Genomic DNA, 56,378 nt, shown 5'->3' with positions numbered 1-56,378 from the left:
GGCATGCTGCCCAAGCAACGTCAACGCTTCACGGTTCAGCTCATGTTGACTGCGCAGCTCTTCCAGAATGGCTTCGCTGAGTGCCGGCAGATCGTCGAGCCTTTCACGCAGCGGCGGTACATTGATCGGCAACACGTTGAGCCGGTAATAAAGGTCCGCGCGGAATTCGCCGCGTTTGATCGCCGCTTGCAGATCCGTCGACGTGGCGGCAATCACCCGCACATCACTTTGGATCACGTCGTTCGAACCCACTGGCTCGAACTCCTTCTCCTGCAGCACGCGCAGCAATTTGCTTTGCAGCGGCAGCGGCATGTCGCCGATTTCGTCAAGGAACAGCGTGCCGCCCTGAGCGATTTGCAGTTTGCCGGTACGGCCCTTGCGGTCGGCTCCGGTGAACGCGCCTGGGGCGGTGCCGAAAAACTCCGCTTCCAGCAGCGCCTCGGGAATCGCCGCGCTGTTGATGCTGACGAAGGCTTTGTGCGCTCGGGGCGAGGCACTGTGGATGGCCTGTGCCAGCAATTCCTTGCCGGTACCGGTTTCACCCAGCAGCAACACAGGAGACTCGGCACTCGCACTGCGCCGCGCACGGCGTTTGACGTCGAGGCTGGCGGCACTGGTGCCGATGAAATGGGCGAAGTTGTATTTGGTCTGCCGCGCGCGCAGCAAGGAGCGGGTCGAGGCCAGCTCTTCCTGCATGCTCAGGTAACGCTTGAGCATCGGCGACAGGGTACGCAACTCATCGAACAGGGCGAAGCCGATGGCGCCAATGACCGTGCCCGCGTCGTCGTGGATCGGCAGGCGCATCACCACCAGCGGTTCTTTTGGGGTGTCCTGCATGTCCAGCAAAATCGGTCGACCGGTGCGCACCACTTCTCGCAGCAGACTTCCGGGGATCACCCTTTCACAGGGCTTGCCGATGGCGCCTGCGGCGGATTCCAGGCCGAAACGCCGGGCGTATCGCTCGTTCATCCAGACGATGTTGGCGTCACGATCGACAATCACCGTGCCTTCGCTCGACTGCTCGATGATCTCGAACAGCGAACGGATCGCCAGAGTGCGAACCCTTTGGTAGTCCTTGAGGCTTTCGGTGGTGTTCATGAAGGCTGGTCCGAGGTTTGTGTTGTCAGTGCCGACGCCATCGCGGGCTCGCCAGCGATGGCCACGACCGGGTTTCAAATCGAGCGCCGATTATGCCTACCCCGGATGCGCCGCCGCCAACAGCTCTTTGGTGTAAGGATGCTGCGGCGAATCAAACACCTCGTGACTGGCGCCACGCTCGACCACTTTACCGTCCTTGATCACGATCATGTCGTGGGCCAAAGCGCGGACCACCGCCAGGTCGTGGCTGATAAACAGATAGGTCAGACCGTGTTTCTCCTGAAGCTGACGGAGCAGGGCGACCACTTGTTTCTGCACCGTGCGATCCAGTGCCGACGTCGGTTCATCCAGCAGGATCAGCGCCGGTTTCAGTACCAATGCCCGGGCGATGGCGATGCGCTGACGTTGACCGCCGGAAAACTCGTGAGGGTATCGATGACGACTTTCAGGATCGAGACCGACTTCCTTGAGTACACGGATCACTTGCTCATCGCATTCGCCAGCGGTGGATTCGCAATGCACTTCCAGGCCTTCGCTGATGATCTGTGCTACCGACATACGCGGGCTGAGGCTGCCGAACGGATCCTGAAACACCACTTGCATCTGCCGGCGCCAGGGTCGCAACTGCTTCTGATTGAGGCCGTCGAGCGCTTCGCCCTGGAAGCGGATACTGCCTTCGGAGTCGAGCAAACGAAGAATCGCCTGACCGAGTGTCGACTTGCCCGAACCGGACTCCCCGACGATGCCCAACGTCTTGCCGCGCTGAATGTTCAGGCTAATGCCGTCGACCGCGCGCAGGTATTGTTTGCGCTGAAACAGGCCGCCACCGACGGCAAATTCGACCCGCAGGTTATCGACTTCCAACACGTTCTCACGCTCGTCCCTCGGCAGTGCTTCGCCTTCCGGTTCGGCATTGAGCAGGACGCAGCTGTAAGGATGTTTCGGCTCGGTAAACAGGGTTTCGCACGGTGCCTGTTCGACGATTTCTCCGGCCTTCATCACGCACACGCGTTGAGCGATGCTACGCACGAGGTTGAGGTCGTGGCTGATTAGCAGTAGCGACATGCCCAAACGCTGTTGCAGGGATTTGAGCAGCAACAGGATCTTGCGTTGCACGGTGACGTCGAGCGCTGTAGTTGGCTCGTCGGCAATCAACAATTCCGGCTCGCAGGCCAGGGCCATGGCGATCATTACCCGCTGGCGTTGTCCGCCGGACAGTTGATGAGGGTAAGCCTTGAGCCGTTCCTTGGGTTTCTGGATGCCCACTAGTCCGAGCAGTTCGAGAATGCGTGCTTGCGCCGCTTTGCCACCGAGGCCGCGATGCAGCAGCAGGGTTTCGCCGATCTGTTTTTCGATGGTGTGCAGCGGATTGAGCGAGGTCATCGGCTCCTGAAAGATCATGGCGATACGGTTGCCACGCAGTTCGCGCAGGACCTTGGGGTCTGCCCCCACCAGTTCCTGCCCGCGATAGCGAATGCTGCCGGTGGTTTGCGCTTCACTGTCAGGCAGTAATTGCAGGATTGAATGAGCAGTCACCGATTTGCCCGAGCCCGACTCGCCGACCAGCGCCAGGCACTCGCCAGGGCGGATGTCCAGGCACAGGTCGCGCACCACGGGCTGGCCATGGAAGGCAACGTTGAGGTTACGGATTTCAATCAGGTTGTCAGTCATGGCCACGCTTCAGGATCGAGGGTCGAAGGCGTCACGTAACGCCTCGCCGATGAACACCAGTAAAGAAAGAATCAGCGCCAGGGTGAAAAACGCCGTCAGACCCAGCCAAGGCGCCTGCAGATTCTGCTTGCCCTGACCGATCAGTTCGCCCAGCGAAGCGCTGCCGGCCGGCATGCCGAAACCGAGGAAGTCCAAGGCGGTAAGGGTGGAAATCGCCCCGGTCAGAATGAACGGCAAGTAGCTCAATGTCGCATTCATGGCGTTGGGCAAGATGTGCCGGAAAATCACTTTGCGGTCAGTCAGACCAAGGGCTCGCGCGGCTTTGACGTATTCCAGATTACGCCCGCGCAAGAACTCCGCCCGCACCACATCGACCAGCGCCAGCCAGGAAAACAGCGCCATGATTCCCAGCAGCCACCAGAAATTCGGCTCGACGAAACCGGAAAGGATAATCAGCAGGTACAGCACCGGCAGTCCTGACCACACCTCAAGCAGACGTTGCCCGATCAAGTCGACCCAGCCGCCGTAGTAGCCCTGCAACGCGCCGGCAGCGATGCCGATCAGCGCACTGACAAACGTCAGCATCAGGGCAAACAGAATCGATACCCGCGCGCCGAAGATCACCCGCGCCAAGACATCCCGCGACTGATCGTCGGTGCCCAGCCAGTTGACTGCCGTGGGCGGGCTCGGTGCCGGTTTGGTGAGGTCGTAGTTCGGTGTGTCGTCGCTGAAGGGAATCGGCGGAAACAGCAGCCAGCCACCGTCCTTGCGGATGAGGTTCTGCACATAATCGCTGCGGTAATCGGCCTGGAACGGCAGTTGTCCGCCGAACTCCTGCTCGGTGTGGCGCTTGAACACCGGGAAGTACCACTGGCCCTGATAGCTGACCACCAGCGGCTTGTCGTTGGCGATCAGTTCGCCACCCAAGGTGACAATAAACAGCCCGATAAACAGCCACAACGACCACCAGCCACGACGGTTCTTCTTGAATCGCTCGAAGCGACGACGGCCCAAAGGCGAGAGCTTGAACATCAGGCGTTCCTCGCGGCGAAGTCGATGCGCGGATCAACGAGGGTGTAGCACAGGTCGCCGATCAGTTTTATCAGGAGGCCGAAGAGGGTGAAGATGAACAACGAGCCGAATACCACCGGATAATCCCGGGAAACCGCTGCTTCGTAGCTCATGCGGCCGAGGCCGTCGAGGGAGAAGATTACTTCGATCAGCAGCGAGCCGGCGAAGAACACGCTGATGAAGGCTTGAGGAATGCCCGACACCACCAACAGCATTGCATTGCGAAACACATGGCCATAGAGCACCCGACGCTCACTCAGACCCTTGGCCCGTGCGGTAACCACGTATTGGCGGGTGATTTCATTGAGGAACGAGTTTTTGGTCAGGATCGTCAATGTCGCGAAACCGCCGATCACCAGTGCCGTCACCGGCAACACCAAGTGCCAGAAGTAGTCGGCGATTTTGCCCAGGGTCGACAGCGACTCGAAGTTGTCCGACACCAGCCCCCGTACTGGAAACCAGTTCAGTGAGGTGCCGCCGGCGAACAGCACGATCAGGAACATCGCAAACAGGAACGCCGGCATTGCGTAACCGATGATGATCGCCGTGCTGCTCCAGATATCGAAATGGCTGCCATGGTGCACGGCTTTGCGGATGCCCAGCGGTATCGACACCAGATAGGTAATCAGCGTCGCCCACAGACCGAGGGAAATGGTCACCGGCATTTTTTCCAGGATCAGGTCGGTGACCGTCGCGCCGCGAAAGAAGCTTTTGCCGAAGTCCAGTTGCGCATAGTTCTTGAGCATCAGCCACAGACGTTCATGAGCGGGCTTGTCAAAGCCGTACTGTTTTTCGATGTCTTTGATCAGCTGCGGGTCGAGACCACGACTGGCACGGGATGTGCCACTCATGGTTTCGCTCGCGCCGCCGCCGACACTGGCACCGCCGATACCTTGCAAGTGCGCGATCGCCTGCTCGACCGGGCCACCCGGCGCGGCTTGAATGATCACAAAATTCACCAGCAGGATGATCACCAGTGTCGGAATGATCAGCAGCAGGCGCCGCAGTATGTAACCCCACATCAGTGCGGTCCTCCGGGTCTGCCGCGAGAGATTTTTTCAGCGGTCATCTGTTGATTGGTCAGCGGTGTGCTGCTGATTTCCCACCAGCTCTCGATGGCTTCGTCATTGCTCGCCTGAACCGACGGCATGCCGAAACGGTTCCACCAGACAGTCGAGGTACCCGGCGGATAGTAGTTGGGAATCCAGTAGTAATTCCATTGCAGCACCCGGTCCAGCGCGTGGGCGTAGTGCAGCATGTCGGATTGGGTCGAGGCGCGCATCAGGCCGTTGATCAAGGTATCAACCGCCGGGTTTTTCAACACCATGTAGTTGTTGGCGCCCGGATCGTTGGCCGACGCTGAGCCGAAGTAGTTGAGCAACTCGCCACCCGGAGACGTGGTGACGGGGTAGCCGGTGACGATCATGTCGTAATCGCGGCTCATCAGGCGGTTGACGTATTGCGAGGAGTCGATACGGCGGATATTGAGATCGATGCCGATCTGTTTCAGCGTGCGCTTGTACGGCAGCAACAGACGATCCATGCCGTTCTGGCTGACAAGGAAGGTAAAACTCAGTGGCTCGCCTTCGGCGTTGACCAGTTGATCGCCATCGGGTTTCCAGCCGGCCTGTTCCAGCAACTCGAGGGCTTGCAACTGCTTGTCGCGGATCAGGCCGCTGCCATCGGTTTTTGGCGCTTCGAAGACTTTTGAGAAGACTTCGTCGGGAACCTGCCCACGCAGCGGCTCAAGGATTTTCAACTCTTGCGCATCGGGCAGTTCGCGAGCCGCGAGTTCGGTATTGGAAAAGTAGCTTTGCTGGCGGATGTACAGGTTGCGCATCATCTGCCGGTTGCTCCACTCGAAATCCCAGAGCATGGCCAACGCCTGACGCACGCGCCGATCCTGGAAAATCGGTTTTTGCAGGTTGAACACAAAACCCTGGGCCGATTGCGGCGCCTCGGTGGCCAAGTGGGCTTTTTGCAGGCGCCCGTCGCTGAGGGCGGGGCTGTCATAACCGATCGAGTAGCCAGTGGCGGAGAACTCTCGGTTGTAGTCGTAGGCGCCGCCGCGCAGCACCTGACGTGCAACGTCGGTATCGCCGAAATACTCGATGCTGAAGTGGTCGAAGTTGTACAGGCCGCGGCTGACCGGCAAATCCTTGCCCCACCAGTCGGGATTACGCTCAAACGTAATGCTGCGCCCCGAATCGACTTTGCCGACACGATACGGGCCGCTGCCCAGCGGTGGCTCGTATCCGCCGCCGCCGGCGAAATCGCGGTTCTTCCACCAATGTTCGGGGAATACCGGCAGGGTCGCTATATCCAGCGGGAGGGTGCGGTTTTCATTACTTTTGAAGTCGAAACGCACAGTCAGCGGCGCTTCCACTTCGACGCCTTTGACGTCGGCGAATTGGGTGCGGTAGCGCAGGCTGCCCTGGGTCATCAACAAATCGTAGGTATAGCGCACGTCTTCGGCGGTGATCGGTTTGCCGTCGGCGAAGCGTGCTTTGGGATTGATGAAGAAACGCAGTGACAGGCCGTCGTCCGAGCGCTCCATCTTCTGTGCGACCAGGCCGTAAACGGTGTAGGGCTCATCCATCGAACGCTGGGCCAGCGGTGAATAAAGCAGGCCGTCGATCTGAGTGACGCCGATGCCTTTGTCTATATAAGGAAGGAGATGGTCGAAGTGACCGATTTCGATCGCCGAGCGGCGCATCGTTCCCCCTTTGGGGGCCTGCAGGCTGGTGTAATCGAAGTGACTGAAACCGGCAGGGTATTTGGCAGGTTCGCCATACACGGTCAACGCATGTTGCGGTGCCGCGTTCACACCGGCGGCGCCCGACAGCAGGGCGAGGGCGGTGAGCATCAATGTGGGGAAAACCAGTCGCATTGTCAGCCTTGGAGCCGGGTAATCGATAAGCGCAAGTTGTACGCGAGAGGCGCGTCAGTCGCCAGCCGTATGTGTAACTGAAACACAACGGCCCACCAGAAGGCGGGCCGTTGGACAGCAATCAGGCGACGGATCAGTCCTGACGGCTGGTGACTTCCAGCAGGTGATAACCGAACTGGGTTTTTACCGGGCCTTGCACGACGTTGATTGGCGCGCTGAATACCACGGTGTCAAATTCCTTGACCATTTGGCCTGGACCAAACGAACCCAAGTCGCCACCCTGACGGCTGGATGGGCAAGTGGAGTTGGCCTTCGCGATTTCAGCGAAATCAGCGCCGCCTTCGATCTGGGTCTTGAGTTCGTTGCATTTGGCTTCATCGGAAACCAGGATGTGACGGGCAGTGGCTTTAGCCATGAGAAAACTCTCCAATCTATTTCAATAAAGTGCGGAGCCTACCGGATTCAGTGGTCGAATTCTCGGCAAAGTTCCGTTCGGTTGTCATGGCCTGATTAGAGATTCGCTGCTTGCAGGCGCGCGGCATGCTCAACGTAAAGGTCTATCGGGTCGAACTGACCGGTTACCTTGCCGGCGCAATGGCGCAGGCTGCTCAGATGATCCAGCGGATAGTCGGAACGGATGACTTGACCCAAGTGAGAGCTGAAACGCCCGACGAAGCCGTCATTCTGCTCCCCCTCGGTCATGAAATATTGCGACAGCGCCCGGCAGGCTCCCTGCACCGGGTCGAGTGTTGCTAGCCCAATGGCCGGAAGAACGCCGCTCCAGGAGTAATACCGTACACCATTGACCTGTTCGGGGCCGTGTCCGCCCCAAGTGCCGGGTAATCCCTGTGGAAACCTGTCGTTGAAGTCGCCCACTCCCTCGGTCGTCAGTGCATTGAGCGCCGCCAATGCATTCTGCGGCAGCGTGGTACTGCCGCTAAGCAACGAAAGAAAATCGGCAAATACCGTCGCCACGTTCTGCGCGACGACTTCCGGCAGCCGACCTGGAACCAGCGCCTTGCGCAAAAAGTCAGCCAATTCCGAGCCATGATTGGGGCCGCTGACTGAAGTCACTGAGGCCACGGCGTGTGGGGCAAGCGCTGCGGCGTATCGAGCTGCCAAAGCTCCCTGGCTGTGCCCGATGAGATTGACTTTTTTGGCACCTGTGCCCCGCAGGACACTGTCAATCTGCGTCAGCAGTTGCTTACCCCTGACTTCATTGTCGTGGGTGGCGGAGAGGTGTGGAACGAACACTCGGCAGTCAGCGGTTTTCAAAGCGTCCTTGACGTCATGAAACAGCTCGAAATGGCCGATACGCTCAAATCCAAACAGGCCGTGTACCAACAGGATGGGATAACGAGTTGTAGCACTCCGTTGCATGTTCTTACCTTTTTCGCAGAAGTTCATCGGGGAAATCTGTTGGCCACTCTAAAACACACACCTCGTTGAAGAAGTACGAAGAGGCTTCACTTGGCCGTTGAATTCGGACTAGAGGCTGTACGAATTTTCAGATACTTACGAAATCCAAATCGGAAGTTCTAGCCGTCCTCCGCCTGGGGAAGGTCGATTTAGTGTTGGTTGCCTACCGGGCTTGTAGCTTTTGCGCCATGGCTGCGGTGTATCGGGCTGATATCGAGAACACCAGCAATCGCGTTCAATGTTGGGTGTCGACGCCGTCATGAAGACAGCGTTTTATCCAGGGAATGGAGTTGCGAATGAACATGCATGAAATCGAGTTTTGCTATCGAGTGCGCCACCCCGCCAGCCCCAAGACGCCACATGAACAGTTGCCAGCAGCAACGCTTGATTCTCTGCAGGGGAGCGTGCTCGATCCCGCCCTGGGCAAGGTCGTCGTTCCTATCACGCCTTATGCAAACATGGCGTGTGGCGATCAGTTGCTGATGAGTTGGGAGGGGCTGGATGTCGAGGGTTTTGTTTATCAGCATGAAATGGTCCGCTTTGTCAGCGAAGCTCAGGTAGGCAAAGACGTCATCTTCGTTATCAAAGGCATGCACGTCGCGGCCCTGGATGGCGGTTCACTGGAGGTCTACTGGACACTTGTCAGCGCGGCCCTGCCCGAACCTGCATCGTCTGCGCGCTTGCAACTGACAGTGGGGGATTCAAGGCCGCAGTTGCTTGCCCCGCACGTCGAAGGTGCAATCGGTGGGGCCCTGGATCCGGCGCGGGTGGTGGAAGGGGCACTCGTCACTCTCCAGCCCTACGCACGAATGGCGGCAGGCGATCAGGTGTCATTGAGCTGGTGCGCAGACGCGTCATCCGCATCGTTCCACGACAGATTGAAGGTCGAAACCTTTGCTGTTTCAGATTTGCTGTCTTTCTGGGTACCTCCCGAGTACATCGCAGCAAATCTCGGTGGTGAGGTGTCGGTACGCTACCGAGTCGAGCAGTCCAATGGCGTGGCACGTGAGTCCGAGCCGACGAGAATTCTCATCACCCCGTTTCTGCGTGGCGAACTGGACGCACCCGACGTACTTGAAGCTGAGGACGGCGTGCTGCTTGCGGAAGACTCGATTGATGGCGTAACCGTCGTGATCGGCAACGCTCAGGCGCAAGAGGGTGAGCTGGTTTATCTCAAATGTGACGGAGACTTTTTCAATCATCGGGATGATCGCGAAATCACCCGGGAAACCGCAGGAAAGCCGCTGATTTTTATCGTTCCACATCGCTTCTGGCGCGAGCACCACGGATCTTCCGTGCGTGTTGCGTACACGGTTGAACGTTTGGACGATGTCAGTCAGGAGTCCGCAGTGACGCGGGTGCAGGTAGAGGCGAAGCTGTAACGCTGACGGCCCTCCAGTTTGAATAAGCCGGAGGGCCTGTCTCGCAATCAGCGTCTGGCGTGTGCGCCAAGACGCTGAGCAGCATCGACCAGCAATCGCTCTGTTGCGCTGAAACCTAGGCAGCCATCAGTGATCGAAACGCCGTAGCGCAGCGATGCACTCAGCGGCTGACAACCTTCGAACAAATGAGACTCCAGCATCATGCCGATGAGTGAGCGATCACCGTGTAAGCGTTGTTCAAGCACTTCATTGAAAACGCCAGGTTGACGCAATGGGTCTTTACCGCTGTTGGCGTGGCTGCAATCGACCATGATTCGGCTCGGGATCTTCAGTCGGTCCAGATCGGCGTGAATTCTGGCAATGCTTTCGCGATCATGGTTGGGGCCTTTATGTCCGCCGCGCAGTACCAGATGGGTGTCAGGGTTGCCAGGCGTCTGGATGATGGCTGGGTGTCCCTGGCTGTCGACGCCGAAATGGCGATGCGGGTGTGAGGCCGAGCGCATGGCATCGACAGCCACGGCCGCGCCGCCGTCGGTGCCATTTTTGAATCCTACCGGCACGTTCAAGCCGCTGGCCATCTCGCGATGGATTTGTGATTCGGTTGTGCGTGCGCCAATGGCAACCCAACTGAGCAAGTCGTCGAAGTAGCCAGCTGCCATGGGTTGCAGCAATTCGGTCGCCACGGGCAAGCCGAGACGGATCATTTCCAGCATCAGCCCACGGGACAGGGACAGGCCTGCGGCCATGTCATCACTACCGTCCAGGTGCGGGTCATAAGCCAGGCCTTTCCAGCCGACTGTAGTGCGCGGTTTTTCGACGTAGGCACGCATCACCAGCAGCATTTCGTCGCTGACTTCTTCTGCCAGGCGGGCGAGTTTTCCGGCGTATTCAAGGGCGGATTGAGGGTCGTGGATAGAGCAGGGGCCGACGATTACCAGCAGGCGCTGGTCCTCACCGTTGAGGATCGCGCGAACCGCTTGGCGGTGGGCGGCGACTTGTTGGCTCAAGGCATTGCTCAATGGCAATTGCTGTTTGAGTTGCAACGAGCTGGGCAGACGCAGGGTCAGTGCTTCGTTTGCAGAATCGAGGGTGGACAGTGGCAGAGCAGAAACTGACGAGTTCATATTCGGTCTTCCTGGGCGGGCGGCGGGCTTTTCCCGCGCGCTCGGCCCTACTGGGGTGTTCGACAATTGGCCGTATTGGCTACGTGTGCATGTTTGCCACCTGTAGGTGACCGATCGGAGGCGGCAGGCTGTCCCGAGCGGAGGCTGCTAAATCGCCAGGCGCTAAAGCTGTCGTAACGGTAATAAGTGGCGTAGTTCATTGCGTAAATCCTCAAGGTGTCTGATGTGTTGCTGAAAAATTTTGGGCCTGAAAAAACAAAACCCCCGGTCGGGAAGCCGACCGGGGGTTGAGAAATCTCTGGTAGGCGACCCGTTTTTATGGGCGCCGTTTGGGTATCAGGCGCGCCAGTGGCTAAACCAATACCCAAAATAAAAGCTGACCGGAGCGCAAACGTCATTCGCCCGAGCAGCCGCAACCGAGCGCAGTGCGCTGGCGGTACGAAGCTGTGAGAGGGCGTTGAACATGGTCTGTCTCCGATGAATGCGCCGAGCTTACTAGAGGCCGACACGCCTCAGCAATCAGAAAATGCTATAGCGCGGCTAGCCAAATGCCTATTGCTTGAGCGCTGCATGAGTTGTGACACACTCAGCGTTTTGCCTGATGACCAAGGTTGAATCATGTCGACATTGAACATTGCAGCCGCCCAGACTACTTCCATTGCTGGCGATCTTGCCGCAAACATCGCCAGCCATATGCGCTTCATCGAGGTCGCGGGGGAGCAGGGTGTGGAGTTGCTGGTGTTTCCTGAGCTGTCACTGACCGGCTACGAAGGCGAGGTGGCTGCGGCATTGGCCATCGATCCACAGGATGCTGTGCTTCAGCCACTACGGGATCTGGCGCACGCACTGGGTGTGACGGCTGTCGTCGGCATGCCGATTCGACTGAAACACAGTTCGGCGGTATTGATTGGCGCACTGGTTCTGGGCGCCGACGGATCGCTTGAGGTGTACAGCAAACAACATCTGCACTCGGGCGAGGAGCGGGTCTTCGCCGCTGGGTTCGGCGGGTCACCCCTGAGCATCGGTAACGATAAGGTAGCGCTGGCGGTCTGCGCCGATTTCTCTCATGCCAGCCATGCGGCTGCGGCCGCTGATCTAGGCGCCGACCTTTACGCTGCGGGTGTGTTAATCGGTGAGCAGGGCTACGACGCAGACGCCGCGGTGCTGCAGGGTTATGCCCGACAACATGCGATGGCGGTGCTGATGGCCAACCATAGTGGCCTTACCGGCGGTTGGCAGTCGGCGGGGCGTAGCGCGATTTGGTCCGAGGACGGTTCACTGATTGCTGCGGCGCCGGGGGCGGGTGATCTTCTCGTGGTCGCCCGGCGTGACGCCGGTGCATGGCAGGGGCGAGTCATTTACGTGGAACAGGCTCAATGACATTCCAGGCACGCCCTGCGACAACAGAAGATCTGGCGTTTTCGCGCTACCTTACTTGTCAGAACATGCTGCGTTACTACATTCACCATGACCTGTTGTGGCAGGACGAGGCATTCGATGTTGCATGGCTGGGGCGCGAGAACTGGCTGATATTGCGTGATGATGTGCCGGCAGGTTTTTTCAGTCTCAGCCGAGATGCGCGCGCACTGTATATTCGTGAGCTGCAGATTGCTGAAGCCTTTCAGCGGCAGGGTGCAGGTTCCTGGGCGATTGATCAGGTTATTGGCATGGCTCATCAGCAAAGGCGCCCGGCTTTGCGACTCACCGTGTTTGAAAATAACCCGGCGAAATATTTGTATGAAAGAAAAGGACTACGCGTGCAAGGCGAGGACGAGTGTTTCCTGCGGATGCAGCTGGATATCGGTACACCTGTGCTCTGAAACCCACGGCGGGCAAGCCCTCAATGATGAATTGAAACTTTTTAAATGATGCTTGCCGCTAGGTCTGTCCGGTACTTTTTGCTAAGGTGTCCGGCATCCCAATAAGACCATATCGCGAGGTGTCTGCTTGATTAGGGTGCTAGTGGTCGATGACCACGATCTCGTTCGTACAGGCATTACACGGATGCTGGCCGATATTGATGGCTTGCAGGTGGTGGGCTAGGCCGAATCCGGGGAAGAATCCCTGATCAAGGCCCGAGAGTTGAAACCCGATGTGGTGTTGATGGACGTCAAGATGCCCGGCATCGGCGGCCTGGAAGCCACGCGAAAACTGTTGCGCAGTCATCCGGACATCAAAGTGGTCGCGGTTACGGTGTGTGAGGAGGATCCTTTTCCTACTCGGTTGCTGCAGGCAGGTGCTGCTGGCTATTTGACCAAAGGCGCGGGTTTGCCGGAGATGGTTCAGGCCATTCGTCTGGTCTTTGCCGGTCAGCGCTATATCAGCCCGCAGATTGCTCAACAATTGGCGATCAAGTCCTTTCAGCCGTCCAACGATTCGCCCTTCGACGCTTTATCCGAGCGTGAAATCCAGATCGCTTTGATGATTGTCGGCTGTCAGAAGGTGCAAATCATTTCCGACAAGTTGTGCCTGTCGCCGAAAACCGTTAACACCTATCGATACCGTATTTTCGAAAAGCTTTCGATCAGCAGCGACGTCGAGTTGACACTGTTGGCGGTTCGTCACGGCATGGTTGATGCCAGCCTCTGACCATGATTGAAACATTCGATTCCAGCGCCTTCCTGTCTACCGTCAGCGGGCGCCCCGGCGTCTATCGCATGTTCGACAGCGATGCGCGCCTGCTTTATGTCGGCAAGGCCAAAAACCTGAAGAAGCGCTTGGCGAGTTACTTTCGCAAGACCGGGCTGGCGCCGAAAACGGCTGCATTGGTTGGTCGCATTGCTCAGGTCGAAACAACCATCACCGCCAACGAAACGGAAGCGCTGCTGCTTGAACAGACACTGATCAAGGAATGGCGGCCGCCGTACAACATCCTGCTACGCGACGACAAATCCTATCCCTATGTTTTTCTGTCAGATGGGCAGTTCCCGCGTTTAAGCATCCATCGCGGGGCAAAAAAGGCCAAGGGCAAATATTTCGGGCCTTATCCAAGTGCCGGCGCCATTCGCGAAAGCCTGAGTTTGCTGCAAAAGACGTTTTTCGTTCGTCAGTGTGAAGACAGTTACTACAAGAACCGCACGCGCCCATGTCTGCAATATCAGATCAAGCGATGCAAGGCACCTTGCGTCGGGCTGGTCGAGCCTGATGTTTATGCCGAAGACGTGCGCCACTCGGTGATGTTTCTTGAAGGGCGCAGTCATGCGCTGACCAATGAGCTGTCCACGGCAATGGAAGAGGCGGCGATCAACCTTGAGTTCGAGCGTGCCGCCGAGCTGCGTGATCAGATCGCGCTGCTACGCCGCGTGCAGGACCAGCAAAGCATGGAAGGGGGCACGGGTGATATTGACGTCATCGCTGCCTTCGTCAACCCGGGCGGTGCCTGCGTGCATCTGATCAGTGTCCGTGGCGGACGCGTGCTGGGCAGCAAGAATTTCTTCCCGCAAGTCGGGATCGAAGAAGACGTTTCTGAAGTCATGGCGGCGTTTCTTGGGCAGTATTTCATCAGCAGCCCGGAGCGCGACCTGCCGAGCGAACTGATTGTTAACGTCGTGCATGAGGACTTCCCGACACTGATTGAGGCGATTAATGAACTGCGTGGTCGCGAATTGGCCATAAGTCATCGGGTGCGCGGCACCCGCGCGCGCTGGCAGCAACTGGCCGTCACCAACGCAGAACAGGCGTTGGGCGCACGCCTTGCCAATCGGCAGCACACGGCAGCGCGTTTTGATGCACTGGCTGAGGTGTTGAACCTGGATGAGCCGCCACAGCGTCTGGAATGCTACGACATCAGTCACTCCAGCGGCGAGGCGACGGTCGCGTCCTGCGTGGTCTTTGGCCCGGAGGGCGCAATCAAGTCGGATTACCGCCGCTATAACATCGAAGGTGTCACGGCAGGTGACGACTATGCCGCCATGCACCAGGCGCTGACGCGACGATTCAGCAAGCTCAAAGACGGCGAGGGCAAGTTACCGGATATTCTGCTGGTCGACGGTGGCAAGGGGCAGCTATCGATGGCCCGTGACGTTCTCAATGAGTTGGCAGTCCCGGATCTGATCTTGCTCGGTGTGGCCAAAGGCGCAACCCGCAAGGCTGGCTTTGAAACTTTGTATCTGAATGATGCCGCGCACGAGTTCACCTTGCGCGGCGACTCACCCGCATTGCACTTGATTCAGCAGATCCGCGATGAGGCCCACCGATTCGCAATTACCGGACACCGCGCACGCCGCGGGAAAACCCGCCGCACGTCCACACTGGAAGGCGTTGCCGGCGTCGGGCCGACCCGACGTCGCGACTTGTTGAAACATTTTGGTGGATTGCAGGAGCTGTCTCGTGCAAGCATCGAAGAGATCGCCAAAGCCCCGGGGATCAGTAAAAAGCTCGCAGAGTCGATTTATGCAAACCTGCATAGCGAGTAGAATGCCCCTTCACCTCGTAGCCAGTTGTGCCGATGAATATCCCTAATCTGATTACCGTTCTACGCGTCCTGCTCATTCCGATCTTCATTTTGCTGTTCTATCTGCCTTACCAGTGGAGTTACATGGCCTCCGCCTCGGTGTTTGCCTTTGCGGCAGCCACCGACTGGCTGGATGGTTATCTGGCCCGCCGTCTGGAACAAAGCACTCCGTTCGGCGCTTTTCTTGATCCGGTCGCCGACAAACTCATGGTCGCGGTGGCGCTGGTACTGCTGGTGCAAGAACACGGTAATCTCTGGCTCACGCTGCCGGCTGCCGTGATCATCGGTCGTGAGATTGTCGTATCGGCATTGCGTGAATGGATGGCCGAACTCGGCGCCCGTGCTCATGTAGCTGTATCGAATCTAGGCAAATGGAAAACCGCTGCGCAGATGCTGGCGCTGGTCATTTTGCTGGCCAATCCGAAAGACTTCAGTTTCTGGGTGATCCTCGGTTATGCCTTGCTGATGGTGTCGGCAGGTCTGACTTTGTGGTCGATGGTTCAATACCTTCGCGCTGCCTGGCCACATCTGAAAACCGATGTTGAAAAGAAATAAAACTTTTTTGAATCAAAGGGTTGACGGGGCTTCTGAAATCTATAGAATGCGCCACACCAAGCGGGAATAGCTCAGTTGGTAGAGCACGACCTTGCCAAGGTCGGGGTCGCGAGTTCGAGTCTCGTTTCCCGCTCCAATTTGTACGTGTTTGTTGTTGTGCTACTGACAGCAGATGCTTTGAGGCCGAGTAGCAAAATGGTTATGCAGTGGATTGCAAATCCACCTACGCCGGTTCGATTCCGACCTCGGCCTCCACTATAAACAAGCTCCGTAGATCCATGATTTACGGAGCTTTTTTATTTCCAGTGCGCTGCAAGATTTTGTCTTGAATACGGCCATTGCGAACTTGCTTCACCGGGAAGTGATGTATATATTTCCCGCTCTGCTGCTTAGCGTGCATCCTGTCAGGATCGCGACTCGGCAGTTGAAATGAGCTACACCGCGCTACCGCCCGAATGGCGAAACTGGTAGACGCATGGGACTTAAAATCCCCCGCTCGTAAGGGCGTGCCGGTTCGATTCCGGCTTCGGGCACCATGAATATCAAGGGCTCGCATGAGATTTCTCATGCGAGCCCTTATTTTTTGCCCGCCATAATATGGACTATGCACCGCGATTCACTCGCAAATAGTCATATCCTTCGACGAGCCATAGCCCGCGTGAGTTTTTGTAAAGCCACCATTGGCTCCTGCCTTGTGGGCCCAAAGAAAGTCACTCTTGGGGCGTCGCCGGCGCAACCGGGTAATCCACGTAGCCACGGTGATCGCCACCAAAGAAAGTGCTCGGCTGACGCGTCAGGTGGCAGGCCTGGAAAACGAGCTCGGCGCCAGCCTGTTCAACCGCACGACTCGCAATACCAGCGTCACTGTCGCCGGGCAAACCTATTTCGAGAAAGCCGTGGCCATTCTCGATGCCATCGATGAGGCCGACGCGGTCGTCGCCGATCGTGGCAGCGAGGCGCAAGGACGATTGCGAATCAGCGTCCCCGTCGAGTTTGGCCGGCGCATCATTGCGCCGCATTTGAGTCGCCTGCTGGATCGTCATCCGGGGCTGGAAATCAGCCTGTCGTTGAGCGACCAGGTCAGTGATCTTTTGAGTGAGCAGATCGATGTTTCCGTGCGCCTCGGCTCCTCGGTGGTCAGCGAGGATATCGTCAGCAAGCGGGTCGGGGCGTTCCAGCGCTGGGTGGTGGCCAGCCCGGATTATCTGACTCGGCACCCGACGCCATGTCATCCCCGCGACCTGCTTGAACACCAATGTCTGCGCTTTGATTACGCTGGCTCCCACCTGCACTGGACCTTTCAGGGCGACGAAGAAACCATCCAGCTCAACGTCCACGGTCGCCTGCAAAGCAACAACGCCGATATTCTGCGCGAAGCAGCAATAGCGGGCGGCGGGGTGACATTACTGGCCGATTGGCTGGTGCGCGACGACGTCGCGGCAGGGCGACTCACCCGATTGCTGGAACACTATGAGGTCAATCCCGGCAGTGCGAGCAGTTGCATCAATGCGCTGTATTTGCCCAATCACCGGGGGTCTAGCCGGATCAATGTGTTTATTGATTTTCTTGAGGAGATTCTCGTTGCGAGATAGATCCCTGGTGAAACTGTCTTCTGAATAACAACTAACGCAAAAATGGGCCGACTTGCTCGGCCCATTTTTTATCCCGCTCTAAACAAATGCCTGCCCGGCAAAACCACGAGGCAAGCGTTGAAGCCCGGCCATCGCCGTGAGCCGCTCAATCCATTCTGCGCGCCAGTTTGTTGCGACATGAGTGGTTTTTGCGTGCCGTGCGCTGCGTCGGGCTGCATTGCGTTGATCTTTTCTCGCCTGTTTGTAGGCATCGGTATTACGGCAACTGCGGCACTTCACGCGATTGAGTTCCTTGCTCGCAGTGAGTTGCTTGCCTTTGTGGCCGCAGGCCAGATGCCCTTCGACGTTGAAATGGATAACCATGGACCGTCTCCTTCGTGACGTGTACAGGTTATGACAACTCGTAGATAGCGCCGTTCGGTGAGTGGAGCTGCAGGCAAAAAAACACCCGCATGCGGGCGGGTGAGAGGGGGACTTTCTAAAGGAGTAATTTCACTGTAAGCGCTTAGATGTGATGGTTATGTGAAAAGAACCAAATCCCTGAGCGAAGAATATAAATGCCGCACAGGCGACGCCGCGGTGGCACAAGCGTCACCGCGTATGAAGCCTTATTGCCGACCGGTGCTATCTGAACCGAGGTAGCGGCCGATCGATTGGCTTGAGCGCTGTCAGCGTGTTGCGGATCAGCGGCGCGTCTTTCTCGATATCGTTCAGGCGATCGCGGATGCGCAGGGCGGTCGGGTGTCCGCCTTGGTGATCGACCCAGTCGGCGATCTCTTTGCAAGCGGCCGCGAGGCGCGCCTGCCGGGCGTCGAGCAGGGTGAGGAGGGTGGTGATGGACTCTTTTTCGGACATGGAACACCTCCGTTCGTGAAACCGCTGAGCGGCAGCAAAAAGCCCGCTATTTGCGAGCCTTCTGCCGTTGGGGCGCCGCTCCTTCAGCTGGTTTCAGTATAGACCCGCTTCTGCTCGGCATCAGCCGGAAGACTCGCGGGCCGGAATGGGCGAACTGACTGCATTGAGACGGGTGCATTCGCGCCGTGCGTCTGCTTCCGCGTCGTAGCCATCGCCGATGAAGCCGCCTGTTCGGGTATCGCAAATGCGGAACCAGCCAATGGCTTCGGCGGGATCATGCTGGCTGTCCTCGGCGCGTCGACCGTGAATAATGATCTTGTTGCAACGCTTCACGACGAAAATGTCTTCCATGGCGTCACCGCAGCTGATTCGTGTCACATCAACTATAGAAGCCCCCAGCGATCGTGCAAAAAATAGACAGGTCAACTCGTCGGTTGCAGGTGCCAGCCTTGCGGATGCCAAATCAAATCATGGGTTGGGTTTAAGGCGCGTAGAAACGTTTGATCGTGGGAAACGGCGACGATCGCCCCGGGAAATGTCTGCAATGCCCGCTCGAAAGCTTCCACGGATGCCAGATCAAGATGATTGGTCGGCTCATCAAGCAGCAACAATTGCGCCGGCGTCTGGCGCCACAATGCCAGGGCCAGCGCGGCTTTCAGGCGTTCACCGCCACTGAGCGAGGCACAGGGCAAGGTGACGCGCCGCGCATTAAGTTGCAGATGCGCCAGATAGCTGCGCAAGGTGCCTTCGTCCAATGGCGTTTGTTGTGCCTTCAGTTGCTCAAGGATGGATGTCCGCTCATCCAGCAGCTTCAATTGTTGATCGATGAACGCAAAAGGCACGTGGGTCAGGCATTCACCGCACACAGGTCTCAGGTCATTGGCGAGGATGTTCAGCAGAGTCGATTTGCCACACCCGTTGGGGCCGCTGACGGCAATGCGCATCGGCCCGTGGATGGCGAGGCTCACCCGCGTAGAAGGCGCACCAATCGGCAGCCATGGCAGGCACGCATCGACCAGTGTGCAGACCTGACGCTTGCTCGGCACGACGCTGCCCGGCAGGTTGATCAGCACCCCGTCGGCGGGCACGACGTTCGCATAAGCGTCGCGCACACGAGTATCCAGATCGGATTTACGTGCCCGATGCCCGTGGCGCACCTTGCCTATGATTTCTCTCGCAGCCGCTTTAGCGGCCACTCGTTCGAAGCTGGCCACGTTGGCAGTCTCAGCTTTGCGCCGGCTGCCGGCAGCATGGCGCTGGATCGCATCGTGCTCGCGTTGCAGTCTCGAACGCTCGCGCTGGCGTTCGATCCGGGCTTGATCAAATTGAGCTTGCGCAGCGGCTTGATGGATTCGGCGTTGTTCGGCAAATTCCGAATAACAACCGCTGAAGACGCTGGCGCCCAAAGGCGTGAGTTCAATGATTTTGCGCATTTGCTCCAGCAACTGCCGGTCATGGCTGACGACGATCAAGCCACCGCGCCATTCTTCGAGTTTTTTCGCCAGCCACTGCCGGCCCGCGCTGTCGAGATGATTGGTCGGTTCATCCAGCACCAGTAATTGTGCCGGGCTCAGCAGCGCGCCAATCAGGGCAATCCTGGCTTGCTGGCCGCAGCTGAGGTTGGCCGTCAGATCGTTCGCCGCGATGTCGGTCAGTCCGCACTCATCGAGTAACTGGCGCAAGCGTTCCGGCAAATCCCAGCGTTCGCCAATGATGTCGAAATCCCCGGCACTGGCGTGCCCCAGGTTGAGTCGCCCCAGGGCCGCCAGAACGGAGGCCGCGTCCGTTGCGTCGGCCACGGTTTGCCCCGGTGGTGCGACGAAGTTTTGTGAGACGTAATGCGCAGTAAAAGAACTCACCACGCTGCCGGTTGTGGGCCGCAGCTGCCCGGCAATTAGCCGCGCGAGTACGCTTTTGCCGACACCGTTGCGTCCGACGATAGCGGTCGGCAGATGATCGAATGTCAGATTCAGGTCGTTGAAAATCGTCTCGCCATTGGCGAATTGAAAACCCAGTTGATTCAGCGAGACGAGTGCGGGCGTACGCGAGACGTGAGTCATCGGCACCTCCAGAAAAATGTCGTGAAAACTGACAAGCGCCGTTTGCGGCGTGTCGCGATTACATTTTCAGAGGGCTGAGTTGTTCACTTCTGCGGTCGTCTGAGGAGGGGAAAGGTGGCTAGCCTAGAGGACGATGCGCAATCGATCAAGGTGCGTCGGTCATCTCGCTCATGCGTTCGAGAAACATCGCCAACGCTACTTCCTCGGCGCGCAAACCCTTGCGTACACGTGGCCGGGGCAATTCGGCGAGGGCGCCGAGCATGAATTTTTCCACCACCGCCGGGTGGATGTAGCACTTGCGGCACACCGCTGGCGTGTTGCCCAACTGTTTGGCGACCCCCTTCACCATTTCCACCACGTGCCGTTTGGCTTCCGTTTCGGACTCGTGTTTAAGCTCGCGCAAAACCGCCAATGCCAAGGCACTGCCGGCCCAGGTGCGATAGTCCTTGGCAGTGAAATCGGCACCGGTCAGGGTTTGCAGGTAGGTGTTGACGTCGGAGGAGCTGACGGTGTGCCGCTCGCCGTTTTCGTCCAAGTACTGGAACAGGTTCTGCCCGGGAAGCTCAAGGCAGCGCTTGATGATCCGCGCCAGGCGCCGATCCTTCACGGTGATCTGGTGTTCGATGCCGCTCTTGCCACGGAACTGGAACAGTATCGCACTGCCGTTGACCTCGACATGCCGACTGCGCAGCGTGGTCAGGCCGTAGGAGCGGTTGTCGCGCGCGTACTGCGTATTGCCGACCCGTATCAGCGTGGCGTCGAGCAGGGTGATCACCGTGGCCATGACTTTGTCGCGGCTGAAACCGGGCGCGGCCAGCAATGTTTCAAGCTGTTTGCGCAGCTTCGGTAACGCCAGGCCGAACTCGCGCAGCCGCGAGTACTTGTCGGCGTCGCGCACTTCGCGCCAGCGCGCGTGATAGCGGTATTGCTTGCGGCCACGGGCATCGCGGCCGGTGGCTTGCAGATGGCCGCGTGGGTCGAGACAGATCCACACGTCAGTGTAAGCCGGCGGCACGGCGAGGGCGTTGATGCGTTTGATTTCGTCCGGATCAGTGATGCGCTGGCCCGACGGTTCGAAGTAGCTGAACTTGCCGCGCAGTTTTTTGCGGGTGATGCCGGGCTGTGTGTCATCGACGTAATGCAGGTCGGATGGCAGTGCATCGGTCAGCGCGGTATCGGGCATGGCGGCTTCCTTCGTTGGCGCGGCGGTCTGTAAAACGATTGACCGCGCACTGATGCCGTCGTGCCAACGGATTTAGGCGAGCACTGCGACTGCCTTGATTTGCGCCCAGAGTTGCTGACCCGGACGCACACCCAGTTGGTCGCGCGAATACCGTGTGATGCGTGCCAGCAGCGGAGTGCCGCCAGCGTCGAGACGGATCAGCACATGGGCGGCGTTGTCTGCCGCTTGCTCGCTGATCACGGTCACCGGCAGGCGATTGAGGATGCTACTGAAAGCGTCGTTGTGCAGGGCCAGGCTGATGTCGCGCGCATGTACCTTGCAGCGCAAGGCCTGGCCCACGGCCATCGGCGCATGAGTTACGCGGATGTTCATTTCGGTGGCTGGCAGTTGCAGGCTCAGCAACTGATAGTCCGTATCGTAGGCGCTGACCTGACCTTCAATGATCACGCCGGCGTCATCGCCCATTGCCATCGGCAAGTCCAGACGGGCGAGGGTTTCGCCGATCGGGCCGCTGGCCAGGGCCTTGCCATCGTTGAGCAACACCAGATGGTCGGCCAGACGAGCGACTTCATCCTGCGCATGACTGACGTACAGCACCGGAATATCCAGTTCGTCATGCAGGCGTTGCAGGTAAGGCAGGATTTCGTTTTTGCGCTGGCTGTCGAGCGCGGCCAGCGGCTCGTCCATCAGCAGCAATTTCGGACTGGTCAGCAGCGCGCGGGCGATGCCGACACGCTGACGCTCGCCACCGGACAAATGCTGCGGATGCCGTTCGAGCAAATGACCGATCCCCAGCAATTCGGTAGCGTGCGCCATGTCTACGCGACGCTGCGACTTGGCGATGCGCTTGAGGCCGAATTGCAGATTGGCCAGCACCGACAAATGCGGGAACAGGCTTGCTTCCTGAAATACATAACCCAGTGCGCGTTTGTGCGGCGGGACGAAAATCCCGTTTTCGCTGTCCTGCCAGACTTCTTCGTTGATCCGGATAAAACCGTGGTCGGCGCGCTCAAGCCCGGCAATACAACGCAGGCAGGTGGTTTTGCCCGAACCGGAATGGCCGAACAGTGCGGTGACGCCACGCCCCGGCAAGTGCAGATCGACATCCAGGCTAAAGCCTGAGTAAGCCAGTTGAAGACGTGCATCAATCATTGATCAGCTCCAGCCCGCGCGGGTTTTACGGCTGGAGTACAGCACCAGCAACACCAGAAACGAAAACACCAGCATCGCGCCCGCCAGCCAGTGAGCCTGGGCGTATTCCATCGCTTCGACGTGGTCGTAGATTTGCACGGAGACCACGCGGGTCTTGTCGGGAATATTGCCGCCGATCATCAGCACGACGCCGAACTCACCGACGGTATGGGCGAAGCCGAGAATCGCCGCAGTGACAAAACCGGGACGGGCCAGCGGCAGGATCACGCTGAAAAACGTGTCCCACGGGTTGGCGCGCAACGTCGCGGCCACTTCCAGCGGGCGGGTGCCGATCGCCGAGAACGCGTTTTGCAACGGTTGCACCACGAAAGGCATGGAATAGATCACCGAACCAATCACCAGTCCGGTGAAACTGAACGTCAGGGTGCCGAGCCCAAGCCATTGGGTGAACTGGCCGAGAAAGCCGTGTGGCCCCATCATCAGCAACAGATAAAACCCGATGACGGTCGGCGGCAGCACAAGGGGCAGGGCGACGATCGCCCCGATCGGGCCGCGCAGCCACGAGCGGGTGCGCGACAACCAAAGGGCGATCGGAGTGCCGACAATCAACAGGATCACGGTGGTCAGGGACGCCAGTTTCAGGGTCAGCCAGATCGCCGCGAAATCAGCACTCGTCAGCGACATTTAGAGCTGGTAACCGTAAGACTTGATCACCGCAGCGGCTTTCGGGCCTTTGAGGTATTCAACCAGCGCCTTGGCAGCGGCGTTGTCCTTGCCTTTGTTGAGGATCACCGCGTCCTGTTTGATCGGGTCGTGCATGCTGGCCGGGACGATCCACGCCGAACCGCTGCTGACTTTGCCGTTCTTGTAGATCTGCGACAGCGCCACAAAGCCCAGTTCGGCGTTGCCGGTGGAGACAAACTGATAGGCCTGAGTGATGTTCTGGCCTTCAACGATTTTGGCTTTGGTGGATTCGCTCAGCTTGAGCTTTTCCAATACCTGCGTGGCGGCCAAGCCGTATGGCGCGGCTTTAGGGTTGGCGATGGACAGGTGCTGGTATGCGTTCTTCTTCAGCACTTCACCCTGGGCATCGACGTAACCGTCCTTCGCCGACCACAGCGCCAGAGTGCCGATGGCGTAGGTGAAGCGCGAGCCTTTAACCGTGTCGCCTTCTTTTTCGAGCTTTTCCGGGGTGGTGTCGTCAGCCGAGAGGAACACCTCGAACGGTGCGCCATTCTTGATCTGGGCATAGAACTGGCCGGTGGCGCCATAGGCTGCGACCAGTTTGTGCCCGGTGTCTTTTTCGAAGTCGGCTGCGATGGCCTGGATCGGAGCGGTGAAGTTGGCTGCAACCGCTACCTGTACTTCGTCAGCCTGAACTGCGCCAATGGCGAAGACCGCCAGCAAGGATGCAAGGCAGGCAGGGGCAAAACGTGAGGCAAGAATGGTCATGTAACAGCTCCGTTATTGGCGGTGCAGAGGGCAGTTCTTATTGGAATGGACTGCGCCGTTGCAGAGGTGAAATCGCTATATAGCGAAATATATAGCGAAATGCCGCCAAACGGGAAGCTCTGCTGGAAATCAGGGTAAAGACCTTTGCTTCCTCACCCTGTTCACCCGTCAACGCCGAGTCAGCTTAGCCAACGCACCTTCGGCCAATTGCCGCGTCAGCTCGGCGCTACTGATGTCCTTGCCCAGTGTGAAGGCCTGACCGGCCCACAGGTTGGCGAACTGCGCGTCATCTTTCGCACGCAATGGCATCAATGCCCCACCGGCCAACGGAAATGCCGGTGCTTTCGGCGACATCGGCCCCAGTTCACGCATGACGCGGTTGAGAATGCCGCGAGCGGGACGCCCGGTGAAAAGGTTGGTGATCGCTGTTTCGCTTTCCTTGGCAGTGCGCAATGCCTTGTGATGCGAGGCGCTGACTTTCGCTTCGGGGGTGAACAGATACGCGGTGCCGACCTGTACCGCCGAAGCGCCCAGCATGAACGCCGCCGCAGCACCGCGGGCATCGGCAATCGCCCCGGCGGCAATCACCGGCACTTTCACTGCATCGACTACCTGCGGCACCAGGGCAAATGTGCCGACCTGGCTGCTCAAGTCATCACTGAGAAACATCCCGCGATGGCCTCCGGCCTCATAGCCCATGGCGATGATCGCGTCGCAACCGTTCTGCTCCAGCCAGACCGCTTCATCGACGGTGGTTGCAGAAGAGAGGATTTTTGCGCCGGTGGCCTTCACTCGATCGAGCAAGGAGTTTTCCGGCAGGCCGAAGTGAAAACTCACCACCTCAGGCCGGAATTCCTCCAGCACTTCGCACGCCGCCGCATCGAACGGCGCCCGGTTGGACACGGGTGTTGGCGCATCGAAGTCGACGCCTAACTCGCGGTAGTACGGCTCCAGCAGATTCTTCCAGTCGCGCGCCCGCTGCTCATCGGCTGCGGGCGGCTGGTGACAGAAAAAATTCACGTTGAAAGGCTTGTCGGTGTGCTGACGAATCGTCTTCAGTTCTTCGCGCAACTGCTCGATGCTCAGTAACGCCGCCGGCATCGACCCGAGGCCGCCGGCGTTGCACACGGCAATCACCATGGATGAGTTCGTGGCACCGGCCATCGGGCCCTGAATGACTGGCAGTTCAATGCCGAGCAAGTCGACTATGCGGGTATCTGGCCATGGGCTCATGGGGGCGGTTCTCCGAACGATAAAACGGGGCAGGGACGGCAGAGCCGGTTTTTTAACAGTAAAACCGGATTCAGGGCCACTCTGAAATACAGAACGTCACATTCAGATTTTCAGCGTTGACGGAATCTGCCTCCGCCAAATGAATGGTTCAGGAATTGCGAGCAGCTGTGAAAACCGCGAGTACGCTGATTGCCAAAGTTGTTGGCGGGGATTCGCCGATTGGCGGAAAGTCGAGTGTGGCAACCTGTTGCGATGTGCTATTTGAATGGCATGACTACCGCAAACCCTTCCATGAGAGGCCATCATGTTCAACGGTATTTTGATCAATAAAGACGACAACGGTTACCGCGCCAACCTGCAACAGATCAACGAAGAGCAGTTGCCCGAAGGCGATGTCACGGTCAACGTCGCCTACAGCACGTTGAACTTCAAGGACGGTTTGGCGATTACCGGCAGCAGCCCGGTGGTGCGCAAATTTCCGCTGGTGCCGGGGATCGATCTGGCAGGCACGGTCGAAGTCAGTTCCCATCCTGACTATAAAGTGGGCGACCAGGTGCTGCTCAATGGCTGGGGCGTCGGCGAAAGCCATTGGGGTGGCCTGGCGCAGAAGGCACGGCTCAATGGTGACTGGCTGATTCCACTGCCCAAGGCTTTTACGGCAGCACAGGCGATGGCCGTCGGTACCGCCGGATACACTGCAATGCTGTGCATTCTGGCGCTTGAACGTAATGGCGTGACGCCGGAGCAGGGCGAGGTACTCGTCACTGGCGCTAACGGCGGCGTCGGCAGTTTCGCTATCGCGCTGCTCAGCAAGCTAGGCTATCGAGTAGTGGCGTCCACCGGCCGGGTGTCTGAGCATGAATACCTGAAGCAGTTGGGCGCCAGCGAAATCATCGACCGCGCGACCCTGTCCGAACCGGGCAAACCGCTGGCCAAGGAACGCTGGGCAGCGGTAATCGACTCGGTCGGCAGCCATACGTTGGCCAATGCCTGCGCCAGTACGCGTGCAGAAGGTACCGTCGCCGCGTGCGGTCTGGCGCAAGGCATGGATTTTCCAGCGTCGGTAGCGCCGTTCATTTTGCGTGGTGTCACCTTGGCGGGTATCAACAGCGTGACCCAACCCAAGGCGCGTCGCCTTGAAGCGTGGGATCGTCTGGCCAGGGATCTGGACTTCACTTTGCTGCCATTGATCAGTCATGAAATTGCCTTGAGCGAAGTCATTGAAGCCGCGCCAAAACTACTGGCCGGACAACTTCGCGGACGGGTTGTGGTTGACGTCAATCGCTGATTCAGTCGCTAAGGCTGCGTCTCGCGCTCAAGCAATTGCCGTTTGCGCTCCACCCCCCAGCGGTAGCCCGAGAGATTGCCATCGCTGCGCACCACGCGGTGGCAAGGGATCGCCACCGCCAGGCGGTTAGCCCCGCACGCTTGAGCCACGGCGCGCATGGAGGTCGGCGCGCCGATGCGCTGGGCAATCTCGGTGTAACTGGCGGTGCTGCCGAGCGGAATTTCCCGAAGTGCCTGCCAGACGCGTTCCTGAAAAGCAGTGCCGCGCACATCCAGCGGCAAATCCAGGCCAATGGCCGGTGTCTCGATAAAACCCACCACTTTGGCGATCAACTGTTCAAATCCAGAGTCGGCGCCAATCAGGTTCGCCTTGCGGAACTGGTCCTGGAGGTCACACACCAGTTGGTGAGGATCGTCGCCTAGCAGGATCGCGCAAACGCCGCGTTCGCTCTGTGCCACCAGAATCGCCCCGAGTGAACATTGCCCGACGGCGAATCGAATGTCGTTGTTCCGCCCGGCGGCGCGGTAGTCGCCGGGCTTCATTCCCAACAACTGATCAGCGGCTTCATAAAAACGGCTGTTGGAATTGAAACCCGCGTCATACAGCGCATCGGTCACAGAACCTCCGTCCGCCAGACGTTCACGGACTTTGCGCGAGCGGTGCGCACTGGCGTAACCCTTGGGCGTCAGTCCTGTCGCGGCTTTGAATACACGGTGGAAATGAAAGGGGCTTAACCCGGCTTTCTCAGCGAGTTCGTTGAGTGCCGGCAAGGTTTCGGCGGACTCGATCTGGCGGCAGGCTGTCGCCACCGTGGCGGCATGCTGAGCGCTCACGTCACTTTGATCCTTGCTCGCTCGTTTGCTGGGGCGATAACCGGCGGCTTCAGCCTGTTGGGCAGTGTCGAAGAACTCGACATTCTGTGGTTTCGGCAACCGCGCAAGACTGCTCGGGCGGCAGTAAATGCCAGTGGTTTTAACGGCATAGACAAATTGCCCGTCTGCCCTTGGATCCCGCGCTACCACGGCGGCCCAACGTGGATCGTCTTCAGCGTTGACGCGGGTTGAAAGCGTTTTCATGGTGGGTAATCCGTTGACCTGTTTGATTCAGGTTAACCAGCGTGGGTGGACGCAACACTCCGGGCCTTGCGGTCAAACTTTTGCAGCTTATCCAGCAACGCGAAAAGTCAGATTGATCCGTTGTTCACCCAGTCGTGGATGCCGACCCTGCTTGATCGGCAAAACCCCATGAAAGCGCAAACGATCGACGCCGCCCCAGATCACCATATCGCCATGCAGCAAAGGAATTCGCTGTCTCTTGTCGCTTCGAGCGAATCCGCCGAACAGAAACATTGCCGGCAACCCTAGCGACAGCGAAACGATCGGCGCCGCGTAGGCGTTTTCGTCTTTGTCCTGATGCAGTGACATCTTCGCGCCGGGGACATATTGGTTGATGAGACAGGAGTCTGCCTTGAAGTCGGAAAAACCCGATTCCAGCGCCGCCGCATGCGCCAGATCAACAAACACTGCTGGCATCTGCGGCCAGGGCAATCCGCTGAGCGGATCGACACGCGAGTAACGATAGCCGCTGCGATCGGTGATCCAGCCCAGCTCCCCACAACTGCTGGTGCCCACCGACATGCTGAAGCCGCCCGGTGTGACCATGTGGCGAAGCGGGGCGGCGACAAGAATGGCATCCAGCGCCGGCAGCAATTGCTCGATAAGCGGCAGGGAAAACCCGCGAAGCACCCACGATTGTTCGCCGATCTGTTCGGCGCGTGATTGTTGTGCGGGTTCGTTGTCAGCGAACAAATCGAACGTGTGAGGCTGCATGGCGGTTATGTGGCGTCGTGAAAGATGATGCCTAGGGTATGCCTTTTTCCACTGTGCAGGCGACTGACACCATGACGCATGGTCACCCGATAGTCACCGCGCACGCCTTTGACCGGACGTTGGTTGACGGCAAAAATCACCGCGTCGCCTTTCTTCAAGTCCAGCACTTGCGGCCGGGACTGCATGCGCGGGCGTTGCTCGGTGAGCACGAACTCGCCGCCGGTGAAGTCGTGCCCGGGCTCTGACAGAAGAATTGCCACTTGCAGCGGATAAACCCGTTCGCCATACAGGTCTTGATGCAGGCAGTTGTAGTCCTGTGGGCCGTACTGCAATAACAGTGGAGTAGGGCGTAACTGCCCGGCGCTATGACAGCTCTGCAGAAATGCTGCGTGGGTCGGCGGGAAGCGAGTGGGCAGGCCCATCCGTTCGTGCCAGCGGTTGGCGATTGGCACCAGGCGCGGATAGAGCGCAGTGCGCAGACGTTCTACGGTCGTGGGAAGTGGATAGCGGAAGTACTTGTATTCGCCGCGACCGAAACCGTGGCGGGCCATGATGACCTGCGAACGAAACGGTTCGGTCTGCGAATACAGGCCGCTCAAGCGATCACAGCTCTCGGCATGCAGCAGCGAACGGATGATCGCGCAGCCGTCCTGATCCAGTTGCTGTTCCAGGCTGGCCCAGTCGAGCGCATCCAGCCGGGAGGGTGACATCGACATGCTGACTCCTTGACTCAAGGTCGAGGCGGCCAGTCTAGGCAGGCCCCAGCGGCAGATCACTCCGCCGCTTGCGGTTGAATTCCTGCCGCAGTCTTACAGCGCTTTGCTGACGGCGATCTCGCTGATCACGTCTTCGCTCTGGCCGTGGATCGCGTCCAGCGCAGCTTTGGCTTCTTCGGCGGTGCCGTTTTCCAGCTGCGCGAACTCGAAGCGGCGTTCACCGTTGAGTTTGTACTTGATGACGTATTTGGTCGTTTGGGCCACGGTCATGAATACCTGTCTGTGTGGGCGGGGCGGCTCAGCTGAGTTTGGAGCTGGAGCGGCGGATGATCTTGATCGAATGCGTCAGCGTCGGTTTGCGTGTAACGCTGATTGCCCGGGTGGTGACGGTGTCGATGGTGATGTTCCAGAAACCGGTGCTCGGCGCGGTGATACGCGCCGGGAACGTGTCGAAAGCGCCGCCGTGGTAAGAGTGACGACCGCCATTTTTGAAGCTGCGGAAGTTGGCATCGCTCATCAAACGGATGTTGCAGGTTTGCGAGCACTGGATGACGACGATGTCGTCTTCGTTGAGGTGCTCGCGCTGGTGAATGAATTTCATGGGCGCCTCCAGAAGGGCTTTTTCTACTAAATCAAAACGATAGCTTGTAATTGCGCGCAGTTTATCAGCCCGCACGGGTTATTATCGGGCCGTCGGGCGTTGCTTTGACAATTTTGAACAGATATTCGCGATTGGATGCGGGTTAAATGCAGAAGGCCCCGGAGAAAAACGGCATTTTTGCTGTCGGACGGTCTTTAACGGAGGTTTTGTATGAAGTGGGGTGTGGTGTGTCTGCCGTTGGTTTTGGCTGTGGGTGGTTGTGCGAGCGTTTCCGAAATCAATGAAACGCTGCCGACTGTGAGCGTGATCTCCGGAAAGAAACCCCAGGAGTACGCGCAGTGCCTGACCGAAAAACTGGCTGACAGCCGCGGCGCGCTGCAGGTGCAACCGCACAAGGATGGGGTTCGCGTTATTGTTCCGGGCAAACTGTCCTCAGGCCCGGCCGCCGTATTCGATATCGAAGATCGCTCCGGCGGCAGCAGCATCAAGCTGCATGAGCGCATGTCCAATGTGCCTGTTCGCCCGCACGATGTGCGCAACGCTGCCAATGCGTGTATTTCCGGCTGATAGACTGTGGGTCATCAGCATCGATGCCGTCACAGTCATGCTGTGACGGCATTTTCATTTATGGAGTCGCGATGAAGCGAGAGCAAGTGCGGGAGCGCCATGTAGAGGGCCTTATCTCTGCCACCCATGTAATCCAGAACCCGGCGAACTCGGGCGAGTGGATCGTATTTTTCAAGAAAAGCGCCGGCCGCAGCTACTTCCTGGTGGACGAGAACGACGAAGTCGAGTCATTCAATCGACTCGACGATCTGATCGAAGTCGTACGCGGGCTCGGAATCAAATTTGCTGAAATTCATATGTAGCGTCTATTTGCAGACCACCACCACGCTGCGGTTCTTGTAGTTGCCGACATCGACGCCCAGTGTCTTGTCGCTTTCCTTAGGCGCTGGCGTACCGTCGGTGCCGATGATGCGATAGCCGGTGCCTGCGCAAGAGGCGTCTGCCTTCTCATAGCAGGTGGCCCAAGAGTTGGCTTCACCGGAGCAGTCGATGGTGAGGCCCTGTTCGCCGTTGTTCAGGGTGGTAGGCTCTGAAGTGGCACAGCCGCTCATTACCAGTACCGCAATCAGTGGCAAAAATACTTTCATGTTCATAGTTGTCGTCTTCAGCGAGGGGGGGACTAGACGCTCTGACAGCGCCGGTGTGAAAAGGTTATAGCGATTGGCCACTTGTTTGCGACTGTTGTTTGGCCAGACACAAAAAAGCCCTGCACGATGGCAGGGCTCTGCTTGCGCCGCTGGAGATCAATCCTGATCTTTATCTTTATCTTTGCCGCGACGCTTCGCCGACGCTGGGGTATCGGTGAACACCGACGCTACATCAGTCGCCAGCTGTTCGCTATTGAAAGGCCCGGCGATGTGTTCGCCATTGGTAGTCGTCAGAGTCCACTTGCCGTCTTTCTTGTCGATCACATACCCGTTGATGATTTTTACCGCGGCCATCTATCTGTCTCGTTCGCTGGTTCAAAGTCGCCATGATACCGGCAAATGCTCGCATTGGGGGGCGATGAGCGTATGGTGGTTCTGCTTGCCGGCATCTTTGAGCTACGCTGATCTGGTTGCGCAAAAATGCCGATGGAACTATCAGCGAGAATATTTCTCTATGTTGGCATCGGTTAGCCAGTGCGGGGCATTGTAAGGTGCACGCCGCCTGATTAGACTGCGCCGAAACTCGTACACACAGCCCTTTCAAGGACTTATATGATCAAGAAATGCTTGTTCCCAGCAGCCGGTTACGGTACTCGCTTCCTGCCAGCGACTAAAGCCATGCCCAAAGAAATGCTGCCGGTGGTAAACAAGCCACTGATCCAGTACGGCGTTGAAGAAGCTCTGGACGCTGGCCTGACTGAAATCTCGATCGTTACCGGTCGTGGCAAGCGCGCTCTGGAAGACCACTTCGACATCAGCTACGAGCTGGAAAACCAGATCAAAGGCACCGACAAGGAGAAATACCTGGTTGGCATCCGCAAACTGCTGGACGAGTGCTCGTTCTCCTACACCCGTCAGACCGAAATGAAAGGTCTGGGCCACGCGATCCTGACCGGTCGCCCGCTGATCGGTGACGAACCGTTCGCCGTGGTGCTGGCGGACGACCTGTGTGTCAACCTCGAAGGCGACGGCGTACTGACCCAGATGGTCAAGCTGTACAAGCAATTCCGCTGCTCTATTGTGGCCATCCAGGAAGTCGATCCGCAGGAAACCAACAAGTACGGCGTTATCTCCGGCGAGATGATCCGCGACGACATCTACCGCGTTCACAGCATGGTCGAGAAGCCAAAGCCGGAAGATGCTCCGTCGAACCTGGCAATCATCGGTCGTTACATCCTGACCCCGGACATCTTCGACCTGATCGAACAGACCGAACCAGGCAAGGGCGGCGAAATCCAGATCACCGACGCCCTGATGAAACAAGCCCAGAACGGCTGCGTAATGGCCTACAAGTTCAAAGGCAAGCGTTTTGACTGCGGTGGCGCCGAAGGCTACATCGACGCAACCAACTTCTGCTTCGAAAACTTCTACAAGACTGGCAAGGCTTACTGATAGCGCTTGATCCGTCTGTACGAAAAAGCCACCTTCGGGTGGCTTTTTCATTTTCCGTCCTTATATGGATAGCAGTGCTTGCCCAATGGATGTCTACAGGTATGCTGATCCCCTGCCGAGGAGATAGAAATGGCCTACGATTTTGACCTTTATGTGATTGGTGCCGGTTCCGGCGGTGTGCGGGCTGCGCGTTTTGCTGCCGGGTTCGGTGCGAAAGTGGCGGTTGCCGAGAGCCGTTATCTGGGCGGTACTTGCGTCAACGTTGGCTGCGTGCCGAAAAAACTGTTGGTGTACGGCGCGCATTTCGCCGAGGACTTTGAGCAAGCAGCAGGCTTCGGCTGGAGCCTGGGTGAGGCGGATTTTGATTGGTCGACGTTGATCGCCAACAAGGATCGCGAGATCAATCGCCTTAACGGCATCTATCGCAATCTGCTGGTTAACAGTGGCGTGACCCTGCACGAGGCGCACGCCAAAATCGTCGGCCCGCATGAGGTTGAGGTGAATGGTGAGCGCTTCACGGCCAAAAATATTCTGATTGCTACCGGTGGCTGGCCGCAGATTCCGGAGATCCCGGGGCATGAGCACGCGATCAGCTCCAATCAGGCGTTCTTCCTTAAAGAGTTGCCCAAGCGTGTATTGGTTGTGGGCGGTGGTTACATCGCGGTCGAATTCGCGGGGATTTTCCATGGTCTCGGCGCGAACACCACATTGCTGTACCGCGGCGATCTGTTCCTGCGCGGTTTCGACGGTTCGGTACGCAAGCATTTGCAGGAAGAGCTGACCAAGCGAGGCATGGATCTGCAATTCAACGCCGACATTGCACGCATCGACAAGCAAGCCGACGGCAGCCTGAAAGCCACGCTCAAGGATGGCCGCGTGCTGGAGGCGGATTGCATCTTCTACGCCACAGGTCGCCGTCCGATGTTGGACAACCTGGGGCTGGAAAACACTGACGTGCAGCTCGATGACAAAGGCTTCATCAAGGTCGACGAGCAGTATCAGACCAGCGAGCCATCGATTCTGGCGCTGGGTGACGTGATCGGTCGCGTGCAGTTGACGCCGGTGGCATTGGCTGAAGGTATGGCGGTAGCGCGGCGTCTGTTCAAGCCGGAGCAATACCGTCCGGTTGATTACAAGATGATCCCGACGGCGGTATTCAGTCTGCCGAACATTGGCACTGTCGGTTTGACCGAGGAAGAGGCGCGCGATGCAGGTCATGACGTGGTGATCTTCGAGAGCCGCTTCCGGCCGATGAAGCTGACCCTGACCGAATGTCAGGAGAAAACGCTGATGAAGCTGGTGGTCGACGGCAACACCGACAAAGTGCTCGGTTGCCACATGGTCGGCCCGGACGCGGGCGAAATCGTCCAAGGCCTGGCGGTCGCGTTGAAAGCTGGCGCGACCAAGCGCGACTTCGACGACACGATCGGGGTACACCCGACGGCCGCCGAAGAGTTCGTCACCATGCGTACGCCGGTCGGCGCTTAAGCGTCTTTCTGTTTGGCCGAGTCTGGCGCTGCCGCAACGGTAGCCGCCAGACGCTGGCTCTCTTCCAGGCTCGTCCGAGCTTTGCTCAATGCCTTCTCGAGTGACTGATTAAGTTGCGTTTGCTCTTCGACGTTCTGCTTGAGCGTCTGGGTTTCCAGTGATGCCACGCGCAAGCGTTCCTGGAGGAGGGTGCGCTCGCTGTCGACGCGGGTCGCTTGCTCCAGCAGTTGATCCTGGCGCTGGTTGCTGTGCTTGAGCTGATCCTGCATAAGGCTCAGTTCGCGCTGGGTGCCGCGGTTTTCGGTAAGCAGGCGCTCGTTGTCACGGTGCAGTTGAGTGATCTCGTCCTGACGTACCAGCGCACTCTGTTGCGCCTGGCGCAGTTCTGCCTGCAACTGCTGCACTTGCCCTTCGTGGCGACTCTGTTCCTGTTCGCGCTGTTCTTTGGTGGCGTTGCGGTAATGCTCCAGCGCGTCGCGTGCATGCAGATGCTTTTCTTCCAGTGAGCGAATCTGCTCGTCTTTGTCCTGCAAGCGCAACTCAAAATCGGCCAATGCCTGATTCAGGCCGGCGTTGCGGGTTTGTTCGGTCTGCAGCATTGAGCGGGTGTTGCTCAGCGCTTCGGATTCACGTTCCAGTGCAGCGCCTTGGATCTCGTGCTGTTGCTCCAGTTGTTCCAGTGTCTGGCGTGTCTGCTTCAGCTCCGATTCGAGTGTCTCTCGCTGTTCTTCAAACTGCTCGCGAGCCTGCTCGATAGGCTCTTGCGCTTGTTCTTTGAGGCGCTGAGCGAGCCGCGAAACCAACGCTGTCAGCTCGTCATCGATGGGTTCTGCCGACGCTTCGATCGGTTGGGCGCCGTCATCCAGCTCTTTCAAATAACGATGGATCGTGGTTTTCGAGCCGGTATTGCCCATTTCAATGCGTACTGCATCGATGCTCGGGTGTTCGCCGCGGGCCAGGATCGCTGTGCGCGCGATCTGAACCAGCGCTTTGGTAATGCCGCCACGGGCCATGTGAACTCCTACGGTTACGTACTGTAGTACATGCCACTAAAGTACGCAGTGTACCATCTAAGGAATAAAGGTAAATCTTTGAAATTAAAGAGGCGGGATATACTGGTATTACCCAGTGTCAGACGGCAAAATGCGTTTCTGCATCCTTGAATCAGTACGCCAGCGAGAAAACAGCCCATGAGCGACCTCGATCGCTACCTGCAAGCCGCCACCCGTGAAAACACCCGCCGCAGTTATCGCGCGGCCATCGAGCATTTCGAAATCACCTGGGGTGGTTTCTTGCCGGCAACAGCAGAAAGTGTTGCGCGTTATCTGGTGGCGCATGCGGGCGTGCTGTCGATCAACACGTTGAAGTTGCGTTTATCTGCGCTGGCGCAATGGCACAACAGTCAGGGGTTTGCCGATCCGACAAAAGCGCCGATGGTGCGCAAGGTGTTCAAAGGCATTCGGGCGCTGCATCCGGCGCAGGAAAAACAGGCCGAGCCTTTGCAGTTGCAGGATCTGGAGCGCGTTGTCGATTGGCTGGAACAAGAGATTCAAACCGCCAGAGAACAACAGGATCGTCCGTTGTTGCTCAAGGCTTATCGCGACCGGGCGCTGATTCTTCTGGGCTTCTGGCGCGGCTTCCGCAGTGATGAGTTGTGCCGCTTGCAGATTGAGCATGTGCAAGCGCACGCAGGGCGTGGCATTACGTTGTATCTGCCGCGCAGCAAAGGCGACCGGGAAAACCTTGGCCAGACCTACCAGACCCCGGCACTGTTGAAGCTGTGCCCGGTGCAGGCTTACATCGACTGGATCACCGAAGTGGCGCTCGTGCGCGGTCCGGTGTTCCGCGGTATCGATCGCTGGGGCAATTTGAACGAGGAGGGCTTGCATGCCAACAGCATCATCCCGTTATTGCGCCAGGCTCTGGAGCGTGCCGGGATTGCCGCCGAACGTTACACCAGCCACTCGTTGCGCCGCGGCTTCGCAACGTGGGCGCATCAAAGCGGCTGGGATCTCAAATCACTGATGAGTTACGTAGGCTGGAAGGATATGCAGTCAGCCATGCGCTATGTTGAAGCCAGCCCCTTTCAAGAGATGGCTCGGATTACGGATAAACCGGCTTCGTCGTAGATATCGTTTTCTTCTATTAATACAGTCTGCTAATAGCGAAAACAAATCAGCAGCATCAGGTTTGCCAATGAGCCATCCGTCGAGTGAGTGGGTAGGATTCACCCCATCAACTTCATAACCCCTGACGGAGAGTCATCAATGCCTATCATCAACAGCCAAGTAAAACCGTTCAAAGCTACCGCGTTCAAAAACGGCGACTTCGTTCAAGTCTCGGACGCTGACCTGAAAGGCAAGTGGTCGGTGGTGTTCTTCTACCCAGCTGACTTCACCTTCGTTTGCCCAACCGAACTGGAAGACCTGGCTGACAACTACGCTGCCTTCCAGAAGCTGGGCGTAGAGATCTACAGCGTTTCCACCGACACCCACTTCGCTCACGCTGCCTGGCACAACACTTCGCCAGCCATCGGCAAAATCGAATACACCATGATCGGCGACCCGACCCACGCCATCTCCCGCAATTTCGACGTACTGATCGAAGAAGCTGGCTTGGCTGACCGTGGCACCTTCGTGATCAACCCTGAAGGCCAGATCAAAATCGTTGAACTGAACGATGGCGGCGTTGGCCGTGACGCTTCCGAGCTGCTGCGTAAAATCAAGGCTGCTCAGTATGTTGCCGCTCACCCGGGCGAAGTTTGCCCAGCCAAGTGGAAAGAAGGCGAGGCCACTCTGGCTCCGTCCCTGGACCTGGTCGGCAAGATCTAAGTCTGTGACACGCAACTCAGGGCGGAACTCCGCACCTACTTAAGTAAGCTGCACCGCCCAATAGAAAAGCCCGGGCGAGATTCGCTCGGGCTTTTTTTCGCCTCAAATAAAGGAAATCGCCCGTATGTTGGACGCCAATCTTAAAGCCCAGTTGAAATCGTACCTGGAACGGGTCACCCAGCCGATCGAGATCGTTGCTTCTCTCGACGACGGTGCGAAATCCCGTGAAATGCTGGAACTGCTGAAAGACGTTGCCAGTCTTTCGAGCCAAATTACCCTGATCGACAGCGGTGATGATGCGCGCAAGCCATCGTTCTCGATCAATCGCCCGGGCGCCGACATCAGTCTGCGCTTCGCCGGCATCCCGATGGGCCACGAATTCACTTCGCTGGTGCTGGCCCTGCTGCAAGTCGGCGGCCACCCATCGAAAGCCAGTGTTGAAGTGATCGAGCAGATCCGCTCGCTCAAAGGTGAGTTCAGCTTCGAGACTTACTTCTCGCTGTCCTGCCAGAACTGCCCGGACGTCGTCCAGGCACTGAATCTGATGGCCGTACTCAACCCGAACATCCGCCACGTCGCCATTGACGGCGCGCTGTTCCAGGACGAAGTCAACGATCGCAAGATCATGGCCGTGCCAAGCATCTACTTGAATGGTGAGAACTTCGGCCAGGGCCGTATGGGCCTGGAAGAAATCCTCGCCAAACTCGACACTGGCGCCATCGAGCGTCAAGCCGAGAAAATCAGCGCCAAAGAAGCCTTCGACGTGCTGGTCGTCGGCGGTGGCCCGGCTGGTGCTTCGGCAGCTATTTACGCTGCACGCAAAGGCATTCGTACCGGCGTTGCGGCTGAGCGTTTCGGCGGTCAAGTGCTGGACACCATGGCCATCGAGAATTTCATTTCCGTGCAGGAAACCGAAGGCCCGAAACTGGCCACTGCACTGGAAGAACACGTCAAACAGTACGACGTCGACATCATGAACCTGCAGCGCGCCGACAAACTGATCCCGGGCAAAAACGGCGAGCTGCACGAAGTCCGCTTCGCCAGCGGCGCGACCCTCAAAGCCAAGAGCGTGATTCTGGCGACCGGTGCGCGGTGGCGTGAAATGAACGTCCCGGGCGAGCAGGAGTACCGCAACAAAGGTGTGGCGTACTGCCCGCACTGCGACGGTCCGCTATTCAAAGGCAAGCGTGTCGCGGTGATTGGCGGTGGTAACTCCGGCGTTGAAGCGGCGATTGACCTGGCCGGTATCGTGTCTCACGTAACCTTGCTTGAGTTTGATGTACAGCTGCGTGCTGACGCCGTGTTGCAGCGCAAGTTGCACAGCCTGCCGAACGTCACTGTGATCACCAGCGCGCAAACCACCGAAGTCAGCGGCAATGGTGAAAAGGTCAACGGCCTGCGTTACAAAAATCGCAATACTGACGAACTGCGCAACGTCGAACTGGAAGGGATTTTTGTGCAGATCGGTCTGCTGCCGAACACTGATTGGCTCAAAGGCACTATCGAGCTGTCGCCACGCGGCGAGATCATTGTCGATAACCGTGGTGAAACGTCGATCCCGGGCATCTTCGCTGCCGGTGACGTGACCACTGTGCCGTACAAGCAGATCGTCATCGCGGTGGGCGAGGGCGCCAAGGCTTCGCTGAGCGCGTTCGATCACTTGATCCGTACTTCGGCTCCGGCGTAAACGCCAAGCCTTAAAGCACAAAACCCCATGAGTGATCATGGGGTTTTGTGTGGGTGTAACAAAAGATCGCAGCCTGCCGCAGGCTGCGATCTTTTTACATCGGTGCTGGCTGGATGATCTCAACCCAATAGCCATCCGGGTCCTTGATAAACGCCAGACTCTTCATGCGGCCATCGGTGAGGCGTTTCTGGAAATCACAGCCCAGTTCTTCAAAACGCGCGCAAGCGGCGACGATATCCGGCACCGAGATGCAGATGTGGCCGAAACCACGCGGGTCGGTGTTGCCGTTGTGATAGGCAAACTCAGCATCGTTTTCGGTGCCGTGGTTGTGGGTCAATTCCAGAATGCCCGGTATCGACTTCATCCACTCGGTGCGGGCAGCGGCGTCGGCCGGGATCTGCGCTTTGTCGACCAGGGCCAGGAAGTACAGGCTGAACTCGGCTTCCGGGAAGTCGCGTTTCTCGACCAGGGAGAAACCCAGCACGCGTGTGTAGAAGTCCAGCGACTGAGTGATGTTCTTCACACGCAGCATGGTGTGGTTGAAAACGAAGTTGTGGGTTGCGCTGTCCGGGGTGGCAGTGACGCCAGGGAAAGTGTTCAGTTCTTGCAGGCTCATAGGCCCTCCGTAACAATGGGGCGAGTGAATGGGCGCAATGATACGCATGCCTGCCGGCATCGCCAAACCCAAAGCGCGGGCTTGCTCTGTGTGCGGGTGGGCCTCAGACTTTGTGGTTCAATCTGCGAGTGTTGCCGGCAATGATCCGACTGTTCAAAACCCTGTTTGTTTTCTTTGGCCTGGCGTTTGTCGCGCCGGCCGTGTTTGCCGACCCCCCAGGCATCACTTGGCCCGCAGGTTGGGAGGTCGAAGCGCTGGCTGATACCGCGCCACAGGTTTTCCGGCAGCGGGCGGTGAAGAATGATGCCGATGGCAATCAAGTGATGGTGATGGAATTGACCATGACTCAGGTGGAGCCGGGTCACCAGGTCAATTTGCAGGGCGTGTTGCTGGAAATGCGCAAGTCGATACAAAAGGACTTTTTTCAGGGGGGTTATCAAAGTGTCTGCAACAAGGTGCATCCTGCGACGCTCGGTTCTTTGTCTGCGCTGGAGACGACTTGTACGGTGACTGAAAACGGTCGGCATGTGTTATCGCAAACGCTCGTCGCAGCCATCGAAGCGGATAAGGCTTATGTCCTTTCGTATGCCGGTCAGGCTGACGTCTATAAGGCGAGTTCAGACGAAATAGTAGCAGTGAAAAACAGCCTAAAACTTTAGACGCCTGCTCTATTCAAGACAGGATTAGATACCCGAAGGGATTAAGCATAAAGTTTAACGTTGCTCCAGGTCGCAACATCGAGCAGCAAAATGTTTAGCTCGCTGGCTCGGAAACGTTACAGAAAAGTCGCAACTTTAACGATGAAATTCATTTCATTTGTTAGATATTGTCAATAAAAAAAGCCCTGCGTATGCAGGGCTTTTTGTTGGCGTCAGATTAACCGCGCAACCAGGAGTCAACGGTGCCTGCACCGTATTGTTCCTTCCAGGCTTTCAGGCCACGGTGGTTGCCGCCCTTGGTCTCAATCAGTTCACCGGTATGCGGATTGTGATAGACCTTGACCACGCGAGCGCGGCGGGTTTTAGGTGCTGCAGCGGTTTGCAGGCCGGATTTAGCCGGATTCGGGTCGAGAATGGCGATGATGTCTTTCAGGCCTTTGCCGTAGGTTTTCATCAGCCCCTGGAGCTTTTCTTCGAATTCGATTTCTTTCTTGAGCCCGGCATCGTTCTTCAGCGATTCCAACTGCTTGAGCTGTTCCTGAAGGGCCTTTTCAGCTGCACGAAATTCAGCGAGTCTGGACAATATCTTTACTCCAATAGTGTATTTGGCTGATACCAACCGCAAACAAAGCTATAAGCCAAGAGCCCTGTAGCGACTCGGTGATAATTGGCTCACCTGCCAATCTTTGCGCAGGCAAGAAAAATTGTAGTTGTTAATGCCTCAGGAGTAAATCCTGATGTTGTCTTCATGTAACAGCAGTGGACTTTTTGTATCAATTTGGTGCGCCTTGTCGGCGTGTCACGCATAAGTCAATTTAGTTAATGGTGACTTAATGCACTAATGAAGTCTGCCGCCGGCATGGGTTTGCCGTACAGATAGCCCTGTAGAAAGTTGACTTTGTGCGCGGTCAGATAGTCGGCTTGCGCCTGAGTTTCGACACCTTCGGCAACAATGCCCAGATCAAGCTTGGCCGAGAGTTCGATGATGGAGTCCAGTATGTGCCGTGAGAGCGCATCGATGCCGATCATGGCAACGAAGCTCTGGTCGATCTTGAGGAAGTCCACATTGAATTTGCGCAAGTAACCAAGACTCGAATGACCGGTGCCGAAGTCGTCGATGGCGATCATCACGCCCAGCGCGCGCAACTGTTCGAACAGTTGTCGTGTCGTGTCGGTGGGCTCGATCAGCTCGCGCTCGGTGAGCTCCAGCACCAGGTGGATGCTGTCGGGAACGAAGGCGGCGAGAAACTCGCGGCAATCCTTCACCAGTACCAGATCCTGACAATGGCTTGCCGTGATGTTTATGCCGATGTGAAACGGTGTGGCGAAGGTCGATGACTGTGGCCCGAGTAATGCTGCGGTCTGCTGCATCAAGGCGCGGGTCATCGGCACAATCAGGCCCGAATGCTCGGCGAACGGGATAAACAGATCCGGACGCACCAGGCCTTCCTTGGGGTGATTCCAGCGCATCAAGACTTCGGCGCCCGACCATTTCTTGCTATCGCCATGAACCACGGGCTGGAAGTACGGAATGAACTCGCCGGCTTCCAGGGCACGGAGCATTTCATGGCTCGGCGAAGTGGAGCGCTTTTGCAAGACGTGCCCGATTGCGCCGGAGACCACACCAAAAAAAATCAACAGGCTGAACAGCGGCGGGTATTCGTGGGCCATATAACGCCAGGTTTCACCGCTGGGAAACCCGGCAGACACGTTGAATGCATAGCGGGAAGAATCCAGCATGCTTTGCGCTACCGGGAAAGCGGGCAGGGCACCTTGATGGACTTTGCCATCGGCGGACAACCAGTTGTCGCCCACTTGCAGCAACAGCAGCGTCTGCCGGCCGATCAGGCGCAGCATGTTGCTCAAGTGATAGCCATCCAGTGTCGTCAATGCACCGCCGCGACCTTCACTGAGTCGATACACCAGCAATGCCGTATTGGGCGTCACCGGGTTGCCGTTCATCAACCACAACTTGCCATCGTTGTAGTCGCCGGCATTGACGGCTTCCTTATAGTCTCCGAACAACGAGCTGCAATAGAGGTTGTCGTCCCACACCAGATTGGTGGAGCGTACGAAAGGGCGGCGGGTGACTTGCTCGCGCAGGGCCAATTTGACGTCTTCGCAGCGTTGGCCGGCCAGTGGCAGCAGTTCCTGAGCGGCTTGGGCGGTGTTGTCGAGCATCAACTCAAACTGACGCAACGCCTCCTCGGCGGTCTGTTGTGAACTTTGCTGCAGCGTTCGTTCCGCCTGCATATAAAGAATTAAGCTGCCCAGTAAAATCGGGAGCAAGCCACTGAACAGTGTGACGACGATGCGGGTCATGCGCTTGCGGCGGGTTCTGATAGTTAAAGGCATGAGCGCATCCTGTCGCATGAAAGTGGGATCTTGAATGCAGGCCGGGCAACGGCGCATCACTGAGAAACTGCTCAGTTAGAGGGGATGATAGATGGCCGTTCACGCTTGTGCCGCTCATCGTCAGCTATGCGTGCGGCCAACTCTATAAGTAGCCGCGCTGGCCATCTGCCGGGGATGTGCGGAATGCAGGGCAATATACGTTAGCAACAATCTCCTTGCACCAGCGCCAAAAAAGCGGATTTTATAGAGAGGGCAGACAACCCTATTTACGCTGTGTAGAATCGGGTTACGCATACAATAATAATCGTCTTCTGGCAGCAGAAGCCTCGCCCGCAAGAGCCTTGGGTCGACAATGAAGATATTCGGGTTTCAACTGATCTACGGTGACTTCCTCGCCCGCAGTGTGCGTGGCATCTCCTGCGCGCCACCCACCGGTCTCAGCATTACTGACAAATAACCCTGGTTAATTGATAAGAAATGATGAGGCGCCACCATGGCAGATTTATACGAAAACCCAATGGGCCTGATGGGCTTTGAATTCATCGAGCTCGCATCGCCTGTTCCTGGCACGCTGGAGCCGATCTTCGAGATCATGGGCTTCACCAAAGTCGCGACCCACCGCTCCAAGAACGTGCACCTGTATCGTCAGGGCGCGATCAACCTGATCCTCAACAACGAACCGAACAGCGTTGCTTCGTACTTCGCAGCCGAGCACGGCCCGTCGGTATGTGGCATGGCGTTCCGGGTCAAGGATTCGCAAAAGGCCTACAACCGCGCACTGGAACTCGGCGCCCAGCCGATCCACATCGAAACCGGTCCCATGGAACTGAACCTGCCAGCGATCAAAGGCATTGGCGGTGCGCCGCTGTACCTGATCGACCGTTTCGGCGAAGGCAGTTCTATCTATGACATCGACTTCGTCTTCATCGAAGGCGTTGACCGCAACCCGGTCGGTGCCGGCCTGAAGATCATCGATCACCTGACCCACAACGTGTACCGCGGTCGCATGGCTTACTGGGCGAACTTCTACGAGAAGCTGTTCAACTTCCGCGAAATTCGTTACTTCGATATCAAGGGCGAATACACCGGCCTGACGTCGAAAGCGATGACTGCGCCGGACGGCATGATCCGCATCCCGCTGAACGAAGAGTCGTCGAAGGGTGCCGGGCAGATCGAAGAGTTCCTGATGCAGTTCAATGGCGAGGGCATCCAGCATGTCGCATTCCTCTCCGACGACCTGATCAAGACCTGGGATCACCTGAAAAAAATCGGCATGCGCTTCATGACCGCGCCGCCGGAAACCTATTACGAAATGCTCGAAGGCCGCCTGCCGAACCACGGCGAACCGGTTGATCAACTGCAATCGCGCGGCATTCTGCTCGATGGCTCGTCGGAGCAGGGCGACAAGCGTCTGCTGCTGCAGATCTTCTCGGAAACTCTGATGGGGCCAGTGTTCTTCGAATTCATCCAGCGTAAAGGCGACGATGGTTTCGGCGAGGGCAACTTCAAGGCGCTGTTCGAATCGATCGAGCGTGACCAGGTGCGTCGTGGCGTACTCGCGACCGAGTAACCGGCTACTGAAATGAAAAATCCCGGCCTGCAGTGATGCAGGGCTGGGATTTTTTTGTGTTGGATTTAAGGACGGCGCTGACGTATCAAATGTTTGAAGCCTTCGAAGACAAGCACAACGACGGCCAACCAGATCGGAATGTACGTCAACCATTCACCGGACTTGATGCTTTCACCCAGCAACAACGCCACACCGAGCAACAGCACCGGCTCAACGTAACTCAACAAACCAAACAGACTGAATGGCAGTAACCGGCTGGCAATAATGTAAACCACCAGCGCCGAAGCACTGATCAGGCCGAGCAGCGGAATCAGCCACATCAACCCCGGATACTGGTCGAACACGGCCAGGCCTTGCTCGCCGCCCTGAACAAACCAATAGGCCACCGGCAGCATCAGGGTCATATCAACCCACAAGCCGCCGAGGTTGTCGGTTTTCAGGTATTTGCGCAGCACGAAGTACAACGGATAGCCGACCACGACCACCAGCGTCGCCCAGGAAAATCCGCCGACCTGATACAACTCGTTCAACACACCCAGACTTGCGAAGAACACCGCAACCTTTTGCAGGTACGACAGGCTCTCGCCATAGGCAATCCGCCCGGTCAGCACCATGGCCAGCGGCAGCAGGAAGTAGCCCAGCGACACATCGAGGCTGTAGCCGTTGAGCGGCGCCCACATGAACAGCCATAACTGCACGCCGAGCAGGCCGGCCGAAACAATCAGCCCTCCGATCAGTTTCGGCTTCGCAGCCATCAGGCGAACCAACTCCAGTACCCGCCGCCATTCCCCGGACACCAGCATGAATACGGTCATGCACGGCACCGTCAGCAGCATCCGCCAGCCAAAGATTTCCACGCCGCTCAATGGGGTGAGCAGCGAGGTGTAGTAATACATGACGGCAAACAGCACCGAGGCTGAAACCGATAGAGCGATACCTTTAGACAAACTGTCCTCGCGAGTGGGTGATCAAACGGGGCGCGAAGGATACGTGGTTTTTGTGCTGAATATTGGCCAGATGCTCATTATTTGCCACACACACAAGCGTAGTCAGTTTTTACGGCCTGGCCTTCAGCGGATTGCCATAGCGCTTGAGGTACATCTCCCCGAACCGGTAAGAGGCGTAGTCGGTCACGTGGCCGATGTCACGGTAGACCGGCAAACCGTCGACCATCGTCACGCAAGTACCGTCTTTGCATTGCGTGCTTTTTGGATCGATGACAATCAACGTCGGATATTCGGCCGTCAGGTCATTGAAGAGTTTTTCCAGCACGGGGTCTTTATCGCCTGCCCATGGCACCGTAGCGCAGAGACGGCTTTGCTCGGCACTCCCCATCAAACCCCGCAACTTGACCTGTTTTAACAGGCACTCGTTGATACCCGGCGGCATTGGCAGGGTGTTCTCCAAAAAGACTGGGGTAGCTCCCGATTTGACGATGATATCCAGGGCTTCACGGATCGCCACGCCCAGGCGCTGTTGCGACAGTTCATAACTGCGCGGGTCATCCAGTTTGGTGACGATGGCATCGGTGAGATAGGCCTCCCAGAACTGGCCAACAATCACATACTGAAAATGCTTCTTCGCGATCATGGCGTAGTAGCGCTGGGCGGCATCGTGGCACTTTTGATAAAGCGCGTTCTTGTATTTATTCCAGTTGTACAAATAGATTCCGGGCAGCGCCAGACATGCCGGGTAACCCTGAACAAGAACTGAAAGATTGGCATCCGTCGCCAGTGTTTCAACAAAGCCCCAGTAGTGATTTGAAAACGAATCACCCATCAGTAGTACTTGCGGCGCTGCCTGCGCGCTGCCCATCAGGCAGCCGGGATCGGCACCATCGCTGACACCCAGGCAACCCTCACGGCTCACCGGAACAGCCGCTTTCAAACCGTTGAACAGGTTGGTGTAGCCTTCGTTGAAGCGGTTCGGCCAACCCTCGTGTCTATCGCTGGCTGAGTGGAGGATCGACAGGCAGATGGCAGGCAAAATCATCAGCACTACCAGGGTTTTGGTAAAACCAGCCCGGGCTTTTCGATATCTGTTTTCAATCAGCACAAAGGACAGCCAGGCAACCACGAAGGTGGAGACGAAGTAGACGAGCGTCATCATCGGCGTGAGGGCGATGCCCAAGTAAGTCATCACCGCCAGAATCGGCCAGTGCCACAGGTACAGGGAGTAAGAGAGCGTGCCAATAAACACGAGAGGTTTGAACGCCAGCAATTTTGACGTGATGCTGGCGTCGCCTATGCCCTGAAAGAGCAGCACTGCGGTGGCGAGACACACGGCAATGGCGTAGTAGTCCGGAAAACCCGACACAATATCTACCCGGGTAGCGCAGTAGATAATAGTGGCGAGTGAGAGCGCACAGAGCAGGGACGCGCTGAGGCGATTGAGTCTGAACCTGTCCGTGCTGAAGATCACGGCGCAGGAGCCGATCATCAATTCAAAGATTCGCGCGGTGAAGAAGTAATAGTTCTTTTCGGGGTGCGCGTAAGACAGATACAACGCGAGTGCCATTGCCGCCACGGTCAAAGCGAAGACCGTCGCTTTGAAGGCTTTTTTCGCCACATAACGGTTGATCAACCACATCCCCAGTGGCAGAACCAAATACCACTGCCATTCGATAGCCAGCGACCAGGTGTGCAACAGCGGCAGACTTGCCGCATCGGGCGTGGCGTAACCCGTTGTCACTTTGGAGAAGTACTGGTTGGAGATGATTAACGATGTGTACTTTTCGCTTTTCAGAAAGTCGACATAGTCATCGGGCAGGTACAGCAGCGTTGTGACGATTAGTGTCGCTACCAGCAACGCGATGACGGCAGGTTGCAATCGCCAGATCCGACGCGTGTAAAACCCGGAAAAAGTGAATGTGCCGTTGTTCAGCGACTTCAGGATGATCGAGGTCGTCAAATACCCCGAAATCACGAAGAAGATATCGACGCCAATAAAACCGGAGGGGAAAAGCGCCAGTCCGCCGTGAAAAATCAGTACGAGCAGAACAGCGATTGCGCGAAGTCCATCAACATCAGCGCGGTAATTAATGGAGGGCGTGCGATCCCCGGCAGTTACGGCCGCAACGGGCTGACGCCACTGCTTTTTCTCGCCGAGTAGATTAAACAGCAGCCCACGCAAAGACTTTTTTGATACCTCAACGGGGCGATTGAACATGATTAATCCCTGGCGATGTCCGAACGATCACTGATTCCGTTTGATCGTGCTCGATTCAATGAAAAAACACCCGATTGTATCGGCTGTTGCAGGGATAGGGAAAAATCTTAAGTCCGGTGCGGTTTGCGACCCGACACAAAATGGCTTACATCGTTGAACCCCGGTGTCGAGGCATGGCCTGGTGTCACCAGCGAATCGATAAACGCTTCATCCTCCGCCGTGATCTTCACCGATTGCGCCTTGGTGTACGCGTCCCACTGCGCTTCAGTACGAGGCCCGACGATTGCCGACGTGACTGCGCTGTTGTTCAACACCCAGGCAATCGCAAACTCGACGATGCCGATGCCACGGCCCTCGGTGTATTGTTGAATCTGCTGGGCAATGCGCAGCGACTCCACCCGCCATTCGGTTTCCAGAATGCGTTTGTCCTGACGCCCGGCACGGCTGTTGGCGTCTGGCGTTACGTCTGGCGCGTATTTGCCGCTGAGTACGCCTCGGGCGAGTGGGCTGTAAGGCACCACACCCAGACCATACGTCTGCGCAGCGGTAATCTGCTCAGTCTCGGCCTGACGGTTAACGATGTTGTATAGCGGCTGACTGATTACCGGGCGATCAATGCCAAGTTTGTCGGCGATGCGAATCACCTCGGCGATCCGCCAGCCACGATAGTTCGACAGGCCCCAGTAACGAATCTTGCCTTGACGAATCAGGTCGCCGATCGCCGAGATCGTCACTTCCAGTGGCGTGTTGTGGTCTTCGCGGTGCAGGTAATAGATGTCGAGGTAATCAGTGCCGAGCCGAGTCAGGCTGGCATCGAGTCCGTTGAAGATATGTTTGCGGCTTAAACCGCTGCGGTTTGGTACGCCGTCCACCGGGCCGAATCCCACCTTGGTCGCCAAGACCCATTCATGGCGATTGCCGGCAATCGCTTCGCCGACGATCTCTTCCGAGCGACCATTGGTGTACACGTCAGCGGTATCAATGAAGTTGATGCCCTGATCCCAGGCCTTGTCGATGATGCGCAATGACTCCTCGGTGCTGGTCTGTTCGCCAAACATCATCGTGCCGAGGGTGAGGGTGGACACCTGCAACCCCGAGTGGCCCAGTGTGCGATAGCTCATGCCAAAATCCTTTTGTCGGTGGGAATGCCTTAATCAAATATCAGAAGCGTGCGACGCGGCAAAGTGAATTATCGGCTCAAGCCTCGGCAGCGTGCCTGCAAAAACGCCTGCAACACACGGACCCGTTCCGATACCTGCACCCGATGTGGGCAGAGTAAATTGAACGGCACACTTTCACCTTGCCAGTCATCGAACAAGGTCATCAGTCGCCCGGCACGCACGTCTTCGGCGACATCGAGCCAGGCTTTGTAAGCGATGCCATGCCCGGCCAGTGCCCAACGGCGGGCGACTTCGCCGTCGTCGCTGAGATAGTCGCCATGGACTTCGACTTCAAGCGTTTCGTCGTCGCGACTGAAACGCCAGGTGTTGTAAGGCCGACCATTGCGTAAGTAGAGCAGGGCACTGTGCTTCGTTAATTCGCTCGGGTTTCGCGGTGTGCCATGACGGGCTAAATAGGCTGGACTGGCGCAAGCCACGCGACGATGCTCAGGCAGGATCGGCAACGCCACCAGCGTCGAATCGCTCGGTACGCCGAAGCGCAGCGCCACGTCCACGGTTTCACGAAACAGATCGGCATGGCGGTCGTTCAGCAGCAGTTGCAACTGAACGTGCGGATGTTCGCGTTTGAAATCATCCAGCCACGGCAACAACACATTGCGCCCGAAGTCCGACGGTGCCGCCAGTTGCAGTACGCCGCTCAGGCCTTCGCTCTGCTGCTTGAGCGCCTGCTCACCCTCGGCCAGTGTCGCGAGGGCAAGGCGCACACTTTCCAGATAGCGCCGGCCTTCTTCAGTCAGGCGCATGCTGCGGGTGGAGCGCGCCAGCAGGCGTATGCCGAGGCGGGTTTCAAGACGCTTCAAGGCGATGCTGGCGGCGGCCGGTGTCAGCTCCAATGCGCGGGCGGCGGCGGAAATGCTCCCGGAGTCGGCGACGCGGACGAAGATCTCCAGATCGAGAATCGAGCTCATTGGTAAAAATCCTTTAAAGATCTTTGCGTTTTAGCGGGATTTTTCCGTGATTGGCAAGTGTGGATACTGCAATCAGTGAATAACCGCAGGAGACGAGCATGACGTGGACATTCGATCATCTGGCTTTCAACACCGCTGACGGCCAGACGTTGCAGGACAATTTCGCGGCATTGCTGGGGCTGGCGCCGGGGCGCCGGCCGCCGTTTCCGTTTCCCGGCCGCTGGCTGTATCAGGACGCGCACGCCGTGGTGCATGTGATCGAGCAGCCGACTTTCGATGATACTGAACTCAGCCACATTGCGTTTCGCACCGATGAGCCGGCGGAAACTGTGTTGCGGCGGGTGCGTGAGAGTGGATTGCCGTACCAGTTGGCGCAAGTGCCGGGCGAGGGGATCTGGCAGATCTTTGTGCAGATGCCGGGTGGATTAGTAATTGAGTTGGATGCGTTTTCCTGACAGCAAAAAATCGCAGCCTTCGGTAGCTCCTACACCGACTGTAGGAACTGCCGCAGGCTGCGATCGTTTGATCTTCTAAATCAAACCCGCAACGTCCGCGTCATCCGCAACGCCAGCAGGCTCCCGCCGACAATCACACCCGCCAGCAGATACAACGCCGCATCGGTCGACCCGGTGCTGTCCTTGACCCAACCCACCAGATACGGGCTGAGGAACCCGGCCATCTGCCCCATCGAGTTGATCAACGCCAGACCACCCGCTGCCGCGCCTGCACTGAGCATCGCCGTCGGCACCGGCCAGAACATCGGCAGGCCGGTGAGGGCGCCCATGGTCGCAATGGTCAAACCGAGAATCGCAATCGCCGGGTTGGCAGCAAAGTTCACCGCAATCACCAGACCAATCGCACCCATCAGCATCGGCACCACCAAATGCCAGCGACGTTCTTGGCGCAGGTCTGCCGAACGCCCGACCACCAGCATGAACACTGCCGCCAGCAGGTAAGGAATCGCACTCAACCAGCCGATGACCAGGTTATCGCTGAAACCGAGGTTCTTGATGATCGACGGCAGCCAGAAGTTGATCGCGTACACGCCGCTCTGGATGCAAAAGTAGATCAGGCCAAACGCCCAGATCGCCGGGTTCTTGAATACCGCCAGCAGTGAATCAGATGTGGTTTTTGGCTTGTTCGCCAAGTCTTCGGCCTGATCCGCTTCGAGCACGGCGCGCTCGTGTGGGGTCAGCCATTTGGCGTTGGCGAAGCTATCGCTCAGCAGGAAATACGCCAGCGCACCCAGTATCACGGTCGGAACGCCTTGCAGCAGGAACATCCACTGCCAGCCGGCCAAACCGCCCTGGCCCGCCGCGAAATGGTTGAGAATCCAGCCGGAAAACGGGCTGCCGAGCAAACCGGACACCGGGATCGCCGACATGAACAACGCCATGATCCGGCCACGGCGGAACGTCGGGAACCACTGCGAGAGATACAGCACAACGCCTGGGAAGAACCCGGCTTCGGCAGCACCGGTGAACAGGCGCAGGGTGTAGAACTCGGTGGGGGTGGTGACGAACAACAGGCACGTCGACAGTGTGCCCCAAGTGATCATCATCAGCGCGATCCAGCGCCGAGGACCGAATTTGGTCAACGCCAGATTGCTCGGTACGCCGCACAGCACGTAGCCGATGAAGAAAATACCGGCACCGAGGCCGTAGACGGTTTCGCTGAATTTCAGCGCGTCGAGCATCTGCAGTTTGGCAAATCCAACGTTTACCCGGTCGAGGTAGTTGAACAGATAGCAGATGAAGATGAAGGGGATTAAACGCAGGGTGATGCGTTTATAAACGGCGTTTTTACCGTCATCGATGGTCTGGGTAGCTGCGGCGCTCTGCGACATAGCGGCTCTCTCTTTATTATGATTTTTTGCGATGCAAAGGGTAACGTTGATCGCCCTGAGAGTCTCGGCCACCTTTGGCCGGATTGTCTTTGTGCCTGAGCACAGGGTTTGCCGCCAAGCCCTGTGCGCGTGAACAACCGTCCGCCCCGTTTTTAAGGATCTTGCCCACCATGTTCGAACTCGATCACGACCTCGCGCAGGACATCGTCGACCGGGCCATGGCTATTTTGCCGTACAACGTCAACGTCATGGACAGCCAGGGGCTGATCCTCGGCAGCGGCGAACCGGAGCGGATCAACACCCGACATGAAGGCGCGCAACTGGTATTGGCCAACGGTCGGGTGGTCGAAATCGACGCGCCGACAGCCCAGCATTTGAAAGGCGTGCAGCCGGGGATCAACCTGCCGTTGCTGCTCGATCAGCGTCTGATCGGCGTGCTTGGCATCACCGGTGAACCGGAACAACTGCGCACCTACGCCGAACTGGTGCGCATGACGGCGGAAATGTTGGTTGGTCAACGCAATCAGCAGGCCGAACAGCAATGGCGGCGTCAACGTTGTGATGATCTGCTGGCGCTGCTGTTAAGCGAGGCGGGAGATTCACCACGGCTGGTCGATGAAGCGCAGCAACTCGGCCTCAAACCGCAACTGACACGGGTGCCGTATCTGTTCGAGGTGGGGCTGGAACATGGCCCGGGGCAAACCGTCGAGGCGCTGAGTGCCTGGCTGATGTCACGCTATCCGGACAGTTGGTGCGTAAGCTCGGCGAAGACTTCGCTGCTGTGGTGTCGGCCGGCGAGCCACAACGTCGAGCATGATCGCTTGCTGGAGAAACTCGACGGCCTGGGCTGGAACGTCCTGCGCATTGCCGTGGGTGGGCAGGCGGATGGGTTGAGCGGGTTGCGTCGTTGTTATCGCCGGGTGGGCGATTTGCTTGCCTATGGCCGCGAGGTATTGCCGCATTCACGTCTATTGACCCTCAATCGCTATCGCTTGCCGGTGATGCTCTGGCGGCATCGCAACGACGATGCGCTCGATGAACTGCTCAAGCCTCTGCGCAAGGTGATCGCCAAGGACAGCAACGGCCAGTTGCTGGCGACGTTGCGCAGTTGGTGCGATCACGATGGGCAGAGTCAGGCGTGTGCCGATGCACTGGGGATTCATCGCAATAGCCTGCGCTATCGGATGGAAAGGATTGCCGAGATCAGTGGGGTGGATCCGTTGAGGCTGGAAGGGATGTTGGCGCTATATCTTGGGGTGCAATTGCTGCCGCAAACTGAACCCTCTGCATGAGGTGTTTTTGAAGACGCCATCGCTGGCTTGCCAGCGATGGCGCCGGCACATTCAGCATCCACTCCAGGGCTTTTGTAGAAATGAACAATAAACGCCTGCGCCCATTGTGCAGCGGACCGGCGTCAATGCGCAGACCGACTGGCAGCATGATGAGCATTGGAACTGGAGAATTCGCATGAAGATCGTCATCGCCCCCGATTCGTTCAAGGACAGCCTGAGTGCCCAGGGCGTCGCCGAGGCCATTGCTCTGGGCCTGGCGCAAGTCTGGCCGCAGGCCACACTCATCAAATGCCCGATGGCTGACGGCGGCGAAGGCACGGTCGAATCGATTCTCGCCGCGTGCGAAGGCGAGTTGCGCCGCACCCGCGTGCGTGGCCCGTTGGGTTCAGCGGTTGACGCCGCGTGGGGCTGGTTGCCGCATAACCACACCGCGATCATTGAAATGGCTGAGGCCAGCGGCTTGCAATTGGTGCCGCCGGGGCAGCGCGATGCGTGCATCAGCAGCACCTTCGGCACCGGCGAACTGATTCGCGCAGCGCTGGATGCCGGGGCACAACGGGTAATTCTGGCGATCGGCGGCAGTGCCACCAATGATGGTGGCGCCGGAGCCATGCAGGCGTTGGGGGTGAAGTTGCTGGACGCACAAGGTCAGGCGTTGGTGCCCGGCGGCCTGGCGCTGGCGCAATTGGCGCGTCTGGACTTGAGCGAAATGGACCTGCGTCTGGCGCAAGTGCGTTTCGATATCGCCGCCGACGTTAACAACCCGTTGTGCGGCCCACACGGTGCCTCGGCGATTTTTGGTCCGCAGAAAGGTGCATCGCCGACGCAAGTGCAGCAACTTGATCAAGCGTTGGGGCATTTCGCCGAGCTGAGCGCGCAAGCCTTGGGTAAAGATGTTCGCGACGAGCCCGGCAGCGGTGCGGCGGGTGGCTTGGGTTTTGCCGCCAAGGCATTTCTCGGTGCGCAGTTTCAGGCCGGGGTCGAGGTGGTCGCCGAGTTGGTCGGGTTGGCCGAGGCGATCAAAGGCGCGGATCTGGTGATTACCGGCGAAGGACGGTTCGACGCGCAGACGTTACGCGGCAAAACCCCGTTCGGCGTGGCGCGGATTGCCAAACAACACAACGTCCCGGTGATTGTCATCGCGGGGACATTGGGCGAGGGTTATCAGGAGCTGTACGCTCATGGCATTGATTCTGCGTTCGCCGTGACCAGCGGACCGATGACGCTGGAGCAGGCTTGCGCGCAAGCGCCGCTTCTGCTGCGCGAGCGAGCGTGTGACATCGCTCGAGTCTGGCGACTCTCCACCAAACCCTGACCAACCTCCTACACGGGGCGTGCGCGCGGTGTTTCAATGGTGTAACACCCAGAAAAATATTTGCTCTTTACACGCAACCTTCCTAAAGCCTGGCCGATACAGCCAATAGGCGCGCACAAGAATCCCAAAAACAGTGACGCCGGACTGAAGCCCGCCCCCCACGGGTCAGTGATCACGGCATGGACGCTCGTAGTTTCTATCTTCCGAGAGTCCAACTATGTCCTTGCGTAACCTGAATATCGCGCCCCGTGCCTTCCTCGGTTTTGCCTTTATTGCCCTGCTGGTAGTCGTGCTCGGCGTGTTCGCCGTGAACCGCATGACGATCATCCGTCAGGCGTCAGTCGAGATGGACTCGACGCAGTTACCCAGCGTGACCCAGCTTGCCATCGTCACGGAAAACGTCCTGCGTCTGCGCATCCTGTCGTTCCGGGTTCTGGTGAACCGCGACCCGGCCGCCCTGCAAGAAGCACAAACCCGCATCGGCGTTCTGGTGGACAAGGTTCGCAGCGGCCAGGCCAAGTACGCCGCGCTGCCGGCCGGCCCGGAAGAACGCGCGATTTACCAGACGTTCGCGACGACGCTGGACAACTACCTGCAAGCGCAAAACCAGATGCTGGAGCTGTCGCGTCAGGACAAAGTTGACGAGATGCGTACCCTGATCAACACGCGGATCAAGGACGGCACCGACCAGATGGGTGAGCAACTCAACAAGCTCATCGCGATCAACGCTGCCGATGCGAAAACTGCTTCCAATAAGGCTGGCGAACATTACGACAGCGCCATCACCGGTATCGTCATCGTCGCCGTGGTTGCTGCGCTGGCCACCGTGTTGCTGGCGCTCTTGCTGACTCGCAGCATCGTCACGCCGCTGAACCGTGCCGTCGAGGCTGCGCGGACCATTGCCGACGGCAACCTGACCAAACTCATCGAAGTCGACGGCAAGGACGAGCCTGCCCGCTTGCTCGAAGCCCTCGCGGCGATGCAAACCAACCTGCGCAAAACCATCGAGCAGATCGCCGGTTCCGCCACGCAACTGGGCGCCGCCGCCGAAGAGCTCAGCGCGGTGACAGAAGAAGCGTCCCGTGGCCTGCAACAGCAGAACAATGAAATCGAACAAGCCGCCACTGCCGTCAACGAGATGACCGCTGCCGTGGAAGAAGTGGCGCGTAACGCCGTGTCGACCTCCGAAGCCTCCAATCAGTCGACCCACGCCGCCCGTGAAGGCCGCGATCAAGTGGTGAAAACCGTCGACGCGATCCAGACCATGACCCACGACGTGCAGAACACCGCGCAAATGATCGAAGGTCTTGCCACGCAAGGTCGTGACATCGGTAAGGTGCTCGACGTTATCCGCGCCATCGCCGAACAGACCAACCTGCTGGCGCTCAACGCCGCCATTGAAGCGGCCCGTGCCGGTGAGGCCGGGCGTGGTTTTGCCGTGGTGGCGGACGAGGTGCGGGCACTGGCCCATCGCACCGCGCAGTCGACGCAAGAGATTGAGAAGATGGTCGCCGGCATCCAGAACGGCACCGGTGAAGCGGTTTCCTCGATGCAGCAAAGCAACCAGCGCACCCAGTCCACCCTGGAAATGGCCCGTGCTGCTGGCGTCGCGTTGGAACAGATCACCCAGTCGATCCACCAGATCAACGAACGCAACCTGGTCATCGCCAGCGCCTCGGAAGAGCAGGCGCAGGTGTCTCGCGAAGTCGACCGCAACCTGGTGAACATTCGCGATCTGGCCACGCAATCGGCAGCAGGCGCCAATCAGACCAGCGCAGCAACCCACGAACTGTCGCGTCTGGCGGTGGATTTGAATGCCATGGTGGCGCGTTTTGTGATTTGAGATAGGGTGAAGGCTGGAGACTGCGCAATCAGGAGACGTACATGCGCTATTCAGCCTTGACCCAACGAATCGCCGGCGAGGGAGCAGCGGCCTGGCAGATTCATGACCGAGCGCTGGAGTTACGCGCCGAGGGTGTCGATATTCTGCTGCTGAGCGTGGGTGATCCTGATTTTGATACACCGCTGCCGATTGTCCACGGCGCCATCGACAGTCTGCTGGCGGGCGATACACATTATTCCGACGTGCGCGGTCGCTTGGCCCTGCGCCAGTTGATTGCCGCTCGCCATCGCCGACGCAGTGGCCAAGTCGTTGACGCCGACCATGTGATTGTCATGCCCGGCGCACAATGCGCGGTGTATTCAGTGGCGCAATGCCTGCTGGATCCGGGCGACGAAGTGATCGTCGCCGAGCCGATGTACGTCACCTACGAAGGCGTGTTCGGCGCTTGCGGTGCGACCGTGGTGCCAGTGCCGGTGCGTCCGGAAAACGGCTTTCGTGTCGATCCCACGGATGTCGCCGCACGAATCACCTCGAAAACCCGCGCCATGCTGCTCAACAGTCCGAACAATCCCTGCGGCGCGAGCCTGTCGCTGCTGATCTGGCAGGAGTTGGCGGCGTTGTGCATTCACCACGACTTGTGGCTGATCAGCGACGAGGTCTATAGCGAGCTGCTTTATGAAGGCGAGCACATCAGTCCGGCGAGTCTGCCCGGCATGGCCGAGCGGACGGCAACGATCAACAGCCTGTCGAAATCCCATGCCATGACCGGCTGGCGTATCGGCTGGATGATCGGGCCAAAATCCTTGGCCGAACATCTGGTCAATCTGTCATTGAGCATGTTGTTCGGGCTGCCGGACTTTGTGCAGAAAGCGGCGCAGGTGGCGCTGGAAAGCGATTTGCCGGAAGTGACGCAGATGCGCGAGGAATATCGTCTACGGCGGGATCTGGTGTGCGAGCGCTTGCGCGGTTGCCCGGGGTTGCAGCCGATCCGCCCGGATGGCGGGATGTTCGTGATGGTCGATGTGCGCCAGACCGGGCTCGGTGCCCAGGCGTTTGCCGAAGGATTGCTGGAAGGTTATGGCGTTTCGGTGCTGGCCGGTGAAGCGTTCGGGCCGAGTGCGGCGGGGCATATTCGCATCGGGTTGGTGGTGGATCGGGTGAAACTGGCAGATGCCTGTGCGCGGATTGCGTTGTGTGCGGCGCAGCTGTTACAGGCGCGCAGTGCCTGACAATCTTGAACGGCCCGCACCGGCCCCATCGCTGCATTGGTATCTACACATCTCTAAAGTCTTCGGCTGGCCACCCAGCCGATGGCTTCTTTAGCGAAACCCGCCAGCTCCTGTGGCGTGTATTGCTCCAGCGTCTCGCACATCGCCAAAAGCATGTACA

General features: G+C 58.0%; 54 protein-coding genes, 3 tRNA genes and 1 pseudogene (1 of these 58 running past the window's edge). 25 read left to right on the top strand and 33 right to left on the bottom strand.

What is annotated here, in order from left to right; all coding sequences use genetic code 11:
* From IAI51_RS19360 to IAI51_RS19330, 7 genes are all read right to left on the bottom strand, one after another.
* On the bottom strand, positions 1-1,098 hold the 5' portion of the coding sequence (locus IAI51_RS19360) for a sigma-54 interaction domain-containing protein (protein WP_187679938.1). The gene continues 309 nt to the left of window position 1, outside the view; the window shows 1,098 of its 1,407 coding nt (coding positions 1-1,098); its start codon is at positions 1,096-1,098; its stop codon lies beyond the left edge, outside the window.
* 96 nt (positions 1,099-1,194) lie between these two features.
* Entirely contained in the window at positions 1,195-2,769 is a 1,575-nt protein-coding gene (locus tag IAI51_RS19355) for an ABC transporter ATP-binding protein (RefSeq protein WP_187679937.1), read from the bottom strand.
* A 9-nt stretch (positions 2,770-2,778) separates the two neighbouring features.
* Entirely contained in the window at positions 2,779-3,801 is a 1,023-nt protein-coding gene (locus IAI51_RS19350; RefSeq protein WP_187679936.1) for an ABC transporter permease, read from the bottom strand.
* A complete protein-coding gene (locus tag IAI51_RS19345) occupies positions 3,801-4,862 on the bottom strand; it encodes a microcin C ABC transporter permease YejB (protein ID WP_187679935.1) in 1,062 nt (353 codons plus the stop codon). The genes IAI51_RS19350 and IAI51_RS19345 overlap by 1 nt, the downstream gene beginning before the upstream one ends.
* Entirely contained in the window at positions 4,862-6,730 is a 1,869-nt protein-coding gene (locus tag IAI51_RS19340) for an extracellular solute-binding protein (protein WP_187679934.1), read from the bottom strand. Before IAI51_RS19340 ends, IAI51_RS19345 begins: the two co-directional genes overlap by 1 nt.
* 133 nt (positions 6,731-6,863) lie before the next feature.
* Entirely contained in the window at positions 6,864-7,145 is a 282-nt protein-coding gene (locus IAI51_RS19335) for a peptidylprolyl isomerase (RefSeq protein WP_187679933.1), read from the bottom strand.
* Between the two features lie 95 nt (positions 7,146-7,240).
* Positions 7,241-8,110, bottom strand: a complete 870-nt coding sequence (locus IAI51_RS19330) for a lipase family alpha/beta hydrolase (protein ID WP_187679953.1) — start codon at positions 8,108-8,110, stop codon at positions 7,241-7,243.
* Between the two features lie 335 nt (positions 8,111-8,445).
* Here IAI51_RS19330 and IAI51_RS19325 point away from each other — a divergent pair, with 335 nt between their 5' ends.
* Positions 8,446-9,531, top strand: coding sequence for a hypothetical protein (locus tag IAI51_RS19325; protein ID WP_187679932.1), 1,086 nt, complete (start codon positions 8,446-8,448; stop codon positions 9,529-9,531).
* A 47-nt stretch (positions 9,532-9,578) separates the two neighbouring features.
* Here IAI51_RS19325 and IAI51_RS19320 read toward each other — a convergent pair whose 3' ends face one another.
* The gene (locus IAI51_RS19320) at positions 9,579-10,655 is read right to left on the bottom strand and encodes a 3-deoxy-7-phosphoheptulonate synthase (RefSeq protein ID WP_187679931.1); all 1,077 of its coding nucleotides are present in this window, start codon (positions 10,653-10,655) and stop codon (positions 9,579-9,581) included.
* Positions 10,656-11,273: 618 nt separating this feature from the next.
* Between IAI51_RS19320 and IAI51_RS19315 the strand changes: the two genes are divergently transcribed.
* The 9 genes and pseudogenes from IAI51_RS19315 (at position 11,274) to IAI51_RS19275 (ending at position 17,255) form a co-directional block, all read left to right on the top strand.
* Complete coding sequence (locus IAI51_RS19315; protein ID WP_187679930.1) at positions 11,274-12,035, top strand: carbon-nitrogen hydrolase family protein; 762 nt, start codon at positions 11,274-11,276, stop codon at positions 12,033-12,035.
* The gene (locus tag IAI51_RS19310) at positions 12,032-12,475 is read left to right on the top strand and encodes a GNAT family N-acetyltransferase (RefSeq protein WP_187679929.1); all 444 of its coding nucleotides are present in this window, start codon (positions 12,032-12,034) and stop codon (positions 12,473-12,475) included. Before IAI51_RS19315 ends, IAI51_RS19310 begins: the two co-directional genes overlap by 4 nt.
* Before the next feature lie 127 nt (positions 12,476-12,602).
* Positions 12,603-13,244: pseudogene (gene uvrY / locus IAI51_RS19305) on the top strand (UvrY/SirA/GacA family response regulator transcription factor).
* Between the two features lie 2 nt (positions 13,245-13,246).
* Positions 13,247-15,070: an excinuclease ABC subunit UvrC gene (uvrC, locus tag IAI51_RS19300; protein WP_187679928.1), complete on the top strand. Its 1,824-nt coding sequence runs from the start codon at positions 13,247-13,249 to the stop codon at positions 15,068-15,070.
* 32 nt (positions 15,071-15,102) lie between these two features.
* Positions 15,103-15,663, top strand: a complete 561-nt coding sequence (gene pgsA / locus IAI51_RS19295) for a CDP-diacylglycerol--glycerol-3-phosphate 3-phosphatidyltransferase (RefSeq protein ID WP_007950102.1) — start codon at positions 15,103-15,105, stop codon at positions 15,661-15,663.
* A 60-nt stretch (positions 15,664-15,723) separates the two neighbouring features.
* Positions 15,724-15,799: transfer RNA gene (locus IAI51_RS19290), tRNA-Gly, on the top strand.
* Between the two features lie 45 nt (positions 15,800-15,844).
* Positions 15,845-15,918, top strand: a tRNA-Cys gene (locus IAI51_RS19285).
* A gap of 194 nt (positions 15,919-16,112) precedes the next feature.
* Positions 16,113-16,199 (top strand) — tRNA-Leu (locus tag IAI51_RS19280).
* A gap of 180 nt (positions 16,200-16,379) precedes the next feature.
* Complete coding sequence (locus IAI51_RS19275) at positions 16,380-17,255, top strand: LysR family transcriptional regulator (protein WP_262410367.1); 876 nt, start codon at positions 16,380-16,382, stop codon at positions 17,253-17,255.
* Between the two features lie 78 nt (positions 17,256-17,333).
* On the opposite strand, the gene IAI51_RS19270 is transcribed toward IAI51_RS19275, so the two are convergent.
* The 9 genes from IAI51_RS19270 to IAI51_RS19230 form a co-directional block, all read right to left on the bottom strand.
* Positions 17,334-17,618, bottom strand: coding sequence for a hypothetical protein (locus IAI51_RS19270; protein ID WP_187679927.1), 285 nt, complete (start codon positions 17,616-17,618; stop codon positions 17,334-17,336).
* A 261-nt stretch (positions 17,619-17,879) separates the two neighbouring features.
* Entirely contained in the window at positions 17,880-18,110 is a 231-nt protein-coding gene (locus IAI51_RS19265; protein WP_123449131.1) for a hypothetical protein, read from the bottom strand.
* 120 nt (positions 18,111-18,230) lie between these two features.
* Positions 18,231-18,461, bottom strand: coding sequence for a hypothetical protein (locus IAI51_RS19260; protein WP_187679926.1), 231 nt, complete (start codon positions 18,459-18,461; stop codon positions 18,231-18,233).
* 71 nt (positions 18,462-18,532) lie between these two features.
* On the bottom strand, positions 18,533-20,170 hold the full coding sequence (locus IAI51_RS19255) for an ATP-binding cassette domain-containing protein (RefSeq protein WP_187679925.1): 1,638 nt from the start codon (positions 20,168-20,170) through the stop codon (positions 18,533-18,535).
* Positions 20,171-20,315: 145 nt separating this feature from the next.
* Positions 20,316-21,353: a DNA topoisomerase IB gene (locus IAI51_RS19250; RefSeq protein WP_187679924.1), complete on the bottom strand. Its 1,038-nt coding sequence runs from the start codon at positions 21,351-21,353 to the stop codon at positions 20,316-20,318.
* Between the two features lie 72 nt (positions 21,354-21,425).
* On the bottom strand, positions 21,426-22,505 hold the full coding sequence (gene modC / locus IAI51_RS19245) for a molybdenum ABC transporter ATP-binding protein (protein WP_187679923.1): 1,080 nt from the start codon (positions 22,503-22,505) through the stop codon (positions 21,426-21,428).
* A 3-nt stretch (positions 22,506-22,508) separates the two neighbouring features.
* Positions 22,509-23,189, bottom strand: a complete 681-nt coding sequence (gene modB / locus IAI51_RS19240; RefSeq protein WP_187679922.1) for a molybdate ABC transporter permease subunit — start codon at positions 23,187-23,189, stop codon at positions 22,509-22,511.
* Complete coding sequence (modA, locus tag IAI51_RS19235) at positions 23,190-23,957, bottom strand: molybdate ABC transporter substrate-binding protein (protein ID WP_187679921.1); 768 nt, start codon at positions 23,955-23,957, stop codon at positions 23,190-23,192.
* 168 nt (positions 23,958-24,125) lie between these two features.
* Positions 24,126-25,190, bottom strand: coding sequence for an NAD(P)H-dependent flavin oxidoreductase (locus IAI51_RS19230; protein WP_187679920.1), 1,065 nt, complete (start codon positions 25,188-25,190; stop codon positions 24,126-24,128).
* A gap of 304 nt (positions 25,191-25,494) precedes the next feature.
* Between IAI51_RS19230 and IAI51_RS19225 the strand changes: the two genes are divergently transcribed.
* The gene (locus IAI51_RS19225; RefSeq protein ID WP_187679919.1) at positions 25,495-26,478 is read left to right on the top strand and encodes an MDR family oxidoreductase; all 984 of its coding nucleotides are present in this window, start codon (positions 25,495-25,497) and stop codon (positions 26,476-26,478) included.
* Positions 26,479-26,486: 8 nt separating this feature from the next.
* Here the strand turns inward: IAI51_RS19225 and ada are convergent, their stop codons facing one another.
* The 5 genes from ada to IAI51_RS19200 form a co-directional block, all read right to left on the bottom strand.
* Complete coding sequence (ada, locus tag IAI51_RS19220) at positions 26,487-27,554, bottom strand: bifunctional DNA-binding transcriptional regulator/O6-methylguanine-DNA methyltransferase Ada (RefSeq protein ID WP_187679918.1); 1,068 nt, start codon at positions 27,552-27,554, stop codon at positions 26,487-26,489.
* An 87-nt stretch (positions 27,555-27,641) separates the two neighbouring features.
* Positions 27,642-28,307 (bottom strand): DNA oxidative demethylase AlkB, encoded by a 666-nt coding sequence (alkB, locus tag IAI51_RS19215; protein WP_187679917.1) that lies wholly within the window; start codon positions 28,305-28,307, stop codon positions 27,642-27,644.
* Positions 28,308-28,312: 5 nt separating this feature from the next.
* A complete protein-coding gene (locus tag IAI51_RS19210; protein WP_187679916.1) occupies positions 28,313-29,023 on the bottom strand; it encodes a 2OG-Fe(II) oxygenase in 711 nt (236 codons plus the stop codon).
* A 93-nt stretch (positions 29,024-29,116) separates the two neighbouring features.
* On the bottom strand, positions 29,117-29,293 hold the full coding sequence (locus IAI51_RS19205; RefSeq protein WP_187679915.1) for a hypothetical protein: 177 nt from the start codon (positions 29,291-29,293) through the stop codon (positions 29,117-29,119).
* Positions 29,294-29,321: 28 nt separating this feature from the next.
* A complete protein-coding gene (locus IAI51_RS19200; protein ID WP_042559354.1) occupies positions 29,322-29,624 on the bottom strand; it encodes a DUF1883 domain-containing protein in 303 nt (100 codons plus the stop codon).
* Positions 29,625-29,834: 210 nt separating this feature from the next.
* Between IAI51_RS19200 and IAI51_RS19195 the strand changes: the two genes are divergently transcribed.
* Positions 29,835-30,191, top strand: coding sequence for a hypothetical protein (locus IAI51_RS19195; RefSeq protein ID WP_187679914.1), 357 nt, complete (start codon positions 29,835-29,837; stop codon positions 30,189-30,191).
* A gap of 71 nt (positions 30,192-30,262) precedes the next feature.
* Positions 30,263-30,493 carry a hypothetical protein gene (locus tag IAI51_RS19190; protein WP_187679913.1) on the top strand — a complete coding sequence of 77 codons (231 nt, stop codon included), beginning with the start codon at positions 30,263-30,265 and terminating at the stop codon, positions 30,491-30,493.
* Between the two features lie 3 nt (positions 30,494-30,496).
* On the opposite strand, the gene IAI51_RS19185 is transcribed toward IAI51_RS19190, so the two are convergent.
* Both IAI51_RS19185 and IAI51_RS19180 read right to left on the bottom strand, forming a co-directional pair.
* The gene (locus IAI51_RS19185; RefSeq protein ID WP_187679952.1) at positions 30,497-30,778 is read right to left on the bottom strand and encodes a hypothetical protein; all 282 of its coding nucleotides are present in this window, start codon (positions 30,776-30,778) and stop codon (positions 30,497-30,499) included.
* 156 nt (positions 30,779-30,934) lie between these two features.
* Entirely contained in the window at positions 30,935-31,132 is a 198-nt protein-coding gene (locus IAI51_RS19180) for a hypothetical protein (protein WP_187679912.1), read from the bottom strand.
* Positions 31,133-31,390: 258 nt separating this feature from the next.
* Between IAI51_RS19180 and galU the strand changes: the two genes are divergently transcribed.
* On the top strand, positions 31,391-32,230 hold the full coding sequence (gene galU, locus IAI51_RS19175; protein ID WP_105345983.1) for a UTP--glucose-1-phosphate uridylyltransferase GalU: 840 nt from the start codon (positions 31,391-31,393) through the stop codon (positions 32,228-32,230).
* A 129-nt stretch (positions 32,231-32,359) separates the two neighbouring features.
* Positions 32,360-33,718, top strand: a complete 1,359-nt coding sequence (gorA, locus tag IAI51_RS19170; protein ID WP_187679911.1) for a glutathione-disulfide reductase — start codon at positions 32,360-32,362, stop codon at positions 33,716-33,718.
* Here gorA and IAI51_RS19165 read toward each other — a convergent pair.
* Positions 33,715-34,731: a DNA-binding protein gene (locus IAI51_RS19165; RefSeq protein WP_187679910.1), complete on the bottom strand. Its 1,017-nt coding sequence runs from the start codon at positions 34,729-34,731 to the stop codon at positions 33,715-33,717. The two genes, gorA and IAI51_RS19165, sit on opposite strands and share 4 nt — an antisense overlap.
* Positions 34,732-34,908: 177 nt before the next feature.
* Between IAI51_RS19165 and IAI51_RS19160 the strand changes: the two genes are divergently transcribed.
* From IAI51_RS19160 to ahpF, 3 genes are all read left to right on the top strand, one after another.
* Positions 34,909-35,847, top strand: coding sequence for a site-specific integrase (locus tag IAI51_RS19160; protein WP_187679909.1), 939 nt, complete (start codon positions 34,909-34,911; stop codon positions 35,845-35,847).
* A 138-nt stretch (positions 35,848-35,985) separates the two neighbouring features.
* Positions 35,986-36,549 carry an alkyl hydroperoxide reductase subunit C gene (ahpC, locus tag IAI51_RS19155; protein ID WP_034154256.1) on the top strand — a complete coding sequence of 188 codons (564 nt, stop codon included), beginning with the start codon at positions 35,986-35,988 and terminating at the stop codon, positions 36,547-36,549.
* Between the two features lie 124 nt (positions 36,550-36,673).
* Positions 36,674-38,236 carry an alkyl hydroperoxide reductase subunit F gene (ahpF, locus tag IAI51_RS19150; protein WP_187679908.1) on the top strand — a complete coding sequence of 521 codons (1,563 nt, stop codon included), beginning with the start codon at positions 36,674-36,676 and terminating at the stop codon, positions 38,234-38,236.
* A 94-nt stretch (positions 38,237-38,330) separates the two neighbouring features.
* On the opposite strand, the gene gloA is transcribed toward ahpF, so the two are convergent.
* Positions 38,331-38,852, bottom strand: a complete 522-nt coding sequence (gene gloA / locus IAI51_RS19145) for a lactoylglutathione lyase (RefSeq protein WP_187679907.1) — start codon at positions 38,850-38,852, stop codon at positions 38,331-38,333.
* A 140-nt stretch (positions 38,853-38,992) separates the two neighbouring features.
* Between gloA and IAI51_RS19140 the strand changes: the two genes are divergently transcribed.
* A complete protein-coding gene (locus tag IAI51_RS19140; RefSeq protein ID WP_187679906.1) occupies positions 38,993-39,511 on the top strand; it encodes a DUF4946 domain-containing protein in 519 nt (172 codons plus the stop codon).
* Between the two features lie 217 nt (positions 39,512-39,728).
* Here IAI51_RS19140 and IAI51_RS19135 read toward each other — a convergent pair whose 3' ends face one another.
* A complete protein-coding gene (locus IAI51_RS19135) occupies positions 39,729-40,094 on the bottom strand; it encodes a histone-like nucleoid-structuring protein, MvaT/MvaU family (protein WP_187679905.1) in 366 nt (121 codons plus the stop codon).
* 236 nt (positions 40,095-40,330) lie between these two features.
* Positions 40,331-41,866, bottom strand: coding sequence for an EAL domain-containing protein (locus IAI51_RS19130; RefSeq protein ID WP_187679904.1), 1,536 nt, complete (start codon positions 41,864-41,866; stop codon positions 40,331-40,333).
* A 493-nt stretch (positions 41,867-42,359) separates the two neighbouring features.
* On the opposite strand from IAI51_RS19130, the gene hppD reads away from it, so the two are divergent.
* Positions 42,360-43,436, top strand: a complete 1,077-nt coding sequence (gene hppD / locus IAI51_RS19125) for a 4-hydroxyphenylpyruvate dioxygenase (protein ID WP_123531147.1) — start codon at positions 42,360-42,362, stop codon at positions 43,434-43,436.
* Positions 43,437-43,501: 65 nt separating this feature from the next.
* Here the strand turns inward: hppD and rarD are convergent, their stop codons facing one another.
* From rarD to IAI51_RS19105, 4 genes are all read right to left on the bottom strand, one after another.
* Positions 43,502-44,383, bottom strand: coding sequence for an EamA family transporter RarD (gene rarD, locus IAI51_RS19120; protein ID WP_187679903.1), 882 nt, complete (start codon positions 44,381-44,383; stop codon positions 43,502-43,504).
* Between the two features lie 109 nt (positions 44,384-44,492).
* Positions 44,493-46,604: an acyltransferase family protein gene (locus IAI51_RS19115; protein WP_187679902.1), complete on the bottom strand. Its 2,112-nt coding sequence runs from the start codon at positions 46,602-46,604 to the stop codon at positions 44,493-44,495.
* Between the two features lie 107 nt (positions 46,605-46,711).
* Positions 46,712-47,725 carry an aldo/keto reductase gene (locus IAI51_RS19110; protein ID WP_187679901.1) on the bottom strand — a complete coding sequence of 338 codons (1,014 nt, stop codon included), beginning with the start codon at positions 47,723-47,725 and terminating at the stop codon, positions 46,712-46,714.
* 68 nt (positions 47,726-47,793) lie between these two features.
* The gene (locus tag IAI51_RS19105) at positions 47,794-48,693 is read right to left on the bottom strand and encodes a LysR family transcriptional regulator (protein ID WP_187679900.1); all 900 of its coding nucleotides are present in this window, start codon (positions 48,691-48,693) and stop codon (positions 47,794-47,796) included.
* A 98-nt stretch (positions 48,694-48,791) separates the two neighbouring features.
* Here IAI51_RS19105 and IAI51_RS19100 point away from each other — a divergent pair, with 98 nt between their 5' ends.
* Complete coding sequence (locus IAI51_RS19100; protein ID WP_187679899.1) at positions 48,792-49,148, top strand: hypothetical protein; 357 nt, start codon at positions 48,792-48,794, stop codon at positions 49,146-49,148.
* A gap of 80 nt (positions 49,149-49,228) precedes the next feature.
* Here IAI51_RS19100 and IAI51_RS19095 read toward each other — a convergent pair whose 3' ends face one another.
* Positions 49,229-50,539 (bottom strand): MFS transporter, encoded by a 1,311-nt coding sequence (locus IAI51_RS19095; RefSeq protein ID WP_187679898.1) that lies wholly within the window; start codon positions 50,537-50,539, stop codon positions 49,229-49,231.
* Between the two features lie 170 nt (positions 50,540-50,709).
* On the opposite strand from IAI51_RS19095, the gene IAI51_RS19090 reads away from it, so the two are divergent.
* The 4 genes from IAI51_RS19090 to IAI51_RS19075 all read left to right on the top strand — a co-directional run bounded on the left by IAI51_RS19090 (position 50,710) and on the right by IAI51_RS19075 (position 56,218).
* On the top strand, positions 50,710-51,831 hold the full coding sequence (locus IAI51_RS19090; RefSeq protein ID WP_187679897.1) for a sugar diacid recognition domain-containing protein: 1,122 nt from the start codon (positions 50,710-50,712) through the stop codon (positions 51,829-51,831).
* Positions 51,832-52,006: 175 nt separating this feature from the next.
* A complete protein-coding gene (locus IAI51_RS19085) occupies positions 52,007-53,146 on the top strand; it encodes a glycerate kinase (RefSeq protein WP_187679896.1) in 1,140 nt (379 codons plus the stop codon).
* A 217-nt stretch (positions 53,147-53,363) separates the two neighbouring features.
* Complete coding sequence (locus tag IAI51_RS19080; protein WP_187679895.1) at positions 53,364-54,989, top strand: methyl-accepting chemotaxis protein; 1,626 nt, start codon at positions 53,364-53,366, stop codon at positions 54,987-54,989.
* A 41-nt stretch (positions 54,990-55,030) separates the two neighbouring features.
* Positions 55,031-56,218 (top strand): pyridoxal phosphate-dependent aminotransferase, encoded by a 1,188-nt coding sequence (locus tag IAI51_RS19075; RefSeq protein WP_187679894.1) that lies wholly within the window; start codon positions 55,031-55,033, stop codon positions 56,216-56,218.
* The last annotated feature ends 160 nt before the right edge of the window (positions 56,219-56,378 follow it).

It is taken from the genome of Pseudomonas sp. N40(2020) (assembly GCF_014472415.1).
GTDB lineage: Bacteria > Pseudomonadota > Gammaproteobacteria > Pseudomonadales > Pseudomonadaceae > Aquipseudomonas.
The sequence above is the reverse complement of the archived record's forward strand: the minus strand, read 5'-3'. Positions and strand labels throughout refer to the sequence as shown.

Coding starts and splice junctions, on each gene's coding strand:
- IAI51_RS19355 (WP_187679937.1), bottom strand. CDS start 2,769: ATGACTGACAACCTGATTGAAATCCGTAACCTCAACGTTGCCTTCCAT.
- IAI51_RS19350 (WP_187679936.1), bottom strand. CDS start 3,801: ATGTTCAAGCTCTCGCCTTTGGGCCGTCGTCGCTTCGAGCGATTCAAG.
- IAI51_RS19345 (WP_187679935.1), bottom strand. CDS start 4,862: ATGTGGGGTTACATACTGCGGCGCCTGCTGCTGATCATTCCGACACTG.
- IAI51_RS19340 (WP_187679934.1), bottom strand. CDS start 6,730: ATGCGACTGGTTTTCCCCACATTGATGCTCACCGCCCTCGCCCTGCTG.
- IAI51_RS19335 (WP_187679933.1), bottom strand. CDS start 7,145: ATGGCTAAAGCCACTGCCCGTCACATCCTGGTTTCCGATGAAGCCAAA.
- IAI51_RS19330 (WP_187679953.1), bottom strand. CDS start 8,110: ATGCAACGGAGTGCTACAACTCGTTATCCCATCCTGTTGGTACACGGC.
- IAI51_RS19325 (WP_187679932.1), top strand. CDS start 8,446: ATGAACATGCATGAAATCGAGTTTTGCTATCGAGTGCGCCACCCCGCC.
- IAI51_RS19320 (WP_187679931.1), bottom strand. CDS start 10,655: ATGAACTCGTCAGTTTCTGCTCTGCCACTGTCCACCCTCGATTCTGCA.
- IAI51_RS19315 (WP_187679930.1), top strand. CDS start 11,274: ATGTCGACATTGAACATTGCAGCCGCCCAGACTACTTCCATTGCTGGC.
- IAI51_RS19310 (WP_187679929.1), top strand. CDS start 12,032: ATGACATTCCAGGCACGCCCTGCGACAACAGAAGATCTGGCGTTTTCG.
- uvrC (WP_187679928.1), top strand. CDS start 13,247: ATGATTGAAACATTCGATTCCAGCGCCTTCCTGTCTACCGTCAGCGGG.
- pgsA (WP_007950102.1), top strand. CDS start 15,103: ATGAATATCCCTAATCTGATTACCGTTCTACGCGTCCTGCTCATTCCG.
- IAI51_RS19270 (WP_187679927.1), bottom strand. CDS start 17,618: ATGGTTATCCATTTCAACGTCGAAGGGCATCTGGCCTGCGGCCACAAA.
- IAI51_RS19265 (WP_123449131.1), bottom strand. CDS start 18,110: ATGTCCGAAAAAGAGTCCATCACCACCCTCCTCACCCTGCTCGACGCC.
- IAI51_RS19260 (WP_187679926.1), bottom strand. CDS start 18,461: ATGGAAGACATTTTCGTCGTGAAGCGTTGCAACAAGATCATTATTCAC.
- IAI51_RS19255 (WP_187679925.1), bottom strand. CDS start 20,170: ATGACTCACGTCTCGCGTACGCCCGCACTCGTCTCGCTGAATCAACTG.
- IAI51_RS19250 (WP_187679924.1), bottom strand. CDS start 21,353: ATGCCCGATACCGCGCTGACCGATGCACTGCCATCCGACCTGCATTAC.
- modC (WP_187679923.1), bottom strand. CDS start 22,505: ATGATTGATGCACGTCTTCAACTGGCTTACTCAGGCTTTAGCCTGGAT.
- modB (WP_187679922.1), bottom strand. CDS start 23,189: ATGTCGCTGACGAGTGCTGATTTCGCGGCGATCTGGCTGACCCTGAAA.
- modA (WP_187679921.1), bottom strand. CDS start 23,957: ATGACCATTCTTGCCTCACGTTTTGCCCCTGCCTGCCTTGCATCCTTG.
- IAI51_RS19230 (WP_187679920.1), bottom strand. CDS start 25,190: ATGAGCCCATGGCCAGATACCCGCATAGTCGACTTGCTCGGCATTGAA.
- IAI51_RS19225 (WP_187679919.1), top strand. CDS start 25,495: ATGTTCAACGGTATTTTGATCAATAAAGACGACAACGGTTACCGCGCC.
- ada (WP_187679918.1), bottom strand. CDS start 27,554: ATGAAAACGCTTTCAACCCGCGTCAACGCTGAAGACGATCCACGTTGG.
- alkB (WP_187679917.1), bottom strand. CDS start 28,307: ATGCAGCCTCACACGTTCGATTTGTTCGCTGACAACGAACCCGCACAA.
- IAI51_RS19210 (WP_187679916.1), bottom strand. CDS start 29,023: ATGTCGATGTCACCCTCCCGGCTGGATGCGCTCGACTGGGCCAGCCTG.
- IAI51_RS19205 (WP_187679915.1), bottom strand. CDS start 29,293: ATGACCGTGGCCCAAACGACCAAATACGTCATCAAGTACAAACTCAAC.
- IAI51_RS19200 (WP_042559354.1), bottom strand. CDS start 29,624: ATGAAATTCATTCACCAGCGCGAGCACCTCAACGAAGACGACATCGTC.
- IAI51_RS19195 (WP_187679914.1), top strand. CDS start 29,835: ATGAAGTGGGGTGTGGTGTGTCTGCCGTTGGTTTTGGCTGTGGGTGGT.
- IAI51_RS19190 (WP_187679913.1), top strand. CDS start 30,263: ATGAAGCGAGAGCAAGTGCGGGAGCGCCATGTAGAGGGCCTTATCTCT.
- IAI51_RS19185 (WP_187679952.1), bottom strand. CDS start 30,778: ATGAAAGTATTTTTGCCACTGATTGCGGTACTGGTAATGAGCGGCTGT.
- IAI51_RS19180 (WP_187679912.1), bottom strand. CDS start 31,132: ATGGCCGCGGTAAAAATCATCAACGGGTATGTGATCGACAAGAAAGAC.
- galU (WP_105345983.1), top strand. CDS start 31,391: ATGATCAAGAAATGCTTGTTCCCAGCAGCCGGTTACGGTACTCGCTTC.
- gorA (WP_187679911.1), top strand. CDS start 32,360: ATGGCCTACGATTTTGACCTTTATGTGATTGGTGCCGGTTCCGGCGGT.
- IAI51_RS19165 (WP_187679910.1), bottom strand. CDS start 34,731: ATGGCCCGTGGCGGCATTACCAAAGCGCTGGTTCAGATCGCGCGCACA.
- IAI51_RS19160 (WP_187679909.1), top strand. CDS start 34,909: ATGAGCGACCTCGATCGCTACCTGCAAGCCGCCACCCGTGAAAACACC.
- ahpC (WP_034154256.1), top strand. CDS start 35,986: ATGCCTATCATCAACAGCCAAGTAAAACCGTTCAAAGCTACCGCGTTC.
- ahpF (WP_187679908.1), top strand. CDS start 36,674: ATGTTGGACGCCAATCTTAAAGCCCAGTTGAAATCGTACCTGGAACGG.
- gloA (WP_187679907.1), bottom strand. CDS start 38,852: ATGAGCCTGCAAGAACTGAACACTTTCCCTGGCGTCACTGCCACCCCG.
- IAI51_RS19140 (WP_187679906.1), top strand. CDS start 38,993: ATGATCCGACTGTTCAAAACCCTGTTTGTTTTCTTTGGCCTGGCGTTT.
- IAI51_RS19130 (WP_187679904.1), bottom strand. CDS start 41,866: ATGCCTTTAACTATCAGAACCCGCCGCAAGCGCATGACCCGCATCGTC.
- hppD (WP_123531147.1), top strand. CDS start 42,360: ATGGCAGATTTATACGAAAACCCAATGGGCCTGATGGGCTTTGAATTC.
- IAI51_RS19115 (WP_187679902.1), bottom strand. CDS start 46,604: ATGTTCAATCGCCCCGTTGAGGTATCAAAAAAGTCTTTGCGTGGGCTG.
- IAI51_RS19110 (WP_187679901.1), bottom strand. CDS start 47,725: ATGAGCTATCGCACACTGGGCCACTCGGGGTTGCAGGTGTCCACCCTC.
- IAI51_RS19105 (WP_187679900.1), bottom strand. CDS start 48,693: ATGAGCTCGATTCTCGATCTGGAGATCTTCGTCCGCGTCGCCGACTCC.
- IAI51_RS19100 (WP_187679899.1), top strand. CDS start 48,792: ATGACGTGGACATTCGATCATCTGGCTTTCAACACCGCTGACGGCCAG.
- IAI51_RS19095 (WP_187679898.1), bottom strand. CDS start 50,539: ATGTCGCAGAGCGCCGCAGCTACCCAGACCATCGATGACGGTAAAAAC.
- IAI51_RS19090 (WP_187679897.1), top strand. CDS start 50,710: ATGTTCGAACTCGATCACGACCTCGCGCAGGACATCGTCGACCGGGCC.
- IAI51_RS19085 (WP_187679896.1), top strand. CDS start 52,007: ATGAAGATCGTCATCGCCCCCGATTCGTTCAAGGACAGCCTGAGTGCC.
- IAI51_RS19080 (WP_187679895.1), top strand. CDS start 53,364: ATGTCCTTGCGTAACCTGAATATCGCGCCCCGTGCCTTCCTCGGTTTT.
- IAI51_RS19075 (WP_187679894.1), top strand. CDS start 55,031: ATGCGCTATTCAGCCTTGACCCAACGAATCGCCGGCGAGGGAGCAGCG.